At 71.6% G+C, this 56,783-nt stretch carries 46 protein-coding genes and 1 tRNA gene (2 of these 47 running past the window's edge); 21 read left to right on the top strand and 26 right to left on the bottom strand.

All coding sequences use genetic code 11. The annotated features are described in order from the left end of the window. The 3 genes in view from BLV24_RS14705 to BLV24_RS14695 are tightly spaced (each overlapping or abutting the next) and all read left to right on the top strand, a layout consistent with a single transcriptional unit that may run on beyond the window. Positions 1 to 882, top strand: the 3' portion of a protein-coding gene (locus tag BLV24_RS14705) for an MmgE/PrpD family protein (RefSeq protein WP_092683100.1). Its footprint begins 537 nt before the window's first position; the window shows 882 of its 1,419 coding nt (coding positions 538-1,419); the start codon falls outside the window, past its left edge; the stop codon is at positions 880 to 882. Beyond that, on the top strand, positions 879 to 2,270 hold the full coding sequence (locus BLV24_RS14700; RefSeq protein WP_218133437.1) for a phenylacetate--CoA ligase family protein: 1,392 nt from the start codon (positions 879 to 881) through the stop codon (positions 2,268 to 2,270). Before BLV24_RS14705 ends, BLV24_RS14700 begins: the two co-directional genes overlap by 4 nt. After that, on the top strand, positions 2,270 to 3,601 hold the full coding sequence (locus BLV24_RS14695) for an amidase (RefSeq protein ID WP_092683098.1): 1,332 nt from the start codon (positions 2,270 to 2,272) through the stop codon (positions 3,599 to 3,601). Before BLV24_RS14700 ends, BLV24_RS14695 begins: the two co-directional genes overlap by 1 nt. Positions 3,602 to 3,788: 187 nt before the next feature. Here the strand turns inward: BLV24_RS14695 and BLV24_RS14690 are convergent, their stop codons facing one another. The 14 genes from BLV24_RS14690 to xylB all read right to left on the bottom strand — a co-directional run bounded on the left by BLV24_RS14690 (position 3,789) and on the right by xylB (position 18,658). Beyond that, complete coding sequence (locus BLV24_RS14690) at positions 3,789 to 4,586, bottom strand: enoyl-CoA hydratase-related protein (RefSeq protein WP_092683096.1); 798 nt, start codon at positions 4,584 to 4,586, stop codon at positions 3,789 to 3,791. Continuing rightward, positions 4,583 to 5,875 (bottom strand): TRAP transporter large permease, encoded by a 1,293-nt coding sequence (locus BLV24_RS14685; protein WP_092683094.1) that lies wholly within the window; start codon positions 5,873 to 5,875, stop codon positions 4,583 to 4,585. Before BLV24_RS14685 ends, BLV24_RS14690 begins: the two co-directional genes overlap by 4 nt. Next, the gene (locus BLV24_RS14680) at positions 5,872 to 6,390 is read right to left on the bottom strand and encodes a TRAP transporter small permease (protein WP_092683092.1); all 519 of its coding nucleotides are present in this window, start codon (positions 6,388 to 6,390) and stop codon (positions 5,872 to 5,874) included. The genes BLV24_RS14685 and BLV24_RS14680 overlap by 4 nt, the downstream gene beginning before the upstream one ends. A gap of 449 nt (positions 6,391 to 6,839) precedes the next feature. After that, a complete protein-coding gene (locus BLV24_RS14675; RefSeq protein ID WP_092683090.1) occupies positions 6,840 to 7,817 on the bottom strand; it encodes a TRAP transporter substrate-binding protein in 978 nt (325 codons plus the stop codon). Positions 7,818 to 7,943: 126 nt separating this feature from the next. Further along, positions 7,944 to 9,098 (bottom strand): acyl-CoA dehydrogenase family protein, encoded by a 1,155-nt coding sequence (locus BLV24_RS14670; RefSeq protein WP_092683088.1) that lies wholly within the window; start codon positions 9,096 to 9,098, stop codon positions 7,944 to 7,946. Then, entirely contained in the window at positions 9,098 to 9,616 is a 519-nt protein-coding gene (locus tag BLV24_RS14665; protein ID WP_092683086.1) for a MaoC family dehydratase, read from the bottom strand. Before BLV24_RS14665 ends, BLV24_RS14670 begins: the two co-directional genes overlap by 1 nt. Positions 9,617 to 9,728: 112 nt before the next feature. After that, entirely contained in the window at positions 9,729 to 11,162 is a 1,434-nt protein-coding gene (locus BLV24_RS14660; RefSeq protein ID WP_092683084.1) for an MmgE/PrpD family protein, read from the bottom strand. After that, positions 11,159 to 11,764, bottom strand: a complete 606-nt coding sequence (locus BLV24_RS14655) for a GAF domain-containing protein (protein WP_092683082.1) — start codon at positions 11,762 to 11,764, stop codon at positions 11,159 to 11,161. Before BLV24_RS14655 ends, BLV24_RS14660 begins: the two co-directional genes overlap by 4 nt. 236 nt (positions 11,765 to 12,000) lie before the next feature. After that, complete coding sequence (locus BLV24_RS14650) at positions 12,001 to 13,029, bottom strand: TRAP transporter substrate-binding protein (RefSeq protein WP_092683080.1); 1,029 nt, start codon at positions 13,027 to 13,029, stop codon at positions 12,001 to 12,003. A 68-nt stretch (positions 13,030 to 13,097) separates the two neighbouring features. Then, positions 13,098 to 14,387: a TRAP transporter large permease gene (locus tag BLV24_RS14645; RefSeq protein WP_092683078.1), complete on the bottom strand. Its 1,290-nt coding sequence runs from the start codon at positions 14,385 to 14,387 to the stop codon at positions 13,098 to 13,100. Beyond that, the gene (locus BLV24_RS14640; protein WP_092683077.1) at positions 14,384 to 14,950 is read right to left on the bottom strand and encodes a TRAP transporter small permease subunit; all 567 of its coding nucleotides are present in this window, start codon (positions 14,948 to 14,950) and stop codon (positions 14,384 to 14,386) included. The genes BLV24_RS14645 and BLV24_RS14640 overlap by 4 nt, the downstream gene beginning before the upstream one ends. Continuing rightward, entirely contained in the window at positions 14,947 to 15,885 is a 939-nt protein-coding gene (locus BLV24_RS22025; protein ID WP_092683075.1) for a hypothetical protein, read from the bottom strand. Before BLV24_RS22025 ends, BLV24_RS14640 begins: the two co-directional genes overlap by 4 nt. A gap of 53 nt (positions 15,886 to 15,938) precedes the next feature. Continuing rightward, complete coding sequence (locus BLV24_RS14630; RefSeq protein WP_092683073.1) at positions 15,939 to 16,823, bottom strand: polysaccharide deacetylase family protein; 885 nt, start codon at positions 16,821 to 16,823, stop codon at positions 15,939 to 15,941. A gap of 338 nt (positions 16,824 to 17,161) precedes the next feature. Further along, entirely contained in the window at positions 17,162 to 18,658 is a 1,497-nt protein-coding gene (gene xylB / locus BLV24_RS14625; RefSeq protein WP_245710584.1) for a xylulokinase, read from the bottom strand. 272 nt (positions 18,659 to 18,930) lie between these two features. On the opposite strand from xylB, the gene BLV24_RS21655 reads away from it, so the two are divergent. Then, the gene (locus tag BLV24_RS21655) at positions 18,931 to 19,146 is read left to right on the top strand and encodes a DUF1127 domain-containing protein (protein ID WP_143040324.1); all 216 of its coding nucleotides are present in this window, start codon (positions 18,931 to 18,933) and stop codon (positions 19,144 to 19,146) included. A gap of 80 nt (positions 19,147 to 19,226) precedes the next feature. Here BLV24_RS21655 and BLV24_RS14615 read toward each other — a convergent pair whose 3' ends face one another. The 5 genes from BLV24_RS14615 to BLV24_RS14595 all read right to left on the bottom strand — a co-directional run bounded on the left by BLV24_RS14615 (position 19,227) and on the right by BLV24_RS14595 (position 25,051). After that, entirely contained in the window at positions 19,227 to 20,723 is a 1,497-nt protein-coding gene (locus tag BLV24_RS14615; RefSeq protein WP_092683069.1) for a mannitol dehydrogenase family protein, read from the bottom strand. A gap of 135 nt (positions 20,724 to 20,858) precedes the next feature. Then, the gene (locus BLV24_RS14610) at positions 20,859 to 21,857 is read right to left on the bottom strand and encodes an ABC transporter ATP-binding protein (protein ID WP_092683067.1); all 999 of its coding nucleotides are present in this window, start codon (positions 21,855 to 21,857) and stop codon (positions 20,859 to 20,861) included. A 25-nt stretch (positions 21,858 to 21,882) separates the two neighbouring features. Beyond that, positions 21,883 to 22,713, bottom strand: coding sequence for a carbohydrate ABC transporter permease (locus BLV24_RS14605; RefSeq protein WP_092683065.1), 831 nt, complete (start codon positions 22,711 to 22,713; stop codon positions 21,883 to 21,885). A gap of 3 nt (positions 22,714 to 22,716) precedes the next feature. Further along, a complete protein-coding gene (locus BLV24_RS14600) occupies positions 22,717 to 23,589 on the bottom strand; it encodes a carbohydrate ABC transporter permease (RefSeq protein ID WP_092683063.1) in 873 nt (290 codons plus the stop codon). Between the two features lie 145 nt (positions 23,590 to 23,734). Beyond that, the gene (locus BLV24_RS14595; protein ID WP_092683061.1) at positions 23,735 to 25,051 is read right to left on the bottom strand and encodes an ABC transporter substrate-binding protein; all 1,317 of its coding nucleotides are present in this window, start codon (positions 25,049 to 25,051) and stop codon (positions 23,735 to 23,737) included. 194 nt (positions 25,052 to 25,245) lie between these two features. On the opposite strand from BLV24_RS14595, the gene BLV24_RS14590 reads away from it, so the two are divergent. After that, positions 25,246 to 26,442 carry an ROK family transcriptional regulator gene (locus BLV24_RS14590; RefSeq protein ID WP_218133436.1) on the top strand — a complete coding sequence of 399 codons (1,197 nt, stop codon included), beginning with the start codon at positions 25,246 to 25,248 and terminating at the stop codon, positions 26,440 to 26,442. A gap of 87 nt (positions 26,443 to 26,529) precedes the next feature. Next, complete coding sequence (locus BLV24_RS14585; RefSeq protein ID WP_092683057.1) at positions 26,530 to 27,468, top strand: carbohydrate kinase family protein; 939 nt, start codon at positions 26,530 to 26,532, stop codon at positions 27,466 to 27,468. Between the two features lie 155 nt (positions 27,469 to 27,623). On the opposite strand, the gene BLV24_RS14580 is transcribed toward BLV24_RS14585, so the two are convergent. Together BLV24_RS14580 and BLV24_RS14575 are read right to left on the bottom strand one after the other, a co-directional pair. Next, positions 27,624 to 27,699, bottom strand: a tRNA-Val gene (locus BLV24_RS14580). 35 nt (positions 27,700 to 27,734) lie between these two features. Continuing rightward, positions 27,735 to 28,475: an HAD-IA family hydrolase gene (locus tag BLV24_RS14575; RefSeq protein WP_092683055.1), complete on the bottom strand. Its 741-nt coding sequence runs from the start codon at positions 28,473 to 28,475 to the stop codon at positions 27,735 to 27,737. Positions 28,476 to 28,572: 97 nt separating this feature from the next. On the opposite strand from BLV24_RS14575, the gene glmU reads away from it, so the two are divergent. The 5 genes from glmU (at position 28,573) to hmuQ (ending at position 33,824) form a co-directional block, all read left to right on the top strand. Continuing rightward, positions 28,573 to 29,964, top strand: coding sequence for a bifunctional UDP-N-acetylglucosamine diphosphorylase/glucosamine-1-phosphate N-acetyltransferase GlmU (gene glmU, locus BLV24_RS14570; RefSeq protein ID WP_092683053.1), 1,392 nt, complete (start codon positions 28,573 to 28,575; stop codon positions 29,962 to 29,964). A gap of 72 nt (positions 29,965 to 30,036) precedes the next feature. Then, positions 30,037 to 31,863: a glutamine--fructose-6-phosphate transaminase (isomerizing) gene (glmS, locus tag BLV24_RS14565; RefSeq protein WP_092683051.1), complete on the top strand. Its 1,827-nt coding sequence runs from the start codon at positions 30,037 to 30,039 to the stop codon at positions 31,861 to 31,863. 302 nt (positions 31,864 to 32,165) lie between these two features. Beyond that, positions 32,166 to 32,660 carry a hypothetical protein gene (locus BLV24_RS14560; protein WP_143040323.1) on the top strand — a complete coding sequence of 165 codons (495 nt, stop codon included), beginning with the start codon at positions 32,166 to 32,168 and terminating at the stop codon, positions 32,658 to 32,660. Beyond that, positions 32,657 to 33,463, top strand: coding sequence for a DNA alkylation repair protein (locus tag BLV24_RS14555; RefSeq protein WP_092683047.1), 807 nt, complete (start codon positions 32,657 to 32,659; stop codon positions 33,461 to 33,463). The genes BLV24_RS14560 and BLV24_RS14555 overlap by 4 nt, the downstream gene beginning before the upstream one ends. A gap of 52 nt (positions 33,464 to 33,515) precedes the next feature. Then, complete coding sequence (hmuQ, locus tag BLV24_RS14550; RefSeq protein ID WP_092683045.1) at positions 33,516 to 33,824, top strand: heme-degrading protein HmuQ; 309 nt, start codon at positions 33,516 to 33,518, stop codon at positions 33,822 to 33,824. A gap of 181 nt (positions 33,825 to 34,005) precedes the next feature. Here hmuQ and BLV24_RS14545 read toward each other — a convergent pair whose 3' ends face one another. Further along, a complete protein-coding gene (locus BLV24_RS14545; RefSeq protein ID WP_092683043.1) occupies positions 34,006 to 35,736 on the bottom strand; it encodes a S8 family serine peptidase in 1,731 nt (576 codons plus the stop codon). A gap of 267 nt (positions 35,737 to 36,003) precedes the next feature. Here BLV24_RS14545 and BLV24_RS14540 point away from each other — a divergent pair, with 267 nt between their 5' ends. From BLV24_RS14540 to BLV24_RS14500, 9 genes are all read left to right on the top strand, one after another. Then, positions 36,004 to 36,711, top strand: coding sequence for a Crp/Fnr family transcriptional regulator (locus BLV24_RS14540; RefSeq protein ID WP_143040322.1), 708 nt, complete (start codon positions 36,004 to 36,006; stop codon positions 36,709 to 36,711). Positions 36,712 to 36,837: 126 nt separating this feature from the next. Then, positions 36,838 to 38,718 carry an adenylate/guanylate cyclase domain-containing protein gene (locus BLV24_RS14535; protein ID WP_092683040.1) on the top strand — a complete coding sequence of 627 codons (1,881 nt, stop codon included), beginning with the start codon at positions 36,838 to 36,840 and terminating at the stop codon, positions 38,716 to 38,718. Positions 38,719 to 38,942: 224 nt separating this feature from the next. Beyond that, on the top strand, positions 38,943 to 40,136 hold the full coding sequence (locus tag BLV24_RS14530) for a phosphatase PAP2 family protein (RefSeq protein WP_092683038.1): 1,194 nt from the start codon (positions 38,943 to 38,945) through the stop codon (positions 40,134 to 40,136). A 14-nt stretch (positions 40,137 to 40,150) separates the two neighbouring features. Continuing rightward, positions 40,151 to 42,388 carry a S8/S53 family peptidase gene (locus BLV24_RS14525; protein WP_092683036.1) on the top strand — a complete coding sequence of 746 codons (2,238 nt, stop codon included), beginning with the start codon at positions 40,151 to 40,153 and terminating at the stop codon, positions 42,386 to 42,388. A gap of 336 nt (positions 42,389 to 42,724) precedes the next feature. Next, positions 42,725 to 43,801, top strand: a complete 1,077-nt coding sequence (locus BLV24_RS14520; protein WP_092683034.1) for an acyl-CoA dehydrogenase family protein — start codon at positions 42,725 to 42,727, stop codon at positions 43,799 to 43,801. A gap of 17 nt (positions 43,802 to 43,818) precedes the next feature. Then, on the top strand, positions 43,819 to 44,988 hold the full coding sequence (locus BLV24_RS14515; RefSeq protein WP_092683032.1) for an acyl-CoA dehydrogenase family protein: 1,170 nt from the start codon (positions 43,819 to 43,821) through the stop codon (positions 44,986 to 44,988). 50 nt (positions 44,989 to 45,038) lie between these two features. After that, the gene (locus tag BLV24_RS14510; protein WP_092683030.1) at positions 45,039 to 47,207 is read left to right on the top strand and encodes an acetate--CoA ligase family protein; all 2,169 of its coding nucleotides are present in this window, start codon (positions 45,039 to 45,041) and stop codon (positions 47,205 to 47,207) included. Positions 47,208 to 47,233: 26 nt separating this feature from the next. Further along, on the top strand, positions 47,234 to 48,046 hold the full coding sequence (locus BLV24_RS14505; protein ID WP_092683027.1) for an enoyl-CoA hydratase/isomerase family protein: 813 nt from the start codon (positions 47,234 to 47,236) through the stop codon (positions 48,044 to 48,046). 88 nt (positions 48,047 to 48,134) lie between these two features. After that, the gene (locus tag BLV24_RS14500; RefSeq protein WP_092683025.1) at positions 48,135 to 49,022 is read left to right on the top strand and encodes an MBL fold metallo-hydrolase; all 888 of its coding nucleotides are present in this window, start codon (positions 48,135 to 48,137) and stop codon (positions 49,020 to 49,022) included. A 387-nt stretch (positions 49,023 to 49,409) separates the two neighbouring features. Here the strand turns inward: BLV24_RS14500 and BLV24_RS14495 are convergent, their stop codons facing one another. The 4 genes from BLV24_RS14495 to BLV24_RS14480 form a co-directional block, all read right to left on the bottom strand. Continuing rightward, positions 49,410 to 50,537 carry a CaiB/BaiF CoA transferase family protein gene (locus tag BLV24_RS14495; protein WP_176954766.1) on the bottom strand — a complete coding sequence of 376 codons (1,128 nt, stop codon included), beginning with the start codon at positions 50,535 to 50,537 and terminating at the stop codon, positions 49,410 to 49,412. Further along, positions 50,537 to 51,694 (bottom strand): acyl-CoA dehydrogenase family protein, encoded by a 1,158-nt coding sequence (locus BLV24_RS14490; protein ID WP_092683023.1) that lies wholly within the window; start codon positions 51,692 to 51,694, stop codon positions 50,537 to 50,539. Before BLV24_RS14490 ends, BLV24_RS14495 begins: the two co-directional genes overlap by 1 nt. Before the next feature lie 100 nt (positions 51,695 to 51,794). Continuing rightward, positions 51,795 to 53,939, bottom strand: a complete 2,145-nt coding sequence (locus tag BLV24_RS14485) for a 3-hydroxyacyl-CoA dehydrogenase NAD-binding domain-containing protein (protein ID WP_092683021.1) — start codon at positions 53,937 to 53,939, stop codon at positions 51,795 to 51,797. Between the two features lie 3 nt (positions 53,940 to 53,942). Then, positions 53,943 to 55,151 carry an acetyl-CoA C-acetyltransferase gene (locus BLV24_RS14480; protein WP_092683019.1) on the bottom strand — a complete coding sequence of 403 codons (1,209 nt, stop codon included), beginning with the start codon at positions 55,149 to 55,151 and terminating at the stop codon, positions 53,943 to 53,945. 517 nt (positions 55,152 to 55,668) lie between these two features. On the opposite strand from BLV24_RS14480, the gene BLV24_RS14475 reads away from it, so the two are divergent. Beyond that, positions 55,669 to 56,783 carry the 5' portion of an acyl-CoA synthetase gene (locus tag BLV24_RS14475; protein ID WP_092683017.1) on the top strand. 439 nt of this gene lie beyond the right edge of the window, so 1,115 of the gene's 1,554 nt are visible here — the first part of the coding sequence; it begins with the start codon at positions 55,669 to 55,671; the stop codon falls past the right edge of the window.

Raw genomic sequence — 56,783 nt, 5'->3', positions numbered from 1 at the left:
GAGGACGCCATGGTCTGGGCGCTCGGCAATGCCGGATCGCAGGCCGCGGGGCCCTGGCGTTGCCGGCATGAGCCGGTGATGACCAAGCAACTCCATACCGCCCGCGCCGCCATGTCCGGACTTCAGGCGGCGGAGCTTGCCGCGCTGGGCTTCACCGGGCCGGAGGCGATGCTGGAGGGCGCCCAGGGCTTCTACGACGCCTTCTGCCCCGACCCGGACCCCGCCGCGGTCATCGCCCGCCTGGACGGGCCGTGGATGATCTGGGACGTCAGCTTCAAGCCCTGGCCCGCCTGCCGCCATGCGCATCCGGCCATCGACGCCGCCCTCGACCTGCGCGCCCGGGGCGCCGCCCCCGCCGCTATCCGCGCCATCCGCATCGAGACCTATGCCGAGGCCGTCACCTTCTGCGACCGCCCGGCGCCGACCACCACGCATGAGGCCAAGTTCAGCCTGCAGCACGCCGTCGCCGCCTGCCTCGCCGACGGCCCGCCGCCGCTGGCGGCGTTCGAGCCCGACGCCATCGCCCGCCCCGACCTCACCCGCCTGCGCGGCCTGACCGCCGTCGCCGCGACCCCCGCCTTCACCGCCGCCTTCCCCCGGCGCTACGGCGCCGCGGTGGAGATCGACCTCGCCACCGGCGAGACCCTGCGGGCGGAGGCCCCCGACGCGCTCGGCGACCCCGAGAACCCGGTGGACGAGGCCCGCCTCATCGCCAAGGCCCGGGCGCTTTGCGCCGCGGGCGGCCGCTCTCCCGACCAGGCCGAGCGCCTGATCGCCGCCGCCCTCGCCCTTCCCGACGACCCGGGCCCCGCGCCCCTCGCCGCCTTCGCCTCGGCGCTCGCCGAAGCGCCCGCATACACGCCCGAGGACATGCACACGTGACCGCCTATCCCAGCTATTTCGACGCGCTCGACCCCGCCGCCCTGGCCCGCGACTATCCCGTGGACCTGCTGGGCGCCTATGCCGGCATGAGCCGCGACGAGTTGCGCGCGAAGCAGAACGCCCGTTTCCTCGCGGTGATGGATTTCGCCTGGAAGGTGCCCTTCTACGCCCGCCACTGGGGCGCGGCGGGGGTGGAGCCGGGCGATGTGCGAAGCCTCGACGACATCACGAAGCTGCCGACCTATTCCAAGTCGGACCTGATGGCCTCGGTCGAGGCCTGCCCGCCCATCGGCGACTTTCACGGGCGCGACTCCCACGGCGCCGCCCCGCGCCCGCCGATGATCATGCAGACCACCTCGGGCACCACCGGCAAGCCGCAGCCGCTGATCTACGGCGCCAGAAGCCGCGAGGTGCAGAACATGCTGCTGGCCCGCACCTACCGGCTTCAGGGCATGACGCCGGACGACGTGGTGCACTGCGTCTACGGCTTCGGCATGGTCAATGGCGGGCACTATGTGCGCGAGGCGATCAACCACTGGATCGGGGCGCCGATGCTGACCGCGGGCACCGGGGCCGACATGCGCTCCGCCCAGCAGGTGCGCCTGATGAAGGATTTCGGGGCCACGACGATCGTCGGCTTCGGGGACTACGTGAAGCGGCTCGCCGAGGTGGCGCGCGAGGAAGGGCTGATCCCCGGCGAGGATATTCGCATCCGCATGATTTCCGGCCATATCGGGGCCGACAGCGCCGAGTCCATGTCCCAGGCCTGGGGCGGCGCCGCGGTCTATGACTGGTACGGCGTCGGCGACACCGGGACCATCGCCGGGCAGGGGCCGGACCGGGAGGGGATGCATGTGATGGAGGACGCCCAGTTCCTCGAAATCCTCGATGTGGAGGACGGGACCCCGGTCGCGCCGGGGGGGATCGGGGACATGGTATGCACCTGCCTGTTCAAGGACGACCTTTACCCGATCATCCGCTTCAACACCCATGACGTGACCGAGGCGCTGCCCGGCGCCAACCCGCTCGACCTGCCCTTCGGGCGGATCCGCGGCTTCATGGGCCGGTCCGACAACATGGTGAAGCTGCGCGGCATCAACATCTATCCGCAGGGCATCGGCGCGCTGCTGTCGGCGCAGTTCCCGCAGATGGCCGCCGAATACATCTGCCGGGTCGAAAAGCGCGAGGGCCGCGACGAGATGGTGGTGATCGCCGAGGTCTCGGACCGCCCCGAGGGCCTGGGCGCGGCCATGGAGGCCGCCCTGAAGACCCGCCTCGGCGTGCAGATCGGGGTCGAGCTGGCCGCGCCCGGCGAGACCGCGCCCCTGACCCAGATCGAGAGCCGGCAGAAGCCGCTCCGCCTGATCGACGCGCGAAAGGCGTCGTGATGGGCGCCCCCGCGCCGGGAGCGGTCGAGACCCGGACCCGCGAGACGCTGGCCCGCATCGAGGCGAGCATGGCGGGCGGAGAGGCGATCTTCCTTTCCGTCGACAGTGCGGGCGCGGTCGCGGCGGCGGCGGAGGCCGACGCGCGCGCCGGTCTCGGCCGGGCGCGGGGGCCGCTGGACGGCGCGCTGGTCGCGGTGAAGGACAACCTCGCCATGGCGGGCCGGCCCTGGACGGCGGGCATCGCCGGCTGGCGGGACCGGGTGGCGGCGGCGGATGCGACCGCGGTCGCGCGGCTGCGGGCGGCGGGGGCGGTGATCCTCGGCGGGGTGAACCTGCATGAGGGGGCGCTGGGCGCGACCACCGACAACGACGCCTTCGGGCGCTGCATGAACCCGCTGGGCCCCGATGCGCAGGGGAACGCCCTGACGCCGGGCGGGTCGTCCGGCGGGTCGGGGGCGGCGGTGGCGGCGGGGCTGGCGGACCTGGCGCTGGGCACCGACACCATGGGCTCGGTCCGCATTCCGGCCGCCTATTGCGGGATCTGCGGCGCCAAGCCCACCGCGGGGCTGATCGGGCGCGCCGGGCTCGCCTATCTCGCGCCCACGCTCGACACCGTGGGGCCGCTGACCCGCCGCGCCGCGGATCTGTGGCCGGCGCTGGAGGCGCTGGCCGGCGTCGATCCGGAGGACCCGGACGCCCGCCCGGCCCGCGGCGGCTGGTCGGCGCGGCCCGACATCTCCCTGCGCGGGGTGCGGCTGGGCCTGCCGAAGCAGATCGAGACGGTGGACTGCGAACCCGCTGTCCGCGAGGGGCTCGCCCGCGCGGTGGAGGTCGCGAAGCGGCTCGGCGCGCGGGTGGTGGCGCTGGACCTGGAGGGCTGGGACCCGGGGCGCGCGCGCCGCGGGGGTCTGCTGATCTCCGAGGCCGAGGGCGCGGTGGAGATGGCGTCGCTGATGGAGACGCAGGGCGCGATCTCGGACCACCTGGCGGCGCTGCTGGCCTATGGGCGGGATGCCGGCGCGCTGCGCATGGTCGACGCCTACGCCCGCATCCGCGCGGCGGCGGCGGCCTGCGCGCGGGGGCTGGCGGAATGCGATGCGCTGATCCTGCCCACCGCCCCGCAACGGGCCTTTCCGCACGGGACGCCCGCGCCCGCCAACCAGGCCGATTTCACCGCGCTGGCCAATTTCGCCGGGGCGCCGGCGGTGACGCTCCCGGTTCCGCTGGCGGGCGAGACCCTGCCGGCCTCGGTGCAGCTGCTCGGCGCGCCCTGGTCGGAGGCCCGGCTGACCGCCTGGGCGGAGGCGCTGGACCTGGCGCTGAACCCGTAGGGCGGGTGCGAACCCGCCGTCGCGACCGGAGAGGCCGGGAGCGTCGGGAGGGGCAGGCCGGGGATGGCGGGTAGGAACCCGCCCTACGGCGTCGCATGAAAAAGGGGGCCTCGCGCGGCCCCCTTTTCCATGTCCCGGTCGCTGGCCCGGTCGCTGTCCCGGTCGCTGGCCCGGGCCCGGGCCGGGCTCAACCGAAATCCGGCGCCCGCTTTTCGAGAAAGGCGCGGTAGCCCTCCTGAAAATCGTCGGAGGCGAAGGCGGCGTCGAACAGCGCGCGAAGCTCCGGCGTCTCCTCCTCCGCCCCGTCGCGGATCGCCTGGACCATCTGCTTGGAGGTCGTCAGCGACACGGGGGAGAGCGTCGCCAGACCCTCCGCATAGGCCATCGCCTCGGCCGCCAGCGCCTCCGCGGCGAAGACACGGTCGATGAGGCCGATGCGCAGGGCCTCCTCGGCCTCCAGCAGGCGGCCGGAAAAGAGGATGTCCTTCGCCCGCGCGGGGCCGACCAGCTGCATCAGCTGCTTCACGTCGCCGAAGGAATAGGCCGCGCCGAGTTTCGCGGGCGGGATGCCGAAACGCGCCCCCGCGGCGGCGAAGCGCAGGTCGCAGGCCAGCGACAACCCGCAGCCGCCGCCCACGCAGGCCCCGAACACCACCGCGATCACCGGCTTGGGCAGGCGGGCCATGGCGCTTTGCCCCGCCCGCACCGCGTCATTGTAGGCCCGCGCGGTGGCGGCGGTCTCATAGACCTGCGGGAACTCGGCGATGTCGGCGCCGCCCGAGAACGCCCGCTCCCCCGCCCCGCGCACCAGCAGGACCCGGATCCGGTCGTCGGAGGCGACCCCGGCGGCGATCCCGGGCAGGGCCTCCCACATGGCGAGGTTGAAGGCGTTGCGCTGCGCCTCGCGGTTCAGGGTCAGGGTGGCGACCCGTCCCTCGACCACGAGGGTCAGCGCCCCGTCGGCATAGGTGTCTTGCAAGGTCATCGCAGGCGCTCCGGCAGCCAGGTCACGATCCCCGGGAAGGCCACCATCAGCAGCACCAGCCCCACCATCAGCAGGCAGAACGGCGCCGCCGCCCAGGCGATGCGTCCCAACGGCATGCCGGTCAGCCCCCGGATCACGAACAGGTTGAAACCGATCGGCGGGGTGATCTGGGCCATCTCCACCGTCACGATCAGGAAGATGCCGAACCAGACCGGGTCGAAACCCGCGGCCAGCACCAGGGGAAGGGTGACGGGCAGGGTCATCACGATGGTCGACAGCCCGTCGAGAAAACAGCCGAGCCCGAGATAGAACACCATCAGGATCAGGATCAGCAGGGTCGGCGACAGTTCCAGCGCCTGGATCGCCGCGGCCACGTCGGTGGGGATCGCCAGCCGCGCCATGGCCTTGGACAGGAACAGCGCCCCGCACAGGATCAGCCCGATCATCGAGCAGGTCCGGACCGTCGAGCCCAGCGCCTTGCGCAGCATGGTCAGCGAAAGCTGCCCCTCGCTCGCCGCCAGGACCAGCCCGCCCAGCACGCCCACCGCCGCGGCCTCGGTCACCGAGGCGAAGCCCGCATACATCGAGCCCAGCACGAAGACGATCAGCACCGAGACCGGCAGCAGCTTGACCAGCGCCCGCGCCTTGTGACCCCAGCTGGTCGAGGGTTCGCGCGGGGGCAGGGCGCCGGTCCGGAAGCTGGCGGCGAGGCCGATCCAGCTCATGAACAGGGCCGCGAGGATCAGCCCCGGGATCACGCCGGCGATGAACAGGTCGAGGATCGAGACCTCGGCCAGCACCCCGTAGACGATCAGCGGGATCGAGGGCGGGATCAGCAGCCCCATGGTCCCGGCGCCGGCCAGCGCGCCGGCGGACAGGGTCCGGTCGTAGCCGCGCGCCTCAAGCTCCTTGAGCGTGATGCGCCCGACCGTGGCGGTGGTCGCGGCCGACGAGCCCGAGACCGCGGCGAAGATCGTGCAGCCCAGCACGGTGATATGCGTCAGCCGCCCCGGCAGGCGCCGCACGAAGGGGGCGAGGCCGGCGAAGAGGTTCTCGCTCAGGCGGGTGTGGAACAGGATCTCGCCCATCAGGATGAACAGCGGCAGCGTCACCAGCTCCAGCGCCGTGGTCGAGGACCACAGGTCGCCGGCCAGGAACCGGTCCACCTTCATGTTCTTGAAGACTTCCAGCGACAGGATGCCGACCGAGAGCAGCGAGAAGCCGACCCAGACCCCGCCGCCCAGCGTCAGCAGCAGCAGGCCGGCCATGAAGCCGAGGGGGGCGGTCATATATGGGTCTCCTCTGCGCCGGAGGTCTCCGGCGCCTCGCCCCGGATCAGGCGGATCAGCCGGGCCAGCAGGCCGAGCGTCAGCACCACCAGCCCCGCGGCCAGCAGGCCCTGCGGGTAGACCAGCGGCGTGCGGGTGGGAAAGACCGAGGTGGAGCCGAAGCCGGCCGAGCGCACGGCGTATTCGACCATCGACCAGGACGCGAAGCACGCCACCCCCAGCGCGAAGGCGGCGCCCAGCATGTCCGCCGCGCGCTGAGCGCCCGGCGGCAGCAGGTTGGTGAGCACCTGCACCCGCACATGGCCCGCGTCGCGCAGGGTCCAGCCGGAGCCGCAGAACAGCGTCGCGGCCAGCAGGTAGCCGGAATATTCCACCGCCCAGGGCTGCGACCAGGCGAAGAAGGAGGTCGCCACGACCTCGATGATGAGGATGACCGCCAGCGCCGCGGCGCAGAGCGCGGCCACCACCGCCCCCGCGACGCAGAGCGCGTCGATCGTCTTGAGAAGGATCTTCATGGGCGCCTCCCTGTCTGGTGGGGCGGGGTCTGGTGGGGCGGGCCGGGACGCGGAGGGTCCCGGTCGGTTGGGGGATGGGCGGGTCAGCCGGCCTCGCCGCGGGCGTTCCCGGCGCGGGCGTTCCCGGCGCAAGCGGTGGCGTCGCGCGCGGAGGCGGCGGCCGGACCGCCCGGCAGGCGTCGGACCGGAGGGCGTCGGGCTGCGGAACGGGCGGGAGGCGAGGAACGGGCGCGCATCGTGAGCGACTCCGGGTTGGGAGAGGCGGGGGGAGAGAGGCCTTCGCCGGCCCCGGTCTTCGTCGCGGACCGGCGGGGGCGAGGTCTCGGGCGGGGCGAGCGCGCCGCGGCGCTCCCCCCGGTCCCGCCCGCCCCCGGCCGATCGGGGGCGAAACCGAAAGCGAAACCGAAACCGGGGTCCGGGCGCGCGGCCCGGACCCCGGCGGGGTCGGCTTACTCGGCGGTCCGGGCCTTGAATTCTTCGATGATCGGGCCGGCCTCGGGCACGCGGGCGACGAAATCGTCGGCCATGTCGGCGGTCACTTCGCGCATCTTGGCGAGGATCTCCGGCGACGGGGCCTGAACGGTCATCCCGTTCTCCTGCAACTGGGCCATGCGCTTGGCGTGCTCGGCCTCGGAGATCGCCCAGAACTCCGGCTCCATCTTCTCGGCCAGGCTCTCCATGATCCCGCGCTGCTCTTCGGTCAGCTCGCTCCAGTAGTCGAGGTTCACCACCAGCACGTTGGTCGCCCACAGGTGGTTGGTGTTGTAGACGTGGTCGAGGAATTCCCAGTATTTCTGCGCCGCCGCGGTCGAGCCCGAAGTCATCACCGCGTCCAGCTTGCCGGTGGCCAGCGCCGGCACGATGTCGGCGTTGTTCATCTGCAGCGCCGCCATGCCGAGCCGCGCGACCATGGTGGCGGTGTTGGCGTCATAGGTGCGCATCTTGATGCCTTCGAAGTCCTCGAAGGTGTTGATCTCCTTCTTGGTGAAGAAGTTCTGCGACGGCCAGGGCGCCATGTAGAGCGGCTTCTGGTTGCGCTTCTCCAGCTCGGCTTCCCAGATCGGGCGCACCAGCGAATGCATGACCTTCAGCTGCGCGTAGTCCTTCACCAGGAAGGGGATCGCCTCGATGCCCAGGATCGGCACGTCGCCGACATTCTGGAACATGCCGTATTCGGCCATGGGGACGGCGCCGTCCTCCACCGCGCGCAGGCTCTCATTGGCCTTCACGCCCAGCGCGCCGCCGGGGTGGATGGTCAGTTTGACCTCGCCCCCGGTCGCCTCTTCGACGGCCCTGGCATAGGCCATGCCGTTGACGGTGTGGAATTCGGTCGCCCCCCAGGGGAAGGCGACGTCCCATTCCGCCGCGGCGGCGGGAAGGGCGAGGGCGCCGGCGAAAAGGCCGGCCACGGCGAGGCGCAGGGTCATGCGGGAAACCTCCAGGGGTCTGTTGGACGCTGTTGGACGTTGTTGAACGGGGCGGCCGGACCCGGTTCTGCGCCGGGATCTCGGGTCGGACAGGAGGGCGCCCCGGCGGGGACGCCCCCCCGGAGATCACGCCGGCGACCGCTCCATCAGCTGCCGGGCGATGATGATGCGCTGCATTTCGTTGGTGCCCTCGCCGATGCACATCAGCGGGGCGTCGCGGTAATACCGCTCCACGTGCAGTTCCTTGGAATAGCCGTAGCCGCCATGGATCCGCATGGCGTCGAGGCTGTTGGCGACCGCGGCTTCGGAGGCGGCGTATTTCGCCATCCCCGCCTCCATGTCGCAGCGCTCGCCCCGGTCATAGGCGGCGGCGGCGTCATAGGTCAGCAGGGTGGCGGCGCGGGCGCGGGTGGCCATTTCCCCGAGCATGAGCTGGATGGCCTGATGCTCGCCGATCTTCTTGCCGAAGGTCTTGCGGATCTGGGCGTACTGGACGGAATCCTTGAGCGCGGCGGAGGCCAGCCCGCAGCCGCGCGCGGCGACGTTGATGCGGCCCAGTTCCAGCCCGCCGACGGCGGTCTGGAATCCCTTGCCCTCGACCCCGCCGATCAGGCGGTCGCCGCCGACGCGGAAGTTCTCGAAGACCAGCTCGGCCGAGTCGATGCCCTTGTAGCCCAGCTTCTCCAGCTTTCTGGAGACGGTGAACCCCTCGCCCTTCTCGGCGAGGAACATGGACATGCCCTTGTGGCGCGGCGTCGCCTCCGGATCGGTCTTGACCAGCAGCGCGAAGACCGAGCCGTGGATGCCGTTGGAGATCCAGGTCTTGGTCCCGTCGATGACGTAGCCGTTGCCGTCCCTGCGCGCGCGGGTGCGGATGCCCTGAAGGTCGGTGCCCGCGTCGGGTTCGGTCAGCGCCAGGCCGCCGCGGAGTTCTCCGGTGGCGAAGCGGGGCAGCCATTCGGCCTTCTGCTCCGGCGTGCCCATGCGGGTGACGCAGGACGCCATGATGAGGTGGGAATTGAAGATGCCCGACAGGCTCATCCAGGTTTCGGCGATCTTCTCCACGATCATCGCGTAGGTGGTCGCCGACAGGCCGAGCCCGCCGTATTCCTCGGGGATGGTGGCGCCGAAGAGGCCCAGTTCGGCCATCTGGCCCACCATCTCCTCGGGCCATTCGTCGGCATGTTCGAGCTTGAGCACATGCGGGCGCACGTCCCGCTCCAGCCATTTCTCGACCGCCTCCAGGATCATGCGGTCGTCGTCGGAGAGCGCGGCGGCCATCAGTAGCCCGCCTTCTCTTCGTTCTCGAAGCCCTGCTTGGCGACGAGCACGGTGCGCACGAAGGAGCAGACCTCCTTGCCGTTCTGGTTGAAGCCGCGGGTGGCGACGGTGACGAGGCCGGCGCCCGGGCGGGACTTGCTCTCGCGCTTGTCGAGCACCTCGGATTCGGCGGTCAGCGTGTCCCCGGCGAAGAGCGGGAAGGTCAGCTTGATGTCGGTCCAGCCCAGGTTGGCGATGGCCTTCTGGGAGACGTCGGTCACCGACATGCCGACCATCAGCGCCACGGTGAGCGGCGAGCAGACGATGGTTTTCCCGAACTCGGAATGCCTGGCGTATTCCTCGTCGAAATGCATCGGATGGGTGTTCATCGTCAGCAGGGTGAACCAGGTGTTGTCGGTCTCGGTGATGGTCCGGCCGGGGCGATGCTCGTAGATGTCGCCCGGCTGGAAATCCTCGAAATAGCGCCCGAAGCGCTCCCGGTAGCGGTTCTCGCCGACTTTCTCGATGGTTCCGGCCATGGGTCCTGGTCGCCTTTTTATGGCGCGGCGCGGGGGCCGCATTTGTCTGGACTATCGGCTCTGCCCTGCGATTCTGTCAAGGAGTTGTCCGGACAAATTTGCGGCCTGCGGGTCAGTCCCGTGCGCCGGGGATCACCGTCATGCGGGCGAGCGCGCCGGCGTCGTCCAGCGTCTCGGCGGCGGCGACGGCGGCGATCAGGGCGTCGGCCGCGTCTCCGGCCATCGGGGCGCGGCCCCAGCCGACGCAGCGTCGGAACTTGGCGAGGTTCTCGTCGTCGGTCAGCGCCGCCATCGGGTGGCCGTAGACATGGGGGAGGTCGATCTCGTGGATCGTCCCGTCGGTCAGCGTCACCTGCCACCATTGCGGGGCCAGCGCGCTCTGCGAGGGGTTGTCGTCGGTCTCCACCTCCACCCGCGCGGCGAAGTCGTGGATCCGCGGATCGGCCAGCACTTCGGGGTCGGAGAACTCGGGCACGTCGACCTTGCCGCGCGCCAGCCAGGCGCCGGCCACGAAACGCAGGCAGAGCTTGGCGTAGTTGGGCTCGGGGTTGGGGATGTCCGGGCGCCCGACCAGGCGGGTGACCAGCGGCGGGGCGGTCCCCTTGACCGAGGCCACGTCTTCCGGCGCGAAGCCATGGGCGGCGGTCAGGCGCATCAGCGCATCCACGACGCCGTGGGTGAGCCGGCCGGAGGGGAAGGGCTTGTGCGACAGGCGTGAGACCTGCCATTCGCGCCCCAACGTCTCCCGGATCGGGGCGAGATCGAAGGCCCCGTCCTCCAGCAGCCGGAAGTAGCCGTAGGGCCCGTCGAACACGTCATGCGGGCCGCGGAAGCCAGCGCGGGCGAGGTCGATGGCGCAGATCGCGGCGCGGGCGTTGAAACCGATCTGGAGGCCCAGCACCGGCGAGCCCTCGACATGCGGCTGCAGGGTTCCGGAGGTCTGGCCATACATGGCGCCGAAGGCGTCCTTCACTCCGGTCTTGTCCAGTCCTTCCAGCCGGGCCATGGCGGCCACGGCGCCGAAACCGCCGGCGGTGGCGGGGCGGAACCAGCGGATCGGGCCGTGGGCGGCGACGCCCATCAGGGTGGCCACGTCGATCCCGATGCACATGGCCAGCAGGAAGTCCCGGCCCGAGACCGGCTGTCCCCGCCCCGCGCGGCGCTCGCAAAAGGCCATCAGCGCCGACAGCACGGTCGCCATGGGATGCACCACCGCGGCTTCGTGCACGCAGTCGTATTCCAGGCAGTGGATCTGGTAGGCGTTGACCACCGCGGCCTGGGTGGCGGGCAGGCGTTCGCCGGTCACCCAGACGGTGGCCTCGTCGCCGTCGCCCCAGCCGCGGGCGGTGTCGATCAGCGCGTCGATGGCCGCGCCCCGCGACCCCGCGATGGCCACGCCCAACGTGTCCAGCAGGTAGGTGCGGGCCCGGTGCAGGTCGTGGTCCGACAGGTCCTCGTAGCGGGCGCCGAGAACGTGGTCGACGATGACGTCGACGATCGGGGCGTCGGCGGCGGCGTCGGGGGGGGTGTCGGTCGTGTGGGTCATGCGTGCTCCTCCGCGCGCCAGAGGTCGGGGGCGGGATAGTCGGCGGCGAGCCAGGCCTCGCCGCTCCGCGAGGCCCAGCTCAGCGCGGCGGACCAGGCGAGGCGGCCCAGCCGGGCGAGATCGGTCGCGTCATAGGTCAGCCGCGCCTGCGAGGCGGCGACGATCTGGCCGACCAGCCGGCCGCCCGCGAAGAACGGGTGATAGATCGACGACCCCATGCGCGAGGTCTTGAGGAACTGGCGGAAGCCCGCGTCCGCGTCGGTATTGGCCACCAGCACCGGGCGCCGGTCGGCGACCACCACGCCGGGATGGTTCCAGTCGATTGGGATGCACAGGCGGCGCTGCTCGGGCGGGAAGCCGGCGGAGGCCACCAGCATGTTGTAGCGCCGGTCGGGGGTGACGAGGAACACGCCGCCGATGCGGTAGTCGCGCTCGCCCGCTTTCAGCCCGCCGGGGGCCGCGGCGGCGTCGGGATCGCCGAGCCCGGCCCGGGCGGCGGCGGTCAGCGCGGCGAAGGCGCGCTCCAGATCCTCGGCGGCGGCGGCGCCGGCGGCGGCGTCCAGCAGCAGGGCGTCGAATTCGGGGTCGGTCAGGCGAGGCATCGGGCGCGGATCCAGAGACAGGCGGGAGGCCGTCGGGCGACGACGAAACGCGAGGGCGGGCTCGGGCGGGGAAAAAGCCCTCCCGCAGCGGCCCGGCAAAGACCGCCGCGGGAAGGAGAGCCGCCCGGCGAGCCAACACGCTCCGGACGGCCGGCCGCCCGGCCCGACAGGGGGCGCGCCGGGCGGAAGGCGGGCGGCGGCGCCGGCGTCGCGCGCCGGCGCCGCCGCAGGACGGGTCAGTCGATGGTCAGGCCGACGACCGGGCCGATCTCGGCGTTCCACATCCCGGTGCAGGCCTCGCCGCAGCGGGCCTTGAAGCCGGGCAGAACCGCTTCGAGCATGGCCTTGCGGCGCAGCTCCACGTCTTCGGGGGTCGGGTCGACGCGGACCATGCCGGCGGGCTCGCCCTCGGGGCAGGGGCCGGCGGTATTGCAGGCGATGCCGATTTCGTTCTCCTTGGCGTTCAGCGCCCACATCTCGGCTTCGAGCTTGGAGATCTCGGTCCGCATCAGGGTCTGTTGCGCCTCGGGCAGACCGTCCCACCAGGCCTTGTTGGCCATGGTCGCGCCCGAGCCCCAGTTGATCGGCAGGGTGTAGAGATAGCCCGCGCCCTCGTGCCACTTGGCCGAATAGCCGCCCAGCGTGCCGGTGATGGCGCAGTCGATGACGCCCTGCTGGAGGCCCTGCTGGACCTCGCCGAAGGCCATGGCCACGGCCTGGCCGCCGAAATACTCGATGAAGTCGGCCTGGGAGGCGCCGGAGGACCGCACCTTCCTGCCCTTCAGGTCCGCCAGGCCGGAGAACTCATCGCGGCAATAGAGGATCTGGGCCTGGTAGGAATGCAGGGACAGGATCTCCAGCCCCATCTCCTCGGCGTAATACTTCGAGAGCGTCGGGCGGAACGCCTCGGTCACCGCCTTGAACTCCTCGATCGTGGGGTTGAGCCCGGCGAGGTCGGTGGCGTCGTTGATCGGCACGTCGCCCGCCGAATGGCCGAGCTGGCCGGTGGCCACGTTCATCACGCCCTGGCCGAGCAGCCGGTAGATCTCCGGCCCCTTCAGGCCCATCTCGTTCCACGGCTTGAAGTTGGCGGTGATTTCGCCGCCGGAGATCTCGGGCAGCTTCTCGTTCCAGAACGGCGCTTCGAGCGTCTTGGACTGGGTGGTGATGCCGAGATTGCCGACGACGTTGACGGTCAGCGCCTGCGCGGCGCCGGCCGCGGCCAGCAGCGCCGTGGCGCCGGCGAGGATGGTCTTGATGCGCATGGGGTGGTCCCTCCTTCTGTTGGTCGTGACGTTGGTCGTTGCGATCGCCTGCCGGGCGCCGGGCCGGGTCACATGGCGATCCCTGGCAGCCACAGGGCCAGGTCGGGGGCGAGGATCAGCAGCCCGATCATGGCGAGCATCATGGCGAGGAAGGGCAGGGCGCCGAGCATCACCTGCCGGATCGGGCCGGAGGAGGCGCCGCGCACCCCCTGCACCACGAACAGGTTGACCCCGATCGGGGGCGTGATCAGCGCCGCCTCGATGAGGATCATGAACAGCACCCCGAACCACACCAGGTCGAAGCCCAGCGCGGCGACGACGGGGGCGATGATCGGGGTGGTGGCGACCATCAGGGACAGGGTCTCCATGAAGCAGCCCAGCACCAGATAGGCGCAGACGATGATCAGAATGACCGTGACCGGCGCGACCTCGAGCGCGGTCATGGCGCCGGTGATGGCCGTGGTCAGCCCGGTGGAGACCATCACGAAGTTGAGGAAGAAGGCCGCGACCACGATCAGCATGACCATGGCGGTGGTGCGCATCGCGCCCTCCAGCGCCGCCCAGAGCGAGGCGCGCGACAGCTTCCCCCGCGCGGCGGCCAGCGCCAGCGAGGCGACGACGCCCAGCGCCGCGGCCTCGGTCGGGGTCGCGAAACCGGCGTAGATCGAGCCGACGACCACGCAGAACAGCCCCAGCGGCGCCGCCAGCGCCCGCAGCCCGCGCCAGCGCGCCGCCCAGTCGGCGTTCCCCCGCCCGCCGTCCAGCCCCGGGCGGAAGATGCAGATGGCGGCGATGACGCCGGAGAACAGCAGCGCCAGCATCAGCCCCGGGATCAGGGCGGCGAGGTAGAGCCGGGTCACCGACACTTCCGCCAGCACGCCGTAGAGGATCATGTTGACCGAGGGCGGAATGAGGATGCCCAGCGTCCCCCCGGCGGCGATCGACCCGAGATAGAGCGAGGGGTTGTAGCCCAGCCGCGTCATGTTGGGGATCGCCACGGTCCCGATGGTCGCCGCCGTGGCCACCGACGACCCCGAGGTCGCCGCGAACAGGGTGCAGGAGGCGATGTTGGTGTGCATCAGCCCGCCCGGCACCCGGTTCACCCAGGCGTCCACGCCCTCATACATGTCGCGCGCGATGCCGGCGCGCAGCAGGATCTCGCCCATCAGGATGAACATGGGGGCGGCGACCAGCACGAACTCGGTGGAGGCGGACCACAGGATCTCGCCCAGCGCGGGCAGGAGGGGGAAGAAGGAATAGATCTCCGACAGCGATACCGCGAGGATGCCGAGCGCGGCGGCCACGGGCAGGGCCAGCGCGATCAGCGCGGCCAGGATCAGGGCGGCGACGCCGATCATGCGGTGTCCTCCTCGCGCATGACGCCGGCGGCGGCGTGGACTTCGGCGAAACGGCCGCGCGCCAGCCGCAGCAGCGCCTGCGCGGCGAGCAGCACGGCGATGCCGGCGAACCAGGTGAGCCCCGCGGCCCAGACCGACTGGGGGATGACCAGCGGCAGGCGCAGGGTGGAATTGGGCATCGCCCCCATGGCGGCGGAGCGCATCGCCACTCCCCAGCCATGCCAGGCCATGGTCGAGGCCATGGCCGCCAGCGCCAGCAGCGCCAGCGCGTCCAGCCCCGCGCGGGCGGCGAGGGGCAGGCGGGCGTAGAGCAGGTCGATGCGGATATGCGCGCGCTCGGTCAGCGCATAGGCGAAGCCGAAGGCGACGGCGGCGGCGAAGCCGAAATTGGTCAGCTCGAAACTGTGCAGCCGGATCTCGGAGCCCAGCCCGCCGGGCAGGTTGCGCAGGATCACCTCGGCGGTGACCAGCACCGCGCAGGCCAGCACCACCAGCCCGCCCAGCCGGGCCGACCAGCGCGAGGCGGCGCGCACCGCGCGCTCGAATTGCGCTTCCAGGCTCATGCGGTTCCCCTTTCCCGGCCAAGCCGGGCGAATAGCGGGCGCATCAGCAGCGGCGCCGCGTAGATCGGGATCTGGGCGGTGACCACCACCAGGGCGATCCGGTCCTCCACCGCGCCGGTGACCGCGGCCACCATCAGCGCCATGTTGCGCACCGCGCAGGCCAGCCCCGCCGCCGCCGACCGGTCCCGCCCAGCGCCGCGGAACAAAAGCGCGGCGCCGAGGCAGGCGCCCGCCGACAGCGCCCAGGTCGCGGCCAGGATCGCCAGCCAGCCCGAGAGGTCGGAGAGGATCGGCGCGCGGATGTCCTCGGTGATCGCGAAGCCGATCAGCGCCATCAGCGCCACCGCCGCGGCGTCGAGCGGGGCGGCCGCGCGGTTCACCCGCGCCGCCCCCAGCACCCGGCGCGCCAGCAGCGCCAGCCCGAAGGCCGCGAAGATCAGCCCGGCGAGCCGCAGCGACAGGGCGGTGACGTCCACCCCCTGCTCCATCCCCGGCAACAGCGCGGTGACCGCCCAGACGGTCGCCGGCGCGATCAGGGTGGCGGGGATCGACAGCGCGGTCACATAGGCCGGGTCGATGCGCACGATGATGGCGAAGGCGGCCGAGGACGACAGCGGCGGCGCCGCCGCGCAAAGCGCCAGCCCCGCCGCCAGCCAGGACGGCGCCCCCAGCGCGAAGGCGATGCCGGCGGCCAGCGCCGGCGCCGCGATCAGCATGGCCGCGCAGACGGCGGCGACATGGCCGGGCCGGTCGAAGGCGGCGCGCAGGCGCGCGGGCTCCACCCGCAGCATCGACAGCACCACCAGCGCCACCGACAGCGGCGCCACCCAGGGGCGCAGGGCGGCCGTCGCGTCCGGCGCCGCCAGCCCGACGGCCAGCGCCGCCGGCATCATCAGCGGGGCCGAGGCCGCGAACCGGCGCAGCGCGCCGCTCATCGGATCCGCCTGCGGGTGGTGGCTTCGCCCCGGGTCATCTCCGCCGCGCCCCCTCAGCCCTGCCAGGGGCAGCACTGGCGGAAGCGCTCGGCGATCTGGCCGCGCTGGGCGATCCAGACCCCCTCGTCCTGCGCCGCGGTGACATGGGTCAGGAACTCGTCCAGCGCCCAGATCCGCCCGGGCCGGCCGATGATGCGCAGGTGAAGACCCACGTTCAGCATCTTCGGCCCCTCGGTCCTGCTTTCCTCCAGCAGCCAGTCGAAGGACTTCTTCGCGTAGTCCAGCCACGCCTGCGGGGTCAGCGAGGGCGAGGTCCAGAACTTCATGTCATTGGTGTCGATGGCGTAGGGCATGCAGATGAGCGGCCTGACCGAGCCGTCCTCCATCTCCACCGGCTCCCAGCGCGGCACGTCGTCGGACAGGTCGTCCATGTGATAGTCGTAGCCCTCCTCCACCAGCAGCCGCCGGGTGCGCGGCGTGTGGAGATAGCGCGACAGCCAGCCCCTGGGGCGGGTCCCGGTGGTGGTCTCGATCGAGGCGGCGGCCTTGGCGATGAACTCGCGTTCGCGCGGTTCGTCGTAGGAGAACTGGTGGATCCAGCGATAGCCGTGCGAGGTCGGCTCGTGCCCGCCGTCGCGGATCATCGCGGCGATATGGGGCGCGCGTTCGAGGCTGAGCGCCGCGGCGGTGACGGAGGTGGTCACGCCGTGCTTCTCCAGCAGCTTGAAGATGCGCGGGCCGCCGGCGCGGATGCCGTATTGATAGTTGGATTCGTTGGCGTAGTTGCGGATGGGGGCGCCGAGCGCCACGCCCAGCTCGTCCACCGGCTCCGGCTTCTTGTCGCCGTCGGCGATGGACATCTCGGAGCCTTCCTCGACATTCACCACCACCGAAAGCGCCAGGGTCTTGCCGTCCGGCCAGCTGAGTTCGCCCGTCATGTTGTCCTCCGTCGCGGTCCGGTCGCAGGTTTGTCCGGACAAATTCAACATTCAGGTCCGGACAGGACTTGTCAAGCGCGCGCAGACGGGCGGACGACCGCTTTTGCGGCAGAGGGGGCTCAAGAGCCTGTTGAATATGCGGATCAGGAGGCGGACGCCTTCAGGATAGGACATTTGGTCCGATGGATGCGGAAAAAATCCATATCAATTCGCGACGGAAAGGGGGGCTGCCGCCCGCGCGTAAAAAAGCGCCGCATCGGAGGGACCGACGCGGCGCAGGTTGCAGGTCTGGGCTCGGGAGGAGACCGGCCGTGACCTGATGCGATTCCGTTCGGCCCCTAGCCCCCCGCGGCGCCCAGCGCGGGATAGAGCCCGCGATGCCGGCCATGGGCCGCGGCGTAGGCGTCGGCGAGCGCGGGGTCGGGCAGGATCTCGGACTCGGTGGCGGGCGGGGCGCAGACCGCCATGGGCTCGGCGCCCTCGGCCGCGATCAGCGCCAGGCGCGCGGCGCCCAGCGTGGCGCCGAACTCGCCCGAAGCGGGGATGTCGATGGGAACCCCCAGCGCGTTGGCGACCGAGATCAGCCAGACCCGCGACCGGCTGCCGCCGCCGACCGCGGTGGCGCGCTCCACGTCCTGTCCGGCGGCGCGCAGGGCGTCGAGGCAGTCGCGCAGGCAAAAGGCGACGCCGTCCATCACCGCGCGGGTCAGCATGGGGCGGTCGGCGGCGTGGGACAGGCCGAAAAAGCCGCCGCGCACCGCGGCGTCGTTATGCGGCGTCCGCTCGCCGGCCAGGTAGGGCAGGAAGGCGACGGGGCCGGGGGCCTGCGCGGTCTCGTCCAGCTCGGCCGCCAGCGCCGAGGCGGGCTGGCCGGCGATGCGCGCGAACCAGTCCAGCGCCGAGGCCGCGGACAGGATCACCCCCATCTGGCACCACATGCCGGGCAGCGCGTGGCAGAAGGCGTGCACGGCGCTGTCGGGCGCGGGCAGGCAGCGCCCGGTCGCGGCGAAGAGCACGCCGGAGGTGCCCAGCGACACGAAGGCCGCGCCGGGCCGCACGGCGCCGGTCCCGATGGCGGAGGCCGCGTTGTCGCCGCCGCCGCCGGCCACCACGACCCCCTCCGGCATCCCCCAGCGCCGGGCGAGGGCGGGGCGCAGGGTTCCCGAGACCTCGGTCCCCTCCACCAGCTCCGGCATCTGGCCGCGCTCCATGCCGCCGGCCGCGAGCAGGTCGGGCGACCACGCCCGCGCGCCGACGTCCAGCCAGCCGGTGCCGGCGGCGTCGGAGACATCCGACACATGCGCCCCGGTCAGCCACAGCCGCAGATAGTCCTTGGGCAGCAGCACTTTGCGAATGCGCGCGAACAGCGCCGGCTCATGCGTCGCCATCCAGGCGAGCTTCGGCGCGGTGAAGCCGGGGAACACGATGTTGCCCGAGATCGCGCGGAACCGCGGATCGGCGTCGAGCCGCGCCGCCTCGGCCGCCGAGCGCACGTCGTCCCACAGGATGCAGGGGCGCAGCGGCCGGTCGGCCTCGTCCAGCAGGGTCGCGCCATGCATCTGGCCCGACAGCCCGATGCCGCGCACGCGCCCCATGTCCTCGGGCGCCTGGGCGGCCAGCGCGGCCACCGCGCGGTCGGCGGCGGCGAGCCAGGCCTCGGGCGATTGCTCGGACCAGCCGGGACGGGGGCGCGAGACCTCCAGCCCCGCATCGGCCGAGGCCACGACCCGCTGCGCGCCGTCGATCAGCAGCGCCTTGAGCCCCGAGGTGCCCAGATCCAGCCCCAGATAACGCCCGCCCGAAGGGGCGCCGGCCATGCCCACGGCGCCGGTCATGCCCGGATCCCTTCCACGCGTTGCGTAAACCATCGGGAAAGAGGCCATGCGTCCGCCGCATGACGGGATTGCTCGCGCGCCCTCTTTCCGGGATGTATGCGCCGGTCTACATGCCGTCTCGACCGTGGCGCCGAATGCGCTGCGAAGCGCGGCTCGCCACCCGGCGCCGCGCGCCCCCTGAACCGCAACGCACTCACGGATGCGCCGCGAACCCGGCCGGGACGCCCCCGGCCCCTTTCGCGATGCCGTCCGATACGCTCTGGAGACACGACATGACCTCGATCGCTTTCGCCAACACCGCCGCCCGCTCCTCCGCCGGAACCGGCTTTTTCCGCGACCTGATGGACGGCCTGGCCCGTCGCCGGTCCTTCGCTCGCACCCGCGCGTCGCTGGAGCGGCTGTCGGACGCCGCCCTGGCCGATATCGGCCTGGAGCGCGGCGACATCCCCTCCGCCGCGGCCCGCGCCGCCTACGGCGCGAACTTCTGATCCCTCGCCGGGATCATCATCGCGAACCGCTCTGATCGGGCCCGCCATGCGCGGGCCCGAAGCCTGTCCGGAGGCCGGTTTCATCGCCCCAGCGGCGCGCCGGCGGGCAGGGAGAGGTAACGCGCTAGCGTCGCCGCCGTCCCGTCGCGCCACAGCATCGTCAGCGCCTCGTCGAAGGCGGTCGAGAACGCCGGCGCCTCGCCCAGATCCCCGAAGATGTCGCGCAGGCCGAGGAAGGCCGCGGGCTCCGCCTTCGCCGTCAGCGCCGCGGCGCGGAGCCGGTCGGCCTGCTCGTCCTCCAGCGCATATTCGCGTCCCGTCTCCGAGCCGCCCGCGAGATAGCGGCACCACAGCGCGCTCTCCAGCGCCAGGCCGGTCACGGGCGCGCCCTGCGCCACCCGGTCCTTCGTGGAGGGCAGGATGAACTTCGGCTGCCGGTTGGACCCGTCGAGGCAGAGCCGCGCGATGGTGTCCTTCACCTCCGGATTGGCGAAGCGCGACTTGATGAGCGTGAGATAGTCCCGCAGGTCCTGGCCCGGCGGGGGCGGGACCATGGGCACGATCTCCTCGGTCTCCACCTTGTCGAGAAAGCCCGCCACCAGCGGATGCGCCATGGCGTCATGGGCGTAATGGCAGTCCAGCAGCGCGCCGGGATAGGCGATGCAGGCATGGCCGCCGTTCAGCACCCGCAGCTTCATCTTCTCATAGGCCGAGACGTCGGCGGCGAAGGTGACGCCCACCGCCTCGAATTCCGGGCGCCCGGTGGGGAAACGGTCCTCCAGCACCCATTGGCGGAAGGGCTCGCAGAACACCGGGGAGGCGTCGTCGATCCCGAAATCGTCGCGGATCACGGCGCGGCGCGCGTCGTCGGTGACCACGGCGATGCGGTCGACCATGCCGTCGGGGGCGGCGACGTTGTCTTCCACCCAGTCGGCGAAGGCCGGATCGTGCAGACGCGCGAGCCCGGTCAGCGCCGCCATCGCCACATGGCCGTTGCCCGGGATGTTGTCGCACGACATCACCGTGAAGGGCGGGATCGAGGCCTGCCGGCGCCGGCGCAGGGCCGCGAGCATGGCCCCGAACACCGAGCCGGGCGCGTCCGGGTTGGCGGCGTCGGCCAGCATCTGGGGATGGTTCGCATCGAAATCCCCGGTGGCGCTGTCGAGGAAATAGCCGCCCTCGGTCACGGTCAGCGACACGATGCGGATGGCGGGGTCGCACATGGCCCGGATCAGGGGCGCGTTGTCGGGGGCGACCGGGGCGAAGCCGGTCATCGCCCCGCAGACCCGCGCGCGCAGGGCGCCGGGCTCCAGCTCGACCACCGTGGACAGCCAGTCCTGCGCCTCCAGCCGGGCGCGCATGTCGGCGTCGGGGGCGCGCACGCCGGCGCCCAGGATCCCCCAGTCCAGCGACTTGCCCATGGCGAACAGGTCGTCGAGATAGATCGCCAGATGCGCGCGGTGGAAGTTGCCCACCCCCACATGCAGGATGCCGGGGCTCACCCGCGCCCGATCATAGGCGGGGGCGGCCACGCCGGCGGGCAGGGCGGTCAGGGTTTCGCGCGACAGACGGATCATGTTCCGCTCCTCCCGACGGGGCGGCACGTCCGCGGCCCGCCGTCTTCATTGCAGCATTGCGGGGCGAGGCGCCCGGCCTTCAGCCGGGCCGGGGCCCTCGCCGGACTGGTCGGGCCGACGCCGCCACGGCGTCCGTCAGAGCGCGAGGCCGTCCGGGCCGAAGCGATAGACCCGGCCTTCTTCGGGGGTCAGGAACACCGTGTCGCCGTGCCGGGCCTCGAATTCGCCGGTGGCGCGGGCGGTGACGGGGCCCACGCCCTCGACCTCCACATGCAGGAAGGTGTCGGAGCCCAGATGCTCGGCCACGCCCACCTTGCCGCGCCACTGGCCGGACTCATGGGACATGACGAAATGTTCGGGGCGCACGCCGATGGTGGTCGCGCCGGCCTTCGCGGCCTCCGCCCCCTCGACCATGTTCATGGCGGGCGAGCCGATGAAGCCGGCGACGAACTTGTTGCGCGGGTTGCGGTAAAGCTCCAGCGGGGAGCCCACCTGCTCGATCTTCCCGCCCTGCAGCACCACGATCTTGTCGGCCATGGTCATCGCCTCGACCTGGTCATGGGTCACGTAGATCATGGTGGTGGCGAGCGACTGGTGAAGCTCCGAGATCTCCAGCCGCATGTTCACCCGCAGCGCGGCGTCGAGATTGGACAGCGGCTCGTCGAACAGGAACGCCGAGGGCTCGCGCACGATGGCCCGGCCGATGGCGACGCGCTGGCGCTGCCCGCCGGAAAGCTGGCCCGGCTTGCGGTCGAGATAGTCGGTCAGGTTGAGGATCTTCGCCGCGCCCTGGACCTTGGCCTCGATCGCCGCCTTGTCCATGCCCGCCATCTTCAGCGGAAAGCCGATGTTCCGGGCCACCGACATATGCGGGTAGAGCGCGTAGGACTGGAACACCATCGCCAGCCGGCGCCTGGCCGGGGGCAGGTCGGTGGCGTCTTGCCCGTCGATGACGATGCGGCCGTCGGAGACGTCCTCCAGCCCCGCGATCAGGCGCAGCAGGGTGGACTTGCCGCAGCCCGACGGGCCGACGAAGACCACGAACTCGCCGTCCTTGATCTCCAGGTCGACGCCGTGGATCACCTGCGCCTCGCCGAAGCGTTTCACCACGTTCTCAAGCGTGATCGCGCCCATGATGTCTCCTCCCCTTCAGGGTTTCTTATTTGACGGCGCCGAAGGTCAGCCCGCGCACCAGCTGCTTCTGGGAGAACCAGCCCATCACCAGGATCGGCGCGATGGCCATGGTCGAGGCGGCCGAGAGCTTGGCCCAGAACAGGCCCTCGGGGCTGGAATAGGAGGCGATGAACGCCGTCAGCGGCGCGGCCTTGGCGGCCGTCAGGTTCAGGGTCCAGAACGCCTCGTTCCAGGCCAGGATGATGTTGAGCAGAAGGGTGGAGGCGATGCCCGGCACCGCCATTGGGGCGAGCACGGACACGATTTCCTGGCGCAGGCTGGCGCCGTCCATGCGGGCGGCCTCCAGGATGTCGCCGGGGATCTCCTTGAAGTAGGTGTAGAGCATCCACACGATGATCGGCAGGTTGATCATCATCAGCACCACCACCAGCGCGATGCGGGTGTCGAGCACCCCCCAGTCCCGCGCGATCAGGTAGATCGGGACCAGCACGCCCACGGGCGGCAGCATCTTGGTGGAGAGCATCCACATCAGGATGTCCTTGGTCCGCTTGGTGGGCGAGAACGCCATGGCCCAGGCGGCGGGCACCGCGATCAGCAGGCCCAGCGCGGTGGAGCCGACCGAGATGATGACCGAGTTCATGGCGTGCAGGAAGTAGTTCGACCGCTCCTGCACCGCGAGGTAGTTCTCGAACGTCCAGTCGAAGAAGAAGAAGGTGGGCGGGGTGGTGACCGCCTCGACCTCGGTCTTGAAGCTGGTGAGGATGGTCCACAGGATCGGGAAGAACAGCACGAGCCCGATGGTCCAGCCGATCAGCGTGAACAGCGCCTTGCGCTGCGGAGTTGCGGTGCGCGACATGGCTCAGGTCTCCAGGTTCTTGCCGATCATCCGGATCAGGAAGATCGCCACGATATTGGCCAGGATCACCGCCACCACGCCGCCGGCGCTGGCCGTGCCCACATCGAACTGCAACAGCGCCTGCGTGTAGATCAGGTAGGCGATGTTGGTGCTGGCGTTGCCGGGACCGCCCGAGGTGGTCACCAGGATCTCCGCGAAGACCGACAGCAGGAAGATCGTCTCGATCAGGATCACCACGGTCAGCGCGCGCGCCAGGTGGGGCAGCGTGATGTGGAGGAAGATCGAGACGGGGCCGGCGCCGTCCATCTCCGCCGCCTCCTTCTGGTCGCTGTCGAGCGACTGCAGCGCGGTCAGGATGATCAGCGTCGCGAAGGGCAGCCAGGCCCAGGCCACGATGATGATGATGGAGAACAGCGGCATCGAGGACAGCCAGTCCACCGGCTCGGCCCCGAAGCTTCGGGCGATCCAGGCGAACAGTCCGTTCACCGGATGCATCAGCATGTTCTTCCACACCAGCGCCGAAACGGTGGGCATCACGAAGAAGGGCGCGATGGCCAGCAGCCGCACGATGCCCTGGCCCCAGAACGGCTGGTCCAGCAGGATCGCAAGGAAGACGCCCCCCACCACCGTGATCAGCAGCACGCCCCCGACCAGCATCAGCGTATTGGCGAGCGCGATGGGGAAGGCGGGATCGGTGAGGAAGAATTCGTAGTTCAGGAACCCGGTGTATTCCTCCATCCCCGGCATCAGCAGGTTGTAGCGGAGGAACGAGAAGTACAGCGTCATGGCCAGCGGCACGGCCATCCAGATCAGCAGCAGGATGACGGCGGGCGACATCATCGCGCGCGCGGCGGCCTTGGTGTGAAGCGTGGCCATCGGGCCGGCCCTCCCCGGGCGTTTTTTCTGGATCAAGTGGCGCGGGCGGAGGCCATGGGGGGACATGGCCCTCCGCCCGCGCGGTCGCGCGTCAGGTCTCCGGGTCGGGCAGCGAGGACATGCCGCCCGGAGACCCTCGCGCGTCTCAGTAACCGGCGCGCTTCATCTCGCGCTCGGTCAGGGTCTGGGCGTTGGCCAGCGCCTGCTCGACGGTGATCTGCCCGGCGAGCGCGGCGGAGAACTGCTGGCCGACCGCCGTGCCGATGCCCTGGAATTCGGGGATCGCCACGAACTGCACGCCGACATAGGGCACCTCGTCGACGGTGGGGTTCTTGGGATCCGCCGCCTGGATGGAGCTCAGCGTCATCGCCGCGAAGGGCGCCGCCTCCTGGTACTTGGGGTTCTCGTAGAGCGAGGTGCGGGTGCCCGGGGGCACGTTCGCCCAGCCCTCGTTCTCCGCCACCAGCTCCAGGTAGGCCTTGGAGGTCGCCCAGGCGATGAACTTCTCGGCCGCCTCGACCTTCTCGGACGACGCGGGGATGCCGAGCGTCCAGGCCCAGAGCCAGTTGCCGCGCTTGCCCAGGCCGTTGTCCGGCGCCAGCGCGAAGCCGACGGAGTCCGCGACCTGGCTGTCATCGGGGTTGGACACGAAGGAGGCCGCCACGGTGGCGTCGATCCACATGGCGCATTTGCCGGTCTGGAACAGGGCCAGGTTCTCGTTGAAGCCATTGGACGACGCGCCCGGAGGGCCGGCGTCGTTCATCAGGTTCACGTAGAAGGTCAGCGTCTCGTTCCACTCGGGGCTGTCGAACTGGGCGTTCCAGTCCATGTCGAACCACTTGGCGCCGAAGCTGTTGGCGGCGGCGGAGAGGAACGCCATGTTCTCGCCCCAGCCGGCCTTGCCGCGCAGGCAGATGCCGTAAAGCTCGTTGTCCTTGTCGGTCAGCTTGCGGGCGGCGTCGGCGACGAAGTCCCAGGTCGGGGCGTCGGGCATGTCCAGCCCGGCGGCCTCGAACAGGTCGGTGCGGTACATGACCATGGAGCTCTCGCCGTAGAACGGCGCGGCGTAGAGCTTGCCGTCCGCGGTCAGGCCGTCGCGGATCGAGGGCAGCAGGTCGTCGACGTCGTAGTCGGCGGGCATCGACAGTTCATGCAGCCAGCCGAGCTTGGCCCAGATCGGAACCTCGTAGGTGCCGATGGTCATCACGTCGTACTGGCCGCCCTTGGTGGCGATGTCGGTGGTCACGCGCTGGCGCAGCACGTTCTCTTCCAGCGTCACCCATTCCAGCTCGATGCCGGGATTCTTGGCGGTGAAATCATCCGTCAGCTTCTGCATGCGGATCATGTCGCCGTTGTTGACGGTGGCGATGGTCAGCGTCTCGGCCGAGGCCAGCGAGGTGGTCGCCAGCAGCGCGCCCGTGAGCAGCCCTCCGGTCGCCAGTCCCCTGATGCGGATCGTCATTTCGGAGTCCTCCCTGGAAGCCCGTTGTTCTTTCCGTGTCGTTCCTTCCGCGTCGAAGCGCGCCTCCCGCGCTCTTCCGGCGTCGCTGTTTGATAGGGGGGGAAAGCGAGTCGGTCAATTATTAAATCAAGTTGATTTTGTTATCCGGCGCGCTTACGCATATCTCCAAACAGATCAATGGGAGGCGGCGAACCGTGCGAGGCGGAGACACGCGCAAGCTGCGTGCTTACAATGAGCGGATGATCGTTCAGGCGATCCGGAGCTTCGGCCCGCTGTCGAAGGCGGAGATCGCGCGCGCAACCGGCCTGTCCGCGCAGGCGGCGGCGGTCATCGTCAACGCGTTGCTGGAGGAAGGGCTGCTGATCAAGGAGCCCAAGGTCCGCGGACGCATCGGCCAGCCGCAGACCCCGCTCGCGCTCAACCCGCAGGGCGTCTATTCGCTCGGGGTCAAGATCGGCCGTCGCTCGGTCGAGGCGCTGGTCATCGACTTTCTCGGCGCGCCCGTCAGCCGGTGGGAGCGCGAGCATGACGCCCCCCTGCCGGAGATCGTGATGGACGCCGCCGGCGACGGCGTGCGCGCCGTGCTGGACGGGGCGCCGGAGGGCGCGCGGGACCGGCTGGCCGGGCTGGGCGTGGCCATGCCCGGACATTTCGACATGTGGTGGGAGGAGCTGGGCCTGCCGCCCAATTCGCTCGCCGCCTGGTCGCAGCTCGACCCCGCCGCGGCGCTGGCCGAGGAGACCGGGCTCGAGTCGGTCTTCTGCAACGACGCCACCGCGGCCTGCGCGGCGGAGCTGGCGCTGGGCGGCGCGATCTCGGCGGCCAACACGCTCTACATCTACATCGCCACCTTCGTGGGCGGCGGCGTGGTCATCGACGGCCAGCTTCAGCACGGGCCCACCGGCAATGCCGGGGCCATCGGCTCGCTTCCCGTCGCGGGGCGGGACGTGGACGGGCGGCCGCGGCAGCTGATCCACGACGCCTCGCTGATCACGCTGGAACGGGCGATGCTGCGGGCGGGGCTGGACAGCCGCGCGCATATTCACGGGACCGTGCGCTCGGACGCCGGCGACGCGATGTTCGCGACCTGGATGGAGACCGCGGCCGCGGCGCTGGCGCGGGCCTGCGCGGCGGCCTGCTCGGTGATGGAATTCGAGATGGCGGTGATCGACGGCGTGCTGAACCCGGTCTGGCGGGATCGCCTCGTGACGGCGACGCGGGAGGCGATGGCGGGGATGAACCTCGCCGGGCTCAGTCCGCTGCGCTTCGCGGCCGGGGAAACCGGGCCGGGCGCGCGGGTGCTGGGGGCGGCCTTTCTGCCCCTGCACGGCCGCTTCTCCGCCCAGGCCGCGATCTTCGTGCGCGATCTGGCCCACCCGGCCGAGACCTGAAGCGCTCTTTTCCCGCCGGCGCGGATCGTGCAGGGCGGAGCGGCGCGCGCGGCGCGCGGCGGACCACGATCACGAAAGGACCCGGACATGACCATACTCGTTTGCGGCGAGGCCCTGTTCGACGTGTTCGTGGACCAGGAGCATCCGCTGGGCTTCCGGCTGGACGCGCGCATCGGCGGCTCGGCCTTCAACCTGGCCATCGGGCTGGCGCGGCTGGGGCGCGGGGCGGGGCTGCTGACCGGCATCGGCGCCGGCGTCATGGGCCGCAAGCTGCGCGGGGCGCTGGAGGCGGAGGGGGTCGACGCGCGCTATCTCGTCGACAAGCCCGACCCGGTGACGCTGGCCATGGTCGAGGTGAAGGCGGGCGGCTCGGCCGACTACGTGTTTCACGGGGAGGGCGCCGCCGACCGCGCCGTGACCGGGGCCGACCTGCCGGAGCTGGACGGGCTGCGGGCGCTGGCCTTCGGCTGTTTCTCGTTGCTGACCCGGCCCACGGGCGACAGTTTCCTGTCGCTCGCCAGCCGGGCGCGGGCGGCGGGGCTGCCGGTGGCGCTCGACCCCAACATCCGCGCCAGCGTGGAGCCGGACATGGGCGTCTGGCGCACCCGCGTCGACGCCTTCGCCGCCTGCGCGGACATCGTGAAGGTGTCGGAGGAGGATTTCGAGGCGCTCAACCCGGGCATGTCGCCGGAGGAAGGCGCCCGGCGCTGGCTGGGGCTCGGCGCCTCGCTGGTGGCGCTGACCCGCGGCGGCGGCGGGGCCGAGGCCTGGACCGAGACGCTGCATGTGTCCTGCGAGGCGCCGCAGGTCGAGGTCGCGGACACGGTGGGGGCGGGGGATTCGTTCCTCGCCGGCCTGCTCTGCGCGCTGGACGAGGGCGGGGCGCTGACCGGGGAAGGGGTGCGCGGGCTGGACGCGGCGCGGCTGACCGCGGCGCTGGAATTCGCCTCCGCCGTCGCTTCGATCACCTGCACGCGGCGCGGCGCCGACATCCCCCGGCGGGATGAGCTGCCGCAGCGTTTCTAGGCTAGCGCGGGGGCGCGGGGGGGCGGCGACGACCCGGCGGGGCCGAACGAAAAAGCCGCCTGCGCGGATGCGCGGCGGCCTGGTCGTGTCCGGTCTTTCCCGCCTCTGGATACTGGCCCCCGAACAGGGGCCCGACGTCACGAAAGAAGGGGAAGTGGTGGGCGGTACTGGGTTCGAACCAGTGACCCCAGCGATGTGAACACTGTGCTCTACCAACTGAGCTAACCGCCCGGTGATGCGCCTCATAAGGGGCGCGCCGAGCGGGGTCAAGAGGGCTCGAACGCCGGACGCAAGGTTTCCAGCAGGGCGGGCAGTTCGGCGTAATCGCCGATCAGCGCCTCGGGCGAAAGCGACGCCAGGTTATCCGCCGAGAGCCCGAAATCCATCAGCACGCAGGGGATCCCCGCCGCCCGCGCCGCCGAGCGGTCGGTCACCGTGTCGCCGACCATGACCGAGACCGCGAGCGCGGAGCCCGCCCGCTCCGCCGCCGCCTGCACGGGGCGGGGGTCGGGCTTGGGCGCCTCCACCGAATCCGCGCCGATCAGCGACCCGAAGCGGTCCAGCACGCCCAGTTCGGCCAGCAGCAGCCGGGCCAGCCGCTCGGGCTTGTTGGTGCAGATCGCGCGCCGCCAGCCCGCGGCCTCCAGCGCGTCCAGCGCGGCGACGACGCCGGGGAACAGGCGGCTCTCGGCGGCGATGCGGGATTCGTAGGCGGCGAGGAAGAACGGCACGACCGCTTCCACCGCGGGCTCGATGCGCTCGGCCGCCCAGCCTTCGCGCGCGAGGCCGAGGCGCAGCATGGCCCGGCCGCCGCGGCCCGAGATCCCGGCATCCGCCGCCGGGTCGAGCCTTGCGGCGACGCCCATGCTCTCCAGCGCCGCGTTGGCGCCGCCGATCAGGTCGGCGGAGGTGTCGGCCAGGGTGCCGTCGAGGTCGAAGATCGCGCAGCGTGGGAACGGGGACGGGCGCGGGAACGGGCGCGGGGCCGGGGGCGGGGTGGCGCTCATGCCGCGGGGCCTTCGCGCCATTCCGAAACGCTCTGCAACAACATATGACCGTCCTTAACATTCCGTTTGCGCTTGGCGTGGTGTTAAGGCTCGCTCCATGGAACGTCCAGACGACTCAACGCCCCGCCCCGGAGCCCCCCGCCCCTGCGCCGCCGTGATCCTCGCGGCCGGCGCCGGGACCCGCATGCGCTCGGGCCTGCCCAAGGCGCTGCACCCGGTGGGGTCGGCGCCGATGCTCGCCCATGTCATGGCGGCGGCCGAGGCGCTGTCGCCGGCCCGCGTCGTGGTCGTCGCCGGCCACGGGGCCGCGGCGGTGACCGCCGCCGCCCGCGCCATCCGCCCCGACGTGGAGATCGCGTTGCAGCAAGAGCAGCGCGGCACCGCCCACGCCGCCGCCCAGGCGCGCGAGGCGCTGGCGGGGTTCGAGGGCGACGTCTTCGTGCTTTACGCCGACACGCCGCTGGTGCGCCCGGAAACGCTGGCCGCCATGGCCGGGGCGCGGGCGCAGGGCGCCGGCCTGGTGGCGCTGGGCTTCGAGGCCGCGGACCCGACCGGCTACGGCCGCCTGATCCTCGAAGACGGGGCGCTGACCCGCATCGTCGAGGAGAAGGAGGCGACCGAGGCCGAGCGCGCCGTGACCTTCTCCAATTCCGGGGTGATCTGCGCCGAGTCCCCCGCCATGTGGGACTGGCTGGCCGAGGTCTCGGACGACAACGCCAAGGGCGAGTTCTACCTGACCGATCTCGTCGCCATCGCCCGCGCCCATGGCCGGGACGCGGCGGCGGTGGCCTGTCCGGAGGCGGAGACGCTGGGGGTGAATTCCCGCGCCCAGCTCGCCCAGGCGGAGGCCGCCTTCCAGGCCCGCGCCCGCGCCGCGGCGCTGGAGGCCGGCGTGACGCTGACCGCGCCGGACACCGTGTTCTTCGCGCTCGACACCCGCATCGCGCCCGATGTGACCGTCGGCCCCAATGTGGTCTTCGGCCCCGGCGCGGTGATCGAGACGGGGGCGGAGATCCGCGCCTTCTCCCATATCGAGGGCGCCCATGTCGGCCCCGGCGCGATCATCGGCCCCTTCGCCCGCCTGCGGCCGGGGGCGGAGATCGGCGCCGACGCCCATGTCGGCAACTTCGTCGAGCTGAAGAACGCGGTGCTGGGCGAAGGCGCCAAGGCCAACCACCTGACCTATCTGGGCGACGCCACCATCGGGGCGGGCGCCAATATCGGGGCCGGGACCATCACCTGCAATTACGACGGCTTCCTCAAGCACCGCACCGAAATCGGGGCGGGCGCCTTCATCGGCTCGAACTCGGCGCTGGTGGCGCCGGTCTCGGTCGGGGCGGGGGCGACGGTGGGGGCCGGATCGGTCATCGTCTCGGACGTGCCGGAGGCGGCGCTGGCCGTCGCCCGCGGCGCCCAGGACACCAGGCCGGGCGGCGGCGCCCGGCTGCGCGACAAGCTGGCGGCCGCCAAGGCCGCGAAACAGGGCTGACCCCTCCGTCAGAGACGGGGCGCCGATCCCAGAGGCTGGGCCGAGCAGGCCGCAACAGAAGGAGCGTCGCGGATGTGCGGCATCGTCGGGATTCTGGGAACCGGGCGCGAGGCCGCGCCGGTGCTGCTGGACGCGCTCAAGCGGCTCGAATACCGGGGCTATGACAGCGCCGGCATCGCCACCGTGGACCATGGCCGGCTGGATCGCCGCCGGGCGCCCGGCAAGCTGACCGCGCTGGCCGCGGAGCTGGAGGCGGCGCCGCTGAGCGGGCCGTCCGGCATCGGGCACACCCGCTGGGCCACCCATGGCGCGGCGACGATGACCAACGCGCATCCCCACGCCGCCTCCCGCGTCGCGGTCGTGCATAACGGCATCATCGAGAATTTCCGCGAACTGCGCGCCCGCCTCGCCTCCGAGGGCCACAGCTTCGTCACCCAGACCGACACCGAAACCATCGTCCACCTGTGCCAGGACATGATGGACCGGGGGCTGGGCCCGGTGGAGGCGGCCTCCGAGACGCTGCGCCAGCTTGAGGGCGCCTTCGCGCTGGCCTTCCTGTTCGAGGGCGAGGACGACCTGATCGTCGCCGCCCGCCGGGGCTCTCCGCTCGCCATCGGCTGGGGGGAGGGGGAGATGTTCGTAGGGTCCGACGCGCTGGCGCTGGCCCCGATGACCACCCGCATCACCTACCTGGAGGAAGGCGACTGGGCCGTCGTCACCCGCGCCGGCGCCGAGATCCATGACGAGGCCGGGCGCATCGCCAACCGGCCCGTGCAGGTGGTGTCGCCGTCCTCGGTGCAGATCGACAAGGCCGGCCATCGGCACTTCATGGCCAAGGAGATCCACGAGCAGCCCACGGTCTCGACCTATGCGCTGGCGCATTACGTGGACGCCGCCACCGGCCTGATCCGGTCCGAGGCCGAGGCCGTGGATTTCGCGCAGGTCGACCGGCTGGTGCTGGTGGCCTGCGGCACCGGGCATTACGCCTGCGCCATCGCCAAATACTGGTTCGAACGGATCGCCCGCCTGCCGGTGGAATGCGACATCGCCTCGGAATTCCGCTATCGCGAGCCGCCGCTTTCGGGCCGGGACGCGGCGGTCTTCGTCTCCCAGTCCGGGGAGACGGCCGACACGCTGGCCGCGCTGCGCTATGCGGCGCCGCATGTGGGCCATGTTCTTTCGGTGGTGAACGTCGCCGAATCCTCCATCGCGCGGGAGTCGCAGATCGTGCTGCCGATCCTCGCGGGGCCGGAGATCGGGGTCGCCTCGACCAAGGCCTTCACCTCGCAGCTGGTGACGCTGGGCGCGCTCGCCATCCTCGCCGCCCGCCAGCGCGGCGCCATCGACGAGGATGAGGAGCGCCGGCTGGTCCGCATCCTGTCCGAGGCCCCCCGCAAGCTGTCCGAGGCCATCGCCTGCGCGCCCGAAATCGAGGCCGCGGCCATCACGCTCGCCGAGGCCCGCGACGTGCTTTACCTCGGCCGCGGACCGCTGTTCCCGCTGGCCATGGAAGGCGCGCTGAAGCTCAAGGAAATCAGCTATATCCACGCCGAGGGCTACGCGTCGGGGGAGCTCAAGCACGGTCCCATCGCGCTGGTCGACAGCTCGGTCCCGGTGGTGGTGCTGGCCCCTCGGGACGGGCTGTTCGAAAAGACCATCTCCAACATGCAGGAGGTGATGGCGCGGGGCGGACGCATCGTTCTGTTCACCGACGCGGCCGGGGCCGAGGCCGCCGCCGAGGGCGCGGCCCGGGTGGTGGTGATGCCCGATTGCGACCCTTTCATCGCGCCCATCGTCTACGCGGCGCCGGCGCAGCTGCTGGCCTATTACGCCGCCGCTTTCCTGGGCAAGGACGTGGATCAGCCCCGGAATCTCGCCAAGTCGGTGACGGTGGAGTAATCGGCGAAATTGCGTTAGAATATTGAACGGAAGGTGAGGGGGGCGACGGCGCGAGACCCATGCGCCGCGGACCGGCGGATGGCGCGCCGGGCACGCGGGGCTGGAACGGGCGGGTCGCCGATGAGGTTGAGCAGAGGTGCCGAGCCACGCTTTATTCGCAGCGGGCGTGACCGGCGGACTGGAGCGAGACAATGAGACATTCGTGGATGCGCGGCGCATTTTTGGCGCTCGCCGCGTCGGGTCTTTCGGCATGCCTGGGCGGTATCGAGGTGCCGATTCCCGATATTGCGAACCCGTTCGGCATGCAGACCCCCGCAAGGCAGGTGACGGTGTCGGCGCCGACCTCCAAGTCCGAGGCGTCGGCCGTCGCCGGCCACCGGTCCACGCGGGTCGCTTCGGCGAGCTTCGATCGCGACGCGCTGATGATCGCGGACTGCTACACGGTCGACCCCTACAAGCCGATCCGCATCGCCAAGCCCGCGCCGGGCGCGCCGGGCAACGCCGCGGCCTATCTGGGCCAGTGGGGCGGCGGCGCCTGGGACGGGCGGGTCTGCCATGACCTGTGGGTGATGGAGGTCAGCGCCGACGGCAAGGTGCTGATGTTCGACGCCCACGGTCCCGGCTACCGCCAGGACGCCACCGGCTTCCTGCGCCGCGGCGAGATCACGCCCGACGGCCGCATCCGCGTCCGCAAGGGCGGCGCCATGGTCACCTACTGGATCGAGGACGGCGTGCTCTACGGCGAGCGTCTGAGCGGGCAGCAGCTGCATCGCATCATGATGCGGAAAAAGTCATGAGCTCCGGCGCCGCTTCCGCGCCCGGCGCGGCGGCGGCGCCCGGCGACGACCCCGCCCGGCCCTCGGACCCGATCCGGCCCGGCGCGGCGGGCGAGCTTGCGCCCGAACCGAGGGGGCGGGCGCCCGATCCCGGCGAGGCGCTGGCGCAGCTGCGCGCGCTCGGCGATCCGGACCGGGCCGCCGAAAGCGCCCGCTACCACAAGACCGACCGCGAGGTGCTGGGCGTCCCCGTCCCCGTCATCGACGGGCTGGCGCGGGACTGGCGCGCGCTCGACCCTTCGGTTCCGGGGCGCGTCGCGCTCGCCTCCGGCCTGTGGGAGACGGGCGTGTTCGAAGCCCGCATCGCCGCCGCCAAGCTGCTGGTGCAGGCCCGCATCAAGGGGGACGGACCGGTCTGGGATCTCGTCGTGTCCTGGGTTCCCGACTGCGACGGCTGGGCGATCTCCGACCATGTCGCGGATGTCGGCAAGCGCCGGCTCGCCGCCGACCCCGCCCGGCTGGACGAGGTCGAGACCTGGACGACCTCCTCCCACCTCTGGACAAAGCGGGCCGCGCTGGTGTTCACCTTGGGCTGGTCCAAGGGGCGGCATCTTTCGCCCGAGGACCATGCCAGGCGCGAGCGCATTCTCGGCTGGGCGGAGGGCTATGCGGATGACCCGGAATGGTTCATCCAGAAAGCCGTCGCCTGGTGGTTGCGGTCGCTATCCAAGCACGATCCGGACCGGGTTCGCGCCTTTGTCGACGCCCACGGTCCCCGCATGAAAGCCTTCGCCCGCAAGGAGGCGCTGCGCCTGATCGGCTGACCCTCGGCCGTGGGGCGGGCGTCCGCGCCGGCGCACACGAGGAGATCCGCCCATGTTCGTCGCCATGAACCGCTTCAAGGTCGTCAAGGGCAAGGAGGCCGAGTTCGAGGCCGTCTGGCGCGGCCGCGACAGCCGCCTGCACGAGCTCGACGGCTTCAAGTCCTTCCACCTGATGCGCGGGGCGGAGGCGGAGGACCACACCCTCTACGCCTCCCACACCATCTGGGAGAGCCGCGAGGCCTTCACCGCCTGGACGAAGTCCCAGCAGTTCCGGGATTCTCACAAGAACGCGGGCTCCAACGCGCCGCTCTATCTCGGGCATCCGAATTTCGAGGGGTTCGAATCCGTTCTCGGAGGGTGATCCGGGGCGCCGCCGGGGGGCGTTCCCGCGGCGGCGGCTCGGGCCGCGCTCCGTTCCGGCCGGGCCGGTCCGGACCGAAAAGGCCAAAGCGGCGGCGAAGCGTTCGGGGCGCGCTTCGCCGCCCCCGCCCGCGGGCGCCGCGACGGGCGCCCGGGGCGGGTTCCCGCGCCGACCAGCCGGGTCAGGGGGCCGGGGCGGGAATGTGGTCGCAGCCGGTCTCATCGCGCAGGATGGCCAGGGCGCGGGCGCCGGGCATCTGGCTGGCGGCGAGCACGGCGGCGTAGGCGTCCACGCAGCCATGGCCGTAGCGCGGATCGCGCCGGGCGCCGGCCGACCCTTCCGCGATCCCCTCGGGGGCGCGCTGGTCGGGCAGGGGGCGGGTGGTTTCGGCCAGCAGGGCGCGGACGTCGCGCGCGGTCAGCGTGGGATTGGCGCTCAGCACCAGCGCGCAGATGCCCGCGGTCAGGGCGCAGGCCGCCGACGGGCCGCCGGGCATGACCATCCGGTCCCCAGGCCCCTCGCCCCGATGCAGCACGCCGCCGTCGGGCAGGGTCACGAAACCCGAGACGTCGGTGGTCGGAACGCCCCAGCCGCCCACGCCCCCCGCCGGCGCCGCGAGCCAGATGCAGGCGCCGCGATTGGCGCCCTCGGCCAGGGTGTCCATCGAGGTCGTCGCGGTCACCGCCACCACGTCGGGATGCGCGGCGAAGCCGTTCAGCGCGCGGTCCGGCGCGTCCTCGGGCGCGTCGAAATCCCAGCCCTGGGCGCCGGCGGAGACCACCACCACGCAGCCGCGGCCCCCGCGCCCCTCGCGCGCCAGCCGGCGGATCGCCTCGGCCTTGCGGGTCGAGAGCGGGTAGATCCGCGCCGCCGGCCCCCAGGCGGCGGAGAGGATCGCGGCCTCGCAGCGCCCGGCATGGGCGAACCAGGCCTCGACCTCGCGGTCCGACAGGTCGCGTCCCCAGCGCAGCGCCACCAGGCGCGCGTCCGGCGCCGCCCCGATGGTGCGGCCCGACACGCCCCCCGCCAGGGCGAGCCCGGCGCAGGCGGCGCCGTGCCAGTCGCCCCAGTCCGGCGAGACATCCGCGCCGCGCCGTGTGAAATCATGGCTCGCGACGCAGCGCCCGGCCATGTCGGGATGGGCGAGGTCGAAGCCGTCGTCGATCATCGCGATGCGGATGTCGTCGCGCCCGCGCCCGCGCCCGTCGCGGTCCAGCGCCTCCCAGGCGCGGACCACGCGGGCATCCGCCCCGGCGCGGAAGCCGACGCCGGCGCCGTTGTGAAAGCCGGTGTTCTCCAGGTGCCAGGGATCGCCCGCGGCGCTTTCGGCGCCGCCGGGGGCGCGGTGGCGGACCATGGGGCTGGCGAGGTCGGGCTCGGCCAGGAACACGCCCGCCTCCGCGGCCAGCGCGGCCGCGACCCGCATCGGGTTGGGCGCGCGCGGGCCGGTCTGCGCCACGAAGGCCCCGCGTCCGCGGCATTCCCCCAGCAGAAGGCCATGGCGGGCGATGATCGCGTTCATCGCGGCGTCGGAAAGCGTGGGGTCGAAGACCAGGTGGATTTCGCCGGTGGGCAGGAACGGCACGCCATCGTCCGAGGTGGTCCACACATGGCTGCCGGCGGCCACGTCGCGCGCCGTGCGGGCCGCGTCCAGCCAGGTGTCGAGACGATCCGTCTCCGTCTCCGTCTCCGCGGGGGCGGGGGCGGGGGCGGCGGGGGAGGCCACGGGCGCCACCAGTTCGAACCGCCCGAGCTGACCCAGCCGGCGCAGGCGCCCTGCGGCGGCCTCGTCCGCCAGCCGCGCGGCCAGCGCCAGGGCGGCGCCGGGCGCGGCGCGCAGGGCCGCGACCTCCGTGCTCTTGCGGAAGGTCACGGCGTCGCGATGCATGCGAAGAGTGATCTGGCCGGCCATGGAGCGCCTTTCCCGTTGGGGCGCGACGCGGGCGGGGGCGCCGCGCCGGCGGGGGACGTTGGGCGACCATCCTCGCGCGCCGGGCCGGGACCGGCTGCGGGGAAGCGCACATCTGGCGTTCAGATAAGTTAAGCGTTGTTAATCGGTTGGGCCGACCTGCGACGGCGCTGTGCGCTTTGTCACATTCCGCAGCGTCTCGACAGGCGCCTCGCCCCGCGGCTATCGTCACCCCCGGACGCCGCGTTGGCGGCGGAGCAGGGGTTCAACATGGCGTCGGTCGGAAAGGAACCTGATCTCGGGTTCCCCTCGGGCACATTGCTGGGCGCGTTGCCCGAGCCGAGCGTGGCCGCGCTTTCGGCGCGATGGCGCGTGTCGACCGTCGCCAAGGGCGGGCTGGTGATCGGGTCGGAGGAAAGCTCCGACGATTTCTTCCTGGTCCTGGGCGGGGCCGCACGGGCCGCGGTCTATACCGCGAACGGGCGCGAGCTGATCTTCGTGGACGTGCCGCGCGGCGACTGTTTCGGAGAGCTCGCGGCCATCGACGGCGCGCCCCGGTCCGCCAATGTCGTGGCGCTGGAGACGCTGACCGTGGCCCGGCTGGGCTCACGCGAGTTCCACGCGCTGCTGCGCGAGGACCAGGCGTTCAGCCTCGCCATGCTCCAGCTTCTGTCGGGCAAGCTGCGCCGGGTCACCCGGCAGCTCACCGAATACGCCGCCCTCACCGGCCCGCAGCGCATCTGCGGAGAGCTGCTGGCCATGGCCAAGCGCCACCGCTCCGGCCCCGACGCGGCCCAGGTGCCCCATCCGGTGACCCAGGCCGAGCTGTCGCGGATCGTCTTCACCAACCGCGAGACGGTGACCCGCGAGGTCGCGCGCCTCAAGGGCAAGAACCTGCTGAGCTGGTCCCGCTCGGCGATCCAGGTGCCGTCCATCGCGCGGCTGGAACGGGAATACGCGTCGCTGCTGGGGGAGTGACCCGCCCGACGGTCAGGCGCGTGATCCGGCGCAGGCCGCGGTTCGGCGGGACCAGGTTCCGCAGGGCGGTTGCCGCGCCGAACGTCGCGGCATAGCATTCGCGTCACGTTTCCCGAGGGGCCCCCGATGATCGCCGCGCCATCCGCCGTGCCCTCCGCCATGTCCTCCGCCGTGTCCTCGACCGAGGAGCCGTTGCGTCGCCGCGCGGTGGTGGCGGCCGACATCTCGGAATCCATGCGCTTTTTCGAGGCGGACGCCGACGACGCGGTGCGTCGCTGGACCGGCTTCATGGATTGGCTGGTGGACCGGCTCGGCCCCGCCCATGACGCGGAATTCGTCAAGAGCCGGGGCGACGGGTTCCTTGTCGCCACCCCGACCGAGGCGCAGGCCGTCGATCTCGCCATCGGCGCGCTGGAGATGGCCGCCGCCATGCAGGGCGAGGCCGGAATGCCCCTGCGCCTGCGCATCGGGGTCGCCGCCGGCCCCCTGCGCCGCACCCGCCATGACGTCTACGGCCACGCGGCGAACCTGGCGGCGCGGCTGTCGGACCTCGCCCGGCCCGGCGAAATCGTCATGGCCGACGACGTGCGCCGGGCCCTGCCGCCGGATCTGGAGGCGCGGGCCGAGGATCGCGGCCCCTGTTTCGTGCGCAACGTCGCCGATCCGGTGCGGGCGCATGCCATCGACATCGGGGCGCCGCCCAGTCCGCTCCCCCCCCTGATGACCGACGAGACGCTGAAGCCCAAGGTCGCCGTCGCCCCTTTCCGCCCCGACGAGGGCGGCCGCCCCGGCATGACCGGAGAGGCGCTGGCCGACGCGGTGATCGTGGAGATGTCGCGCTCGGCCCATCTGCGCTGCGTGTCGCGGCTGTCCACCAGCCGGTTGGCGGCCCGCAGCGGGCCGGGCGGCGGCTTCGGGGGGGGCGCGGGGGGCGCGCTGCTCTCGCCCTCCGCGTCTCCGGCGCCTTTCGCGGGGGAGGATCCGGGCTTCGCCGCGCGCAACCATCTTCATGCCGACTACCTTCTGTCCGGCCGGTTCCGGCGCGACGGCGCGCGGCTGGTGGTCACCGCCGAGTTGTCGGAGACCGCCTTCGGCGACGTGCTCTGGTCCGAGCGGCTGGAGGGCGACACGGCCGAGGTCATGGCCGGCGGGCGGGAGCTGGCCTTCGAGATCGCCTCGCGCGCCGTCGCCGCGGCCCTGCGCATCGAGCTTGACCGCTATCGCGCGCCCTACCTGCCGGGGCAGCAGAGCTACACGCTCCTGCTCGCCGGGGTGTCGCAGCTGCATTCCCTCTCGCGCGAGCATTTCCAGGAGGCCGAGCGCCCGCTGGCGGCGCTGGTCGAGCGCGCCACCCGCCAGCCGACCCCGCGGGCCTGGCTGGCCAAGTGGCACATCATGCGGATCCTTCAGGGCTGGTCGCCCGACGAATCGCGGGACGCGGCCATGGCGTTCTCGCTGGTCGACCAGGCGCTGGACAGCGACCCGGACTGCGCGCTGGCGCTGTGCATGCGCGGGCTGGCCGACACCGTGCTGCGCCAGCGTCCGGACCTGGGGCGCGACTATTACGACGCCGCCCAGAAGGCCAATCCGTCCGAGCCGATGGCCTGGCTGCTCTCGGGCGCCCAGCGCAGCTTCACCGATGACGGGGCCGGGGCGGTGCATGACGCGGGGCAGGCGATCTCGCTCTCGCCCGTCGACCCGCATCGCTACCTGTTCCAGGCGATCGCGGCGGGCGCGGCGCTGACCGCGGGCGACGACGCCCAGGCGCTGGCCTATGCCAACGCCTCCCTGCGCGCCAATTCCCAGCACATCTCCACCCTGCGGGTGAAGGCGGTGGCGGAATGGCGGCTGGACCGGGAGGACGACGCCCGCCGCTCCATCGCCCGGCTGCTGGAGCTGTCGCCGGGGGCCACGGTGTCGCGCTATCTCGCCTCCGCCCCCAACACGGAGTTCCGCATCGGCCGCGAGGTCGCGCGCATTCTCGGGCAGGCCGGGTTGCCGGCCTGACGCGCCCCCGCGCGTTCGGACCCCGTGTTTCGGGCCCCGTATTTCGGAGCCCGTATTTCGGACCCGGCCTTACGGAATCGTCCCGCAAGCGCGCAGGATGCGAAGCGCGCAAGAAACGGCGCCGCGCCCGCGCGAGGGTGCGTCACGTCACCTTCATCATGGTTAACGCGTGATAGGATCAGTCACGGACCCGCAGCGTCCGGCCGCCTAAAGGATTTCCCTCGATGCCCCGTTCGACCTCGCACACGTCGCATACCTCGCACACGTCGCATACGTCCCACACCTCCCATACCTCGCACACGTCTCACACCTCGCACGGGTCGTCGGACAAGGTCGCCTCGGGGTCGGCCGCCTCGGCGGTGCTGGTCACCCGCGACGCCATCGCGGGCCCCTATGCGCCGCCGCCGCCGAGCTTTCGCCACTACCCCGAGGACAGCGCCGACAACCTGACGCTCTGGGCCCCGGAGGTGCGCGCGCGCATCGCGGATTTCGAGCTGTCGCAGGGCCTCGCCTTCACCTCGCGTCCGGCGCCGGGCGCCGGGGGCGCCACGCAATACACCCTCTGGCGGACCGAGACCGGGACCACCGGGACCCCCGCCCCGGTCCCCGCCGAGATCGCCAGCTTCGTGCGCCCGGCGCCGGAGGTCTTCGCGCGGCAGCTCGACCTGGTGGAGGCCTATGCCGACCTGCGTTCCGAGCGGATGAACGAGACCCTGGTCCAGACCGAGACCATGGCCCCTTTCTTCGCCGTCATCGCCGACATGCATGAGAGCGCGCGGACCTGGACCTGGGAATTCGTCTCCGCCGGACACCGGCTGGCGGCGCAGCTCGCGCATCGGGTGAAGCCGGCGATGGCGGTGCGCCGGCCCTCGACCCTGTCGGCGCATGTGCAGCCCTTCATCGCGACCCCGGCCCATGGCTCGCTGCCCTCGGGCCACGCGACCGAGGCGCATGCCGTCGCCACGATCCTGCTGGGGCTGATCCGGGCGGGGACGGGCTGGGGGACCGGCCCGACCCATTTCGCCGACACGCTGGCCCCGCAGCTTCTGCGGGTGGCCTCGCGCATCTCGGTCAACCGGACCGTCGCGGGCGTGCACTACCCGATCGACAGCGCCTGCGGGGCGATGCTGGGGATCGCCGTGGGGCGCATGGTGCTGGCCCGCGTCGGGGCGCTGGAGGGCGAGGCCGGCGGCTGGCTCTTCGACGGGCGCAACTACGACGGGACGCAGGATTTTCGGATCGGGACGCAGGTGGACGCGGACCTCTCGGGGATGACCTTCGGCCTTGTCGACGCCGATCACGGGCAGGGCGCCTGGCAGGTCGGGGTCTCCGGCGGCCCCGCCGTGGGGACCGAAGGCGTGACCGTGCTGCGCGCGCTGTATGAGCGCGCCTGCGCCGAATGGGCCCACGTGGCCTGAGCCGGGAGCCTGTGATGCAGTGGACAGACAGCGCCGGGGGCCCCGATTTCTCGGGCATCCGCGGCATGGATCCGGCGGCGGGCTGGCTTCTCGGCCCCGGCGGGATCGACGATTATCTGGGCGATTTCCTGGAGGGGCAGGGGGCCGAGCCCGGCGGGCGCGCGGCGCTCGCCCCGCTGATCGCCGGGGGCAAGGACCTGGCGCAGGTGGTGTTCTCGGTCTCGCCCGATGCGGGGCAGGGCGGCGCGGTGCTGCGCGCCCTGCGCCGGGCCTTGCGCGGCTATGCGCGCGAACAGGGACGGCGGCCCCCCGGCGGGCTCTTCCCCGGCGATGCGGCGGAACTGCTGGCCGACCGCGCCGCCACGGTGACGGCGGAGCTGCGTTTCCTCCTCTGGCTCGCCGGCGATCACGCCCAGGCCCGGCCGTTCCGCGAGGCCGGCAAGCGCCTGCTGCTCGGCCCGCCGCTGCGGCTGCGGGCGCTGGCGTCGGACGGACCGGCGGAGGCGGAGGACGACGACGCCCCCGGCCCCGACCTGACGCCGGCGGTCGCCCCCGGCCACATCCCCGGCGACGCGGTGTTCGTGGCGGTGATCGACGACGGTTTCGCGCTGGCGCATGCCAGTTTCCGCAAGCCCGGCGGCGGCTCGCGCATCGCGGCGTATTGGGACCAGGAGGCGGACCATGAGGGCCCGCTCTCGGCGCTGCCCTTCGGGCGGGAGCTGCGCGGCGCGGATATCGACGCGGCGCTGGCCCGTGCTGGCGGGCCCTCGGGCGCGCTCGCCCCGTCCGCCCTCGCCTCGTCCGCCCTCGCCCCGGCCGCGACGGACGAGGCGGCGTTCTACGCGGACCCCGCGCTCGCGCCCTTCTTCCCGCATCGGGCGGGGGGGCTTCCGGGCGCGGTCTCGCACGGGACCGTCGTGCTCGACCTCGCCGCGGAGCTGGAGCCGGGGGCGGACCCCGACAAACGCCCGCTGATCGCGGTGCGCCTGCCGCGTTCCAGCGTGCAGGACACCACGGGGGCGGAGGTCAAGCCGCTGCTGATCGCCGGGGTCCGCTATGCGCTGGCGGCGGCGCGCCGGGCGGCGGGGCGCCGGGACGTGAAGCTGGTGATCTGCATTTCCTACGGGGTTTTCGCGGGGGCCATGGACGGGGAATCGACGCTGGAACGCGCGCTCGACGCGATCCTGGAGGCGGAGGACGGCCGGGTCGCCATCGTCCTGCCCTCGGGCAACGGGCGCCTGGATCAGGCGGTGGCGCGCGCGGCGCTGTCGGCGGAGGCGCCCGCGGCCTCGCTGACCTGGCGCATCCAGCCCGACGACCGCACGCCGAGCTTCCTGCAGATCTGGGGCTCGGAGGCGCTGGAGGCGGCGGATCTGACCCTGCGGGTGACGCCGCCGGGGGGGCCGCAAAGCCCGCCGCTGCGCCTCGGGCGCGCGCAGAGGCTGTGGCTTCGGGGGGGCGGTTCGGTGACGGCCGAGCTCGCCTCGGTCGAGCCGCGCGGCGACGGAGGCGGACGGGCGCTGACGCTGTCGGTCCGCCCCTCGGAGGCGATGCGCCCCGCGCGGCCCTTGTTCCCGCCCGAGGCGCGGAGCTGCGCGCCGGCGGGGGCCTGGAGGCTGGAGCTGAGCGCGCCGGGGCTGGCGGCGGGGGAGGTGGTCGAGGTCCTGCTCCGCGCCCAGCGCGACGACAGCCTGTCCGGCTTCCCGCCCTCGGGCCGGCAGCCCTATTTCCCGTTCCCCTCGGCGGCGGAGCAGGAGGTCTGGCTGGAGGACCGGCGTCTCGCCGATCCTGCGCAGGGGGATGCGACGGTGCGGCTGGACGCGACGCTGAACGCTTTCGCGACCGGGCGGCATGTGGTGGTGGCGGGCGCCTGCGCGGCCGCGACCGGGGCGCCGTCCTGGTATTCCGCGGGCGGGCCGGTGAGGACGCAGGGCCGGGAGGGGCCGGATCTGCTGGCGCCCTCCGACCGCTCAGTGATCCGGGCGGGCGTGATCGGGGCGGGCTTCGGGTCGGCGGCGCGGTTCCCGGTCTCGGGCGCCTCGGTGGCGGCGCCGCAGGCGGCGCAGCGGCTGGCGGCGGCGCTGGCCGCGGGGATGCGCGCGCCGGGCGGCGCCCGGGGCCTCGCCCGGTCGCTCGCCGCGGCGGACGAGGCCGCGGCGGGCTGGCCCGGCCCCGCGCCCTCCTCCCGGCGAGGCGGCGCGGGGCGGCTCGCCACCCTGCGCGTCTCCGGCATGGGCGCGCTGAACGACTGACCGGGGGGGGAGGCTGGACGGGACGGGGCCGGGCTTCCGGGGCCGTCCCTTCCCTTCCACGGATCAAGGGCGGCCCCCGGCCGCGTGCGCCTCGGCTCGGTCGCGCCGCGGGCGCACGCTCGCCACCGGCGCGCCCGACGCGCGGCGCCTCTGGCCCGGGTCTCTTCGCGCCCGGGTGGGGCGCTTCTCGGACGCCTGTCCCGGCCCCCCGCGCCATCGCATCCGCGATTTTCGCGCCCGGTCGCTTCCGTCATCTGGCGTGGAGCCTCGCCCCTCCGTAAGGTCGCCTGACAACCGCCGCAAAGGCGGGACCGCCTGGGAGGAGACCGAAGCCCCGTGTCCGACGACAGCATCGTTGTGGAAACCACCCGCCGGATCTTCGCCGATCTGGCCGACCCGCAGACCCTGACCTCCGCCACGGACGACGCCTGGAAGGCCGGGCTGTGGTCCGCGCTGGAAGCGGCCGGCCTGACCCTGGCCTGGGTCCCCGAGGCGGCCGGCGGCGCCGGCGCCGAGATGGCGGACGGCTTCGACGTCCTCCGCATTTCCGGCCAGTACGCCGCCCCCGCGCCCATCGCCGAGACCCTGCTGGCCGCCCTGACCCTGGCCCGCGCCGGCATCGCGCTGCCCGAAGGCGCGATGACCGTCGGTCCGATCCGCGACGGCGACGTGCTGCGCCTGGCGGACGGCAAGATCACCGGCCGCGCCCGCGCCGTGCCCTTCGCCGCCGAGGCCGCGCATCTGGCGGCCATGGTCGAGGATGCGTCCGGCGTCGCCCATGTCGCCCTGATCCCGCTGGGCGAGGCCGCCGCCACGGCGCGCGACGCCGATCTCGGCGCCGCCCGCGCCGACCTGCATTTCGACGGGGCCGTCCCCGCCGCCCTCGCCCCCGCCCCGGCGGATTTCGGCGCGGAGGACTTCCGGCGGCTCGGCGCCGTGATCCGGGTTCAGCAGATGGCCGGGGGGCTGGAGACCGCGCTCGATCTCTGCACCCGCTATGTCCAGGAGCGCGTGGCTTTCGGCAAGCCCATCGGCAAGTTCCAGGCCGTGCAGCAGAACCTCGCGCGGCTGGCCGGCGAAGTCGCCGCCGCCCTGACCGCCGCGTCCTCCTCCGCCGACACGCTGGCGCGCTGGACCGAGGGCGACGCCGACATCACGCCCGAGGACCTGTTCCTGGAATGCGCCGCCGCCAAGATCCGCGCCGGCGAAGCCGCCAACGAGGGCGCCGCCATCGCGCATCAGGCCCATGGCGCCATCGGCTTCACCAACGAATACGTCCTCCAGCGCTTCACCCGCACCCTGTTCGGCTGGCGCGACGATTTCGGGGGCGAGGCGCGCTGGGCGCTGAACCTCGGGAACGCCATGGCCGCCCGGGGCGCCGACGCGCTCTGGCCCGCGCTGACCCGCCGCTGAGGGAAGGAGACCGAGCCATGCAGACCGCCATCCGCTTCGACCCCGAACGCCTTCCCCCCCGCACCCGCGCCCTGCGCGAGGAGGTCCGCGAATTCCTGCGCGAGGAAGCCGCCGCCGGAACCTTCGACCCCGCCCGCGCCTACAAGGCCCGCGGCTTCGACCGGGGATTCTCGCATCGCGTCGCCGAGAAGGGCTGGATCGGCCTGACCTGGCCGAAGAAATACGGCGGGCAGGAGCGCAGCTTTCTCGACCGCTACGTGGTGTCCGAGGAATTCACCGCCGCCTGCGCCCCGGTCGGCTGCCATTTCGTCGCCGACCGCCAGTCCGGCCCGGTGATCATCCGCTACGCCCGCGAGGAGGTGAAGGAAGAGGTCCTCCCGAAAATCATCGCCGGCGACGCCTGTTTCTGCATCGGCATGTCCGAGCCGGGCTCGGGTTCCGACCTCTTCGCGGCCGCCACCAAGGCGGAGCGGGTCGAGGGCGGCTTCAGGGTGAACGGCACCAAGATCTGGACCTCGAACGCCCATCGCGCCGACTACATGATCGCGCTGTTCCGCACCTCCGCGCCGACCAGGGAGAACCGCCGCCACGGGCTGACCCAGTTCCTGGTGGACATGAAGACCCCCGGCATCAAGTGCAGCCCGATCCGGAACATGGCCGGCGGCTCCGAGTTCAACGAGGTGCATTTCACCGACATGTTCGTGCCCGAGACCATGGTGCTGGGCGAAGTCGACGACGCCTGGAAGCAGGCCACGGCGGAACTGGCCTATGAGCGGTCGGGACCCGAGCGGTTCCTCGACACCTATTTCGTGCTCACCGCGATGATGAAGGTGCTGGGCGAGAACCCCGACCCCCGCACGGCCGAGAGCCTCGGGCGGCTGGTGGCGCAGCTTCACACCATGCGGCGCATGTCGGTCTCCGTGGCCGGGATGCTGGAGCAGGGCAAGGAGCCGGTGCTGGAGGCCTCGATCGTCAAGGATCTCGGCACGGTGTGGGAGCAGGCGCTGCCCGGCCGCGCGCGCGACATCGCCGCCTTCCATGACGGCTCCGCGCCGCTGGGCGCCAATGCGCCGAGCTTCGAGGACGTGCTCGACTACGCCACGCTCGTGGCCCCCAAGCTGACCATCCAGGGCGGCACCACCGAGATCCTGCGCGGCATCATCGCCCGCGGCCTCGGCCTGCGCTGACCCTACACGCCCGGCGGCCCTCGGGGCCGGCCGGGCGCCTGACGTGACCCATGCACCCGGTAGACATGAACCAGATGACCCCCGCGCCGAAACCCGATCTCCGGGCCCTGTTCGACCCGAAATCCATCGCGGTGATCGGCGCCTCCAACGACACGACCAAGATCCCCGGCATGACGCTGGAAAGCCTGCTCAAGCATGGCGTCGACGTGCCGGTCTGCCCGGTGCATCCCAAGCTGGAGGAGGTGCAGGGCCTCAAGGCCTACCCGACGGTGGAGGCCGCCGCGCAGGCGATGGGGGCCGCGCCGGAGCTGGCGATCATCGTGATCCCCGCCCGGGCCGTGCCCGACATGCTGGAATCCTGCGCCCAGGTCGGCGTGCGGGCCGCGATCATCATCACCTCCGGTTTCGCCGAGGAGCAGGGGGAGGAGGGCGCCGCCCTCCAGGCCCGCGTGGTCGAGATCATCGCCCGCCACGGGCTCGCGGTTCTCGGCCCGAACGCGCAGGGCTACGCCAATTTCGCCCGCGCGCTGTGCTGCACCTTCTCGCCCGCCGTGCGGCTCGCCACCGATCCGCTGATCCCGGAATGGTGCGAGGACGGGGGGCGGATCTCGGTCGTCGCGCAGTCCGGGGCGCTGGGCTTTTCGCTCTACGACACCGGACGGCTGAAGGAACTGCCCTACCGCTTCGTGGTGACCACGGGCAACGAGGCCGGGGTCTCGGCCTTCGACGTGGTGGATCACCTGCTGGACGAGGGCGGAACGCAGGTCTTCGTCATGTTCCTCGAAGGCATCCGCGACGCCGCCCGCTTCCGCGAAGTGGCCGAGCGGGCCTTGCGGGCGGGCAAGCCGCTGGTGGTGGCCAAGGTCGGCATGTCGGCCGCGGCCGAACGCTCGGCGGCCTCGCATACCGGGGCGCTGGCGGGATCGTGGCGGGCCAACAAGGCGATGTTCGACGCCTATGGCGTGACCCTGGTGGAAAGCCATGAGGAGCTGATCGACGTCGCCGCCGCCTTCATGGTCAACCGCCACCGGCTTCCCAAAGGGCGGGGGATCGGCATTCCGACCTCCTCCGGCGGGGCCGGGGGCTGGACCGCGGACGGCTGCGCCGCGGCGGGGCTGGAAGTGCCGGAGCTGGAGCCCGAGGCCCGCGCGCGGATCGACAAGTTCCTGCCGCCCTACGGGTCCTCGATCAATCCGGTGGACGGCACGGCGCAGGCCATCGGCCTGATCGGCAATTCCGAGCTCACCCGCCTGACCGCCCTGTCGGAGCGGGTCCACGGCATCGTCGGCGTGACCAGCGCCATCAACGCCGCCGCCTTCCTGAAGGAGGGGGAGAATTTCCCCAGGGTCGGGCTCGGGCTGGAGAAGCCGATCTGCTACTGGTCCTACACCCGCCCCAGCCGCGAGACCTACGCGCTGTTCGCGAAATCCGGCTGGGCGCTGTCGACCAACCTGCGCCATTCCACCCGCGCCATGGCCGCCATGTGCGCCTATGCCGAGGCGAAGGAACGCTTCCGCCCGCCGCTTCCCGCTGACGCGCCCCCCGCGCCGGGCGAGATCGAGACGATGACCGAGCGCGAGGCCAAGGCCTGGCTGCACGGCTCCGGCGTGGGCGGCGCGCCCGGGGGGCTCGCGACCTCGGCCGGGGAGGCCGCGACGCTGGCCGCGGCCCTGGGCCGGCCCGCGGCGCTGAAGATCCAGTCGCCCGACATCCCCCACAAGACCGAGGCCGGCGGCGTGGCGCTGGGCGTGGGCCCCGAGGCCGCCGCCGCCGAATTCGACGCGATGCTGGCCCGCGTGAAATCCCGCGCCCCCGACGCGGCGATCGAGGGCGTGCTGGTCGAACCCATGGCCCCCGCCGGCGCCCAGATGCTGCTGGGGATCACCCGCGATCCGCTATTCGGGCCCATGCTGCTGGTCGGCGCCGGGGGGATCTACGCCGAGGTGCTGGACGACGTCGCGCTCTCGCCCCTGCTGGACGACGAGGCCGCGGCCCTGCGCCTGTTGCAGGGGCTCAAGACCTGGCCGCTGCTCGACGGCGCGCGGGGGCAGGCCAAGGCCGACGTTCCGGCGCTGGTCACGCTGATGCTGGCGCTTTGCCGGTTTGTGTCCGACAATGCCGCGCGTATAGAAGACATCGATCTCAATCCGGTGGTGGCGCATGAGATGGGGCAGGGGGTTTCGGTCCTCGATGCGCTCGTCCTGCGCCGCGCCGGCTGACAAGAACCCCGAAGGGAGGACACCCCATGCCCAAGGACTTTTCCGCCTCCGAGCTCGGCGTCGACATCAAGGACTATGTCGCCACCGTCGAGATCCGCCGCCCGCCGCTGAACTTCTTCGACTTCGAGCTGATCCGCGAGATCGCCGACGTCTACGAGGCGCTGGATGAGCGGGACGACGTGCGCTCCATCATGCTGTGCGCCGACGGCAAGGCGTTCTGCGCCGGCGCCGACTTCTCGAACCGCACCGACGCGCAGATGGAGGACGACAACGCCGGCAAGTCGAAGGTCGACGACGAGGGCGTGCAGAGCCTCTACGTCGAGGCGACGCGCATCTTCCACTGCAAGAAGCCGACGGTGGCCTGCGTGCACGGCGCGGCCATCGGCGGCGGGCTGGGGCTGGCGATCTCCGCCGACTTCCGCGTCGCCTCCCCCGAGGCGCGCTTCGCGGCCAACTTCACCCGTCTGGGCTTCCACCCGGGCTTCGGCCTGACCCACACCCTGCCGCTGATCGTGGGGATGCAGAACGCCAAGCTGATCTTCATGACCTCGCGCCGCTTCAACGGCGAAGAGGCCGTGAAGATGGGTCTGGCCGACGTGCTGGCCCCGGCCGGAGAGGTCCGCCAGGCCGCCTGGGACCTGGCGCGGGAAATCGCCATCAACTCGCCGCTGGGCACCGAATCCACCCGCGCCACGCTGCGCCAGGGCCTGGCCGAGGCGGTGAAGGCCGCGACGGATCACGAGCTGGCCGAGCAGGTGCGCCTGCGCAAGACCGCCGACTTCAAGGAGGGCGTGCGCGCCACCTCCGCGCGCGAGATCCCCAACTTCATCCGGGGCTGAGCCGTCGGGCGAAGCGCGCGGCGCGAGCCGCGACGCGAAAATCGGGGCGGCGTCCGCGCCGCCCCCTCACGCGAAGGGGAGCCCGAACATGACCGCCGATCCGCTGCTGCCGCCGGTGTTCCGCGTCGGAAACGTGGAGGTGATCCGCGTCATCGAGATCCTCGCCCCCTTCCGCGCGCCCGAGGACACCTGGCCCGAGGACGCCGAGGCCGCGACCCGCGCCATCGCCGAAATGGGCGACGACCTGGGCGGGCTGATCGACCCCGAGACCGGCATGATCATCCTCGCCATCCAGACCTATGTGCTGAAGACCGCGAAGCGCACCATTGTGGTCGACACCTGCGTGGGCTGCGACAAGACCTATCCCTCGATCCCCGGCTGGCACATGCGCACCAACCGCTCCTGGCTGGCGCGGATGGCGGCGGCGGGGGTGGCGCCCGAGAGCGTGGACTACGTGCTCTGCACCCATCTGCACGGCGACCATGTGGGCTGGAACACGCAGCTGCTCGACGGGCGCTGGGTTCCGACCTTCCCGAACGCCACCTACCTGATGACTTCGGTCGACGAGACCTATGTGAAGGCCGCCCGCCCCGCCACCTGGGCGGAGAGCGTCTCGCCGGTCATCGAGGCCGGGCAGGCGCGGCTGGTGGACACGGATTTCGCGCTGGACGACGAGGTCTGGCTGGAGCCGACGCCGGGCCACACGCCGGGCCATGTGTCGGTGCGCCTGCGCTCGAACGGGGAGGAGGCGGTGCTGACCGGCGACGCTTTCCATTCGCCCCTGCAATGCCGGTTCCCCGAATGGCGGTTCTTCTCGGACGACGATCCCGCGCAGGCGGCGACGACCCGCCGGGCCCTGTTCGAGAGCCTGGCCGAGACCGGGCGCCTGGTGCTTCCCGCGCATTTCCCGCCCCCCACCGTCGGCTGGGTGACCGCCGAGGGCGACGCCTTCGGGTTCCGCTACCGCCCCTTCTGAGCCGCCCCGTCTGAGCCAATCGCCGCGTGCGCGCCCCGCATCCTGTGCGGCCGGCGCGGCGGGTGCGGCGGGGGCGCGCAAGGCGTCCGGCGGGTATGGCGTAAAAGTTTTAAATGGCTACTATAGCGGGGCGACTCGGACGATCCTCTGGGGGGATCGGTCCGGCGAAGGCGCCGTGCGGCCGGGATGGAGGGTCCGGGCCGCACGGCGCGCCGGGCCTGTCGGCCGCGCGCGAACCGGGAACGGCGCGCGCGCGGCCGACAGGCCGTGACCCCGGCAGGGAAAGCGGGGCCGCGGGAAAACGGGTCGGGCGCGGCGAACGCCCGGCCCCGTCGCACCGCTCCGCGCCGCCGCCCGCCGAGCAGGGCGAGCGGCGGCGCGGGCGGATCAGTTCAGCGCGCCGGCCTCGCGCAGCGACGCGATCTCGGCCGCCGACAGCCCGGCCTCGGCCAGCGCCGCGTCGGTGTCGGCGCCCATCGGGGTGGCCGGCGCGGGCGCCGTCCAGGGCGTGCGGTCGAAGCGCGGGGCGGGGGCCGGCTGCGCCTTGCCGGCGATGTCCAGATAGGCCCCGCGGGCGACGTTGTGGGGATGGGCCTCGGCCTCCGACGGCGTCAGCACCGGCGCGATGCAGGCATCCGTGCCCTCGAAGATCTCCATCCACTGGTCCCGCGTCTTCGACTTGAAGACCTTCGCGTATTCCTCCGCCCGCGCCGCCCAGGTCGCCTTGGAGGTCTGATCCTTGCGGTGATCCTCCGGGAAGCCGCATTTCTCCACCATGATGGCGAAGAACTGGGGCTCCAGGCAGCCGACGGAGACGTATTCGCCGTCCGACGTCTCGTAGCAGCGATAATACGAAGCGCCGCCGTCGAGCATGTTGGACTCGCGTTCCTCCACCCAGGCGCCGGCGTTCATCAGGTTGCGGAAGATGCCGGTCATCGCCGACACGCCGTCGATCATGGCGCTGTCGATCACCTGGCCCTTGCCCGAGCGGCCCCGCTCCCACAGCGCCGAGAGCACGCCGAAGATCAGGAACATGGTGCCGCCGCCGTAGTCGGCCACGAGGTTGAGCGGCGGCGTGGGCGGCTGGTCCTTGCGGCCCATCATGCCCAGCGCGCCGGTCAGCGACAGGTAGTTGAGGTCATGGCCGGCCATCTGGCTCCACGGCCCTTCCTGGCCCCAGCCGGTCATGCGTCCGTAGACGAGACCGGGATTGCGGGCGTGGCAGGTCTCCGGGCCCAGGCCCAGCTTTTCCATCACGCCGGGGCGGAAGCCCTCGATCAGCGCGTCGGCGCCCTCGATCAGCTTCAGCGCCGCCTCGACCCCGCCCGGGGTCTTGAGGTTCAGCGCCACCGACCGCTTGCCGCGGTTGGCCACGTCGTTCGGGCGTTCGCCGCCGGAGGCGCGGTCGATGACGATCACCTCCGCGCCCAGGTCCGCCATCAGCTGCCCGGCCAGCGGGCAGGGGCCGATGCCGGCCATTTCGATCAGTTTCAGTCCTTCGAGCGGTCCGGCCATCAGTTGCGCTTCCTGTCGTCGAGACCAAGGCCGCGGCCGATGATCTCCTTCATGATTTCCGAGGACCCGGCGTAGATCCGGGCGATGCGGGTGTCGCGGTAGATCCGCGAGATCTCGTATTCGTCCATGTAGCCGGCGCCGCCATGCAGCTGCACGCCGCTGTCCGCGACCTCGCAGACCAGCTCGGAGGAGACCAGCTTGATCGAGGCGGCCAGCTCGCTCGACAGCTCGCCCTTGATATGGGCCTTCGCGCAATGATCGAGCAGCGCCCAGGCGGCGTCGAGCCGGGCGCGGATGTCGGCCATCACGAAGCGCGAATTCTGGAAGGTGCCGATCGGACGGCCGAAGGCGCGGCGGTCCTTGATGAAGTCCAGCGTCACCTGGAAGGCGCGCTCGGCCATGGTCAGGTTGCCGACCGAGTTCACGATCCGCTCCTCGGCCAGGTTGCCCATCATCACCTTGAAGCCGCCGTCGGGCGCGCCCAGCACGTTCTCCTTGGGGATCTTCACGTCGTGGAAGAACAGCTCCGAGGTGTCCTGCGCCGGCTGGCCCATTTTCTTGAGGTTGCGGCCCCGCTCGAACCCCGGCGTCCCGCGTTCCACCAGGAACAGGCCGACGGCGTGGGAGCGGCTGGGGTCGGTCTTGGCCGCGACCACCACCAGGTCGGCCAGCTGACCGTTGGAGATATAGGTCTTGGAGCCGTTGATCAGCCAGTGATCGCCCTTGTCCTCGGCCCGGGTCTGGATGCCCGCGACGTCGGAGCCCGCGCCGGGCTCGGTCATGGCGATGGCGAGGATGGTCTTGCCCGACACGCAGCCGGGCATGTAGCGGTCGCGCTGCTCGGGCGTGCCGAACTTGTGGATATAGGGACCCACGACGCGGTTGTGCAGCGACACGGCGAGCCCGGAGCCGGTCGGCCCCAGCTCCTCGATCAGGATCATGTCATAGCGGAAATCGTCCAGCGCGACGCCGCCGTGCTTCTCGTCGGCATACATGCACAGGAAGCCCTGCTCGCCAGCGGATTCCCAGACCCGGCGGTCGACCATGCCGTCCTCGCGCCACCGCTCCACGTTGGGGGTGACTTCGGCGGCGATCCATTTCCTCACCGAGTCGCGGAACATCTCGTGGTCCGGCTCGTACAGGCTGCGAGCGATCATTCTGGGTCCTCCCGGGGACGAGTGTCGTTGCTGCGCGCAGGCCGCGCATGCGTTGACACCCGGCGCGGACGCCGGGCGCCGTTAAATTCGCGCGGTCGGTTCAGGCCGCCCTGGCGGAGGCCGCGGCGCGCAGCTTGTCGAGCGCCGAGGCCGAGACCGCGAAACGCGGCCCGCACAGCTCCGCCAGCTCCGCCGCCCGCGCCGCGAAGGCGTCGAGCCCCACGCCGCGGATGAACTGGATGGCGCCGCCGGTATGGGCGGGGAAGCCGATGGCCATGATCGAGCCGATATTGGCCTCGGGCTCCGAGCGCAGCACGCCCTCGTCGAGGCAGCGCAGGGTCTCGATGGCCTGGCGGTAGAGCATCCGGTCCTGCGCCTCCTCCATCGAGATCTCGCGGTTGCGCTCGGCGAACTGGCCGAGGCCGGGCCACAGGCTGCGCGACCCGTCGGGGGCGTAGTCGTAGAAGCCGCCGCCGTAATGGCGCCCGCCGCGGCCCATCGCGACCATCTTCGGGGCGATGGCGGCCGAGCCCTCGTTCTTCACCGGGAAGCCGTCCTCGATCCCCAGCCGGGCGTCGAGCGCCTTGTGGGTCTCGCGCACCCGCTCGGCCAGGACCATGGAGACCTCGTCCTGCACCTGAAGCGGGCCGACGGGCATGCCGATCTTCCAGGCGGCGCGCTCGATCATCACCGGGTTCATGCCGTCGCGGATCAGCTCCATCCCCTCGTTGAGATAGGTGCCGAACACGCGCGAGGTGAAGAAGCCGCGGCTGTCATTGACCACGATGGGCAGCTTGCCGATCTGCTTCACGTAGTCATAGGCCTTGCGCAGCGTGTCCTGGGAGGTCTTCTCGCCCAGGATCAGCTCCACCACCTGCATCTTGTCGACCGGCGAGAAGAAGTGGATGCCGATGAAGCGGGACGGGTCCGGGCAGGACTCCGCCAGGATGGAGATCGGCAGGGTCGAGGTGTTGGACCCGTAGATCCCCGTCTCCGACAGCCTGGCGAAGGTCTCGGGGATCACCTTCTCCTTCAGGGCGATGTCCTCGAAGACGGCTTCGACGATGATGTCGGCGCCCTCGAAGTCATCGGTGTCGGCGGGCTTGATGAGCCCGAGCAGGGAGGCGCCCTTGGCCTCGTCCATCCGGCCCTGCTTGACCTGCCTGGCGACCAGCGCCTCCGAATAGGCCTTGCCCTTCAGCGCGCCTTCCATGGCGGTGTCCTTCAGGACCACCGGCAGGCCGCGCGCGGCATGGGCCCAGGCGATGCCGGCCCCCATCATGCCCGCGCCCAGCACGGCCGAGCAGTTGGCCTTCCACGGATCGCCGGCGGGGCGGAATTTCGAGCCGCGGATCGCCTGCATGCCGAAGAACATGGTGGTGATCTGGGCCTTGGCCTCCTTCGAGGGGACCAGGGTGCAGAACTGCCGGCTTTCGTTGCGCAGGGCGCCGTCGAAGCGCATGCGCATGGAGTTGACGGCGACGTCCAGAATGCGTTCCGGCGCCGGCATCAGGCCGCGGGTCTTCTTGATCAGCAGGGTCGGCGCGGTGGCGATGATCTGGCGGACCCTGGGGTGGTTCGCATCGCCGCCGGGATGCACGAACCCCTTCTTGTCCCAGGGCTGCTGCGCCGCGTCGGGGTTGGCCTTGATCCAGGCCTTGGCGGCGGGGATCAGGTCTTCGCGCGTCGCCACCATCTCGTCGACCATGCCGAGCGCCAGCGCCTTTTTCGGCGACTGGGGCTTGCCCTCCATCAGCAGGGGCAGGGCTTTTTCGAGCCCGAGCAACGCCGTCAGGCGCACCACGCCGCCGGCGCCGGGCAGCAGGCCCAGCGTGACTTCCGGCAGGCCGGTGATGGCGCCGGGGCTGTCGAGGATCACCCGGTGATTGGCCGCGAGGCAGATCTCGTAGCCGCCGCCGAGCGCCGCGCCGTTGATGCAGGCCACCACCGGCACGGGCAGTTTCTCGATGCGCCGCAGGAGGTCTTTCTTGTCCTCCAGGCCGGTGAAGTATTCGAGATCCGCCACCTCCTGCGCCAGCAGGCCGTTCAGGTCGCCGCCCGCGAAGAAGGTCTTCTTGGCCGAGGCGATGACCACGCCGGTCATGCCCTCTTCAGCCTCCAGCCGGGCGACCGTCTCGGTCATCAGGCGGTTGTACTGCTCGGACATGGTGTTGGCCGACTGGCCGTCCATGTCCATGGTGATGGTGACGATGCCGCTCGCATCCTTGTCCCAGTCGAAACCCATGGCTCAGACCCTCTCGATGATGGACGCGATGCCCATGCCGCCGCCGACGCACATGCAGATCAGGGCGCGCTTCAGGTTCCGCCGCTCCAGCTCGTCGAGCATGGTGGAGACGAGGCAGCCCCCGGTCGCGCCCAGCGGGTGGCCCATGGCGATGGCGCCGCCGACCACGTTGAGCTTCTCATCCGGCACGTCGAGATCGCGCTGCAGGCGCAGGGCGACGGAGGCGAAGGCCTCGTTGATCTCCACCAGGTCGATGTCGTCGAGCGTCAGCCCCGCCTTGGCCAGCGCCTTCTTCGAGGCCGGCCCGGGCCCGGTAAGCATGATCGTCGGCTCGCAGGCGGTCAGGGCGATGGCCAGCACCCGGCCCCGCGGCGTCAGGCCCAGGTCCTTGCCGACCTGCGCGTTGCCGACCATGACCAGCGAGGCGCCGTCGACGATGCCCGACGAATTGCCCGGCGTGTGGACGTGGTGGATCTTCTCGACCTGCGGGTATTTCGCAAGCGCGATGGCATCATAGCCCATCGCCCCATGCGCGGCGAAGGAGGGCTTGAGCGAGCCCATGGACTGCATGTCCGCGCCCGGGCGGATGAAGTCGTCCCGCTCCAGGATCGTGAACCCGTTCATGTCCTTCACCGGCACCACCGAGCGGTCGAACCAGCCCGAGTCCCGCGCATGGGCGGCGGCCTTCTGGGACCGCACGGCGAAGGCGTCGACGTCGTCGCGGGAAAAGCCCTCGATGGTGGCGATCAAATCGGCGCCGATGCCCTGGGGCACGAAGCCGGTGACGATGTTGGTCTCCGGATCCTCGGCCATCGGGCCGCCGGTCGCGCCCATGGGCACGCGGGACATGCTCTCATACCCGCCGGCGCAGACCAGGTCCTCCCATCCGCTCGCGACCTTGGCGGCGGCGGTGTTGAACGTGTCCAGCCCGGAGGCGCAGAAGCGGTTGACCTGGGCGCCGGGCACGGTTTCGTCCCAGCCGGCCTTCTGCAGCGCGATCTTGGGCAGCACATTGCCCTGCTCCAGCACCGGGGACACGCAGCCCAGCATCACGTCGTCGACACGGGCGGTGTCGAAGTCGTGGCGGCTCTGCATCTCGGTCAGCAGGGTGGTCACGAGGTCGATCGGCTTGACCTCGTTCAGCGCGCCGTCCGCCTTGCCCTTCGACCGGGGCGTTCGGATGGCGTCGTAGATATAGGCGGCTTCGGCCATGGGGGTTCCCTCCGGGGATACGCCTTGGGCGGGGCGCGCGGAGGCGCCCGCCGGGGATCGCGGGGGAGATTGCCGCCGGGCGGGGGGGGATTCAAGTCGTTAATTGACCGATGAATACCGCATTGCGGAATTGGTCGCAGTTCGGCCGGTCCATGCCGGGCATGACCGCAGGCGAAGCCGTTTGTTGACCGCAGCTCCGCCCGCGGGGGCACGCCACCGGATCAGGGCCGGCGGATCGGCGCTTCCTCCCGGTCGGACGTGCATTGCATCCGACCATTTTCGCGCCGTCCCTGGGAACCTCGCGGCTTTCCGGGGCGGCCGGGGCCAACCTATTCGTCGCAGGGGCCTGAAGCAACGGCGGTTATGGATGGACCTCCGCAGAAATTAATGGCTTGATTAACCCGAAAACGGGACCGCCCGCAGAGGCGCGCCCGGAGTTTGGCCGGGGCTCATCTCGAGACCGCCGGCCCGAGCGGACCTGGCTTCCGCCCGTCAACGACAAAAAGGGAGGAAGAGGATGAAGCACCCCTCGTGCCACGCGCGCCGCACGCCGGACAAGATCGCCTATGTCATGGCCGGTTCCGGCGAGACCATGACCTACGCCCAGCTCGACGCCCGGTCGAATCGGGGCGCGCAGGCCCTGCGCGCGCTGGGAGTCGGGCCCGGCGACCACATCGCCCTGCTGATGGAGAACCGGCTGGAGTTCATCGAGATCATCTGGGCCGCGCATCGCGCCGGGGTGATCTACACGGCCGTCAGCCGTTACCTCGGGCCCGACGAAGCCGGCTACATCATCCGCGATTGCGGGGCCAAGGTGTTCATCGCCTCGGACGCCTATCGCGACAAGGGGCCGGACTACCTCGCCCAGGCCGGCGACGCGCGCTGCCTGATGGTCGGCGCCGTCGCCCCCGGCTACGCCAGCTGGGACGAGCTGACCGCCGCCCAGCCGGCGGAGCCCGTCGCCGACGAATTCGCCGGCATGGACATGCTCTATTCGTCGGGCACCACGGGGCGCCCCAAGGGCATCACCAAGGCGTTCGAGGCCAATCCCATCGAGTGGATCCACCCGATGCTGAGCCTGCTGATCGAGCATCATTCGCAGGTCGATGAGGCCAGCGTCTATCTCTCGCCCGCGCCGCTCTACCACGCCGCCCCGCTGCGCTTCTGCCTGACCATGGCCAATCTCGGCGCGACCTGCGTGATCATGGAGAAATTCGACCCCGAGGCCTATCTCGCCGCGGTCCAGAAATGGAGCGTCACCCACTCCCAGCTCGTGCCCACCATGTTCGTGCGCATGCTCAAGCTGCCGGAGGAGGTGCGCGCCGCCTACGACGTCTCCTCCATCAGGATGGCGATCCATGCCGCCGCCCCCTGTCCCAGGGAGATCAAGCAGCGCATGATCGACTGGTGGGGGCCGGTGCTGCTGGAATACTACGCCGGCACCGAGGCCAATGGCGGCACCGTCGCCACCGCCGAGCAGTGGCTGGAGAATCCCGGCACCGTCGGCGCCACGATCACCGGGCGCATCTTCATCGCGGACCCGGACGGGAACGAACTGCCGGCCGGCGAGATCGGCGACGTCTATTTCGATACCGGCATCGACTTCGAGTATTTCGGCGACCCCGAGAAGTC

Source organism: Albimonas donghaensis, assembly GCF_900106695.1.
GTDB classification, from domain to species: domain Bacteria; phylum Pseudomonadota; class Alphaproteobacteria; order Rhodobacterales; family Rhodobacteraceae; genus Albimonas; species Albimonas donghaensis.
The sequence above is the reverse complement of the archived record's forward strand: the minus strand, read 5'-3'. Positions and strand labels throughout refer to the sequence as shown.

Excerpts from the sequence above, each read along its gene's own strand:
- BLV24_RS14695 (WP_092683098.1), top strand. The coding sequence starts at position 2,270 with ATGGGCGCCCCCGCGCCGGGAGCGGTCGAGACCCGGACCCGCGAGACG.
- BLV24_RS14490 (WP_092683023.1), bottom strand. The coding sequence starts at position 51,694 with ATGATCGCTCGCAGCCTGTACGAGCCGGACCACGAGATGTTCCGCGAC.
- BLV24_RS14575 (WP_092683055.1), bottom strand. The coding sequence starts at position 28,475 with ATGAGCGCCACCCCGCCCCCGGCCCCGCGCCCGTTCCCGCGCCCGTCC.
- BLV24_RS14690 (WP_092683096.1), bottom strand. The coding sequence starts at position 4,586 with ATGACCTTGCAAGACACCTATGCCGACGGGGCGCTGACCCTCGTGGTC.
- BLV24_RS14600 (WP_092683063.1), bottom strand. The coding sequence starts at position 23,589 with ATGGCCACGCTTCACACCAAGGCCGCCGCGCGCGCGATGATGTCGCCC.
- BLV24_RS14640 (WP_092683077.1), bottom strand. The coding sequence starts at position 14,950 with ATGAGCCTGGAAGCGCAATTCGAGCGCGCGGTGCGCGCCGCCTCGCGC.
- BLV24_RS14530 (WP_092683038.1), top strand. The coding sequence starts at position 38,943 with ATGCCCCGTTCGACCTCGCACACGTCGCATACCTCGCACACGTCGCAT.
- BLV24_RS14540 (WP_143040322.1), top strand. The coding sequence starts at position 36,004 with ATGGCGTCGGTCGGAAAGGAACCTGATCTCGGGTTCCCCTCGGGCACA.
- BLV24_RS14485 (WP_092683021.1), bottom strand. The coding sequence starts at position 53,939 with ATGGGTTTCGACTGGGACAAGGATGCGAGCGGCATCGTCACCATCACC.
- BLV24_RS14560 (WP_143040323.1), top strand. The coding sequence starts at position 32,166 with ATGCAGACCCCCGCAAGGCAGGTGACGGTGTCGGCGCCGACCTCCAAG.
- BLV24_RS14630 (WP_092683073.1), bottom strand. The coding sequence starts at position 16,823 with ATGACGGGCGAACTCAGCTGGCCGGACGGCAAGACCCTGGCGCTTTCG.
- BLV24_RS14500 (WP_092683025.1), top strand. The coding sequence starts at position 48,135 with ATGACCGCCGATCCGCTGCTGCCGCCGGTGTTCCGCGTCGGAAACGTG.
- BLV24_RS21655 (WP_143040324.1), top strand. The coding sequence starts at position 18,931 with ATGACCTCGATCGCTTTCGCCAACACCGCCGCCCGCTCCTCCGCCGGA.
- BLV24_RS14480 (WP_092683019.1), bottom strand. The coding sequence starts at position 55,151 with ATGGCCGAAGCCGCCTATATCTACGACGCCATCCGAACGCCCCGGTCG.
- BLV24_RS14670 (WP_092683088.1), bottom strand. The coding sequence starts at position 9,098 with ATGGCCGCCGCGCTCTCCGACGACGACCGCATGATCCTGGAGGCGGTC.
- BLV24_RS14650 (WP_092683080.1), bottom strand. The coding sequence starts at position 13,029 with ATGCGCATCAAGACCATCCTCGCCGGCGCCACGGCGCTGCTGGCCGCG.
- BLV24_RS14535 (WP_092683040.1), top strand. The coding sequence starts at position 36,838 with ATGATCGCCGCGCCATCCGCCGTGCCCTCCGCCATGTCCTCCGCCGTG.
- BLV24_RS22025 (WP_092683075.1), bottom strand. The coding sequence starts at position 15,885 with ATGAGCGGCGCGCTGCGCCGGTTCGCGGCCTCGGCCCCGCTGATGATG.
- BLV24_RS14675 (WP_092683090.1), bottom strand. The coding sequence starts at position 7,817 with ATGACCCTGCGCCTCGCCGTGGCCGGCCTTTTCGCCGGCGCCCTCGCC.
- BLV24_RS14545 (WP_092683043.1), bottom strand. The coding sequence starts at position 35,736 with ATGGCCGGCCAGATCACTCTTCGCATGCATCGCGACGCCGTGACCTTC.
- BLV24_RS14555 (WP_092683047.1), top strand. The coding sequence starts at position 32,657 with ATGAGCTCCGGCGCCGCTTCCGCGCCCGGCGCGGCGGCGGCGCCCGGC.
- BLV24_RS14515 (WP_092683032.1), top strand. The coding sequence starts at position 43,819 with ATGCAGACCGCCATCCGCTTCGACCCCGAACGCCTTCCCCCCCGCACC.
- BLV24_RS14655 (WP_092683082.1), bottom strand. The coding sequence starts at position 11,764 with ATGCCTCGCCTGACCGACCCCGAATTCGACGCCCTGCTGCTGGACGCC.
- BLV24_RS14615 (WP_092683069.1), bottom strand. The coding sequence starts at position 20,723 with ATGATCCGTCTGTCGCGCGAAACCCTGACCGCCCTGCCCGCCGGCGTG.
- BLV24_RS14525 (WP_092683036.1), top strand. The coding sequence starts at position 40,151 with ATGCAGTGGACAGACAGCGCCGGGGGCCCCGATTTCTCGGGCATCCGC.
- BLV24_RS14660 (WP_092683084.1), bottom strand. The coding sequence starts at position 11,162 with ATGACCCACACGACCGACACCCCCCCCGACGCCGCCGCCGACGCCCCG.
- BLV24_RS14665 (WP_092683086.1), bottom strand. The coding sequence starts at position 9,616 with ATGGCCGGAACCATCGAGAAAGTCGGCGAGAACCGCTACCGGGAGCGC.
- BLV24_RS14685 (WP_092683094.1), bottom strand. The coding sequence starts at position 5,875 with ATGACCGCCCCCCTCGGCTTCATGGCCGGCCTGCTGCTGCTGACGCTG.
- glmU (WP_092683053.1), top strand. The coding sequence starts at position 28,573 with ATGGAACGTCCAGACGACTCAACGCCCCGCCCCGGAGCCCCCCGCCCC.
- BLV24_RS14585 (WP_092683057.1), top strand. The coding sequence starts at position 26,530 with ATGACCATACTCGTTTGCGGCGAGGCCCTGTTCGACGTGTTCGTGGAC.
- BLV24_RS14595 (WP_092683061.1), bottom strand. The coding sequence starts at position 25,051 with ATGACGATCCGCATCAGGGGACTGGCGACCGGAGGGCTGCTCACGGGC.
- BLV24_RS14680 (WP_092683092.1), bottom strand. The coding sequence starts at position 6,390 with ATGAAGATCCTTCTCAAGACGATCGACGCGCTCTGCGTCGCGGGGGCG.
- glmS (WP_092683051.1), top strand. The coding sequence starts at position 30,037 with ATGTGCGGCATCGTCGGGATTCTGGGAACCGGGCGCGAGGCCGCGCCG.
- BLV24_RS14495 (WP_176954766.1), bottom strand. The coding sequence starts at position 50,537 with ATGGCCGGACCGCTCGAAGGACTGAAACTGATCGAAATGGCCGGCATC.
- hmuQ (WP_092683045.1), top strand. The coding sequence starts at position 33,516 with ATGTTCGTCGCCATGAACCGCTTCAAGGTCGTCAAGGGCAAGGAGGCC.
- BLV24_RS14510 (WP_092683030.1), top strand. The coding sequence starts at position 45,039 with ATGCACCCGGTAGACATGAACCAGATGACCCCCGCGCCGAAACCCGAT.
- BLV24_RS14610 (WP_092683067.1), bottom strand. The coding sequence starts at position 21,857 with ATGGGCGCGATCACGCTTGAGAACGTGGTGAAACGCTTCGGCGAGGCG.
- BLV24_RS14505 (WP_092683027.1), top strand. The coding sequence starts at position 47,234 with ATGCCCAAGGACTTTTCCGCCTCCGAGCTCGGCGTCGACATCAAGGAC.
- BLV24_RS14605 (WP_092683065.1), bottom strand. The coding sequence starts at position 22,713 with ATGTCGCGCACCGCAACTCCGCAGCGCAAGGCGCTGTTCACGCTGATC.
- BLV24_RS14645 (WP_092683078.1), bottom strand. The coding sequence starts at position 14,387 with ATGATCGGCGTCGCCGCCCTGATCCTGGCCGCGCTGATCGCGCTGGCC.
- xylB (WP_245710584.1), bottom strand. The coding sequence starts at position 18,658 with ATGACCGGCGCCGTGGGCATGGCCGGCGCCCCTTCGGGCGGGCGTTAT.